Genomic DNA, 53727 nt, shown 5'->3' on the forward strand with positions numbered 1-53727 from the left:
GGGACGACGACGGCCGAGGTGATGGCCGAACTTGCCGCGCTCGAGGATCCGCGCGCACGCGCGGTGAACGAGAAACGCGGTGACGACCACGGGGTGAACCTCGGCAAGCTGCGCGCGCTCGCGAAGCGGCTGAAAACCCAGCAGGAGCTCGCGTTGGAGCTCTGGGCGACCGACGACACCGCGTCGAAACTGCTCGCGCTCCTGATCTGCCGCCCGAAGGCGTTCGAGCGTGACGAGCTGGACCGCATGGTGCGCGAGGCGCGCACCCCGAAGGTGCACGACTGGCTCGTGAACTACGTGGTCAAGAAGAACCCGCACGCCGAAGAGCTGCGCCTGGCCTGGTCCGGGGATCCGGACCCCGTGGTCGCGAGCGCGGGGTGGGCGCTGACCACCGAACGGGTGGCGAAGAAGCCCGAGGGCCTGGACCTCACCCGGCTGCTCGATGTCATCGAGGCGGAGATGAAGACCGCGCCGGATCGGTTGCAGTGGGCGATGAACCATTGCCTGGCGCAGATCGGGATCGACCACGCCGGGCACCGTGCGCGGGCGATCGGCATCGGGGAGCGCCTGGAGGTGCTCAAGGACTACCCGACGCCGCCGAACTGCACGTCGCCGTTCGCGCCCGTCTGGATCACCGAGGTGGTGCGGCGGCGGCACGCGTAGCGTCCGCCTTGATGTCCTCGAACTGGGCACCCATGCGCGCCGCGAGCGCCTGCGCCGCCCGCAACGGCCGGACCATCACCTTGAAGTCGGTGATCTTGCCGTCGGCGTCGAAGGTCAGGAGGTCGCAGCCGTTGATCTCCAGCCCGTCCACCGTGGCCTCGAACTCGTACACGTGGTGCGCGCCGTCGTGGATCTCGCGGACGTAGCGGAAGTCCTCGAACACGCGCAGGACCCCGCGCAGGATCGCCCCGGTGATCGCCTTTCCCTGGTAGGGCTTGAAAGCCACCGGGCTGGTGAAGACCACGTCGTCGGCGAGCATCGCCTCGATCGCGGCGGCGTCCTTCGCTTCGACTGCCTGACGGAACGTGGGCATGAGCGATCTCCTCATAGTCAACTTGTTGAGTAGATGCCGCCGAGCCTAGGTGATCAGCCCGCCCACTGTCCATCAAAGTGACTAATCAACTTTGCGACTAGTCCGGTCGGCGATACCATCGCGCCATGGCGTTGCGGAACGCGATCCTCGCGATGCTCCTGGACGGCGAGTCCTCGGGCTACGACCTGGCGAAGGGCTTCAACGCGTCGGTCGCCAACTTCTGGACCGCGACACCCCAGCAGCTCTACCGGGAGCTGGACAAGATGGAGTCGCAGGGCCTGGTGGCGGCCCGGGTCGTCGAACAGGAGCGGCGGCCGAACAAGCGGCTCTTCTCCTTGACCGACGCCGGCGCGGCCGAACTCGCCGAGTTCACCACGCGGGCACCGAAGCCGACCGCGATCCGCGACGAGCTGCTGGTGCAGATCCAAGCGGTCGAGGCCGGTGACGACGAGCGGATCCGGCGTGCCGTCGCGGACAGGATGGCCGTCGCCGAAACAAAGCTCAAACGCTTCGAACGCCTCCGGGACCGCCTGCTCGGCGAGTCCGCCGAGGCGGAGTTCCTCGCGACCGCGCCGCGGGTCGGCCCGTATCTGACCCTCGCCCGCGGGATCGCGTTCGAACAGGAGAACATCCGTTGGTGCGAACAGGTTCTCGCGGTGCTCGACCGGCGCGAGGCCGCGGGTTTCGGAGGTGAACGGCTTGGCTGAACGGGAGAAGGGCCCGGCGTTTCGTCAGGTGGTGCTGGACTGCGTCGACGTCCGCGCTCTCGCGGAGTTCTACCGGCGGCTGCTGGTGTGGAACTACCGTCCGGGTGACGAACTGCCTCGGTCCGGTGCCGACGACAAGGACTGGCTGGTGCTGCGAAACCCGGACGGCGGGGCGCAACTCGCCTTCCAGCAGGTCGATCGGCTGGAAGAAGCGAGCTGGCCGGACGCCGAGCCGGTTCCCCAGCAACTGCACCTGGACCTGACCGTGGACTCGGTCGAGGAACTCGACGTGCAGCACGCCCGCGTCCTCGAACTCGGCGGGCGGCTCCGGTTGGACCGCAGCGAAGATCCCGAAGAACCCCTGCGCGTCTACGTGGATCCGGCGGGGCATCCGTTCTGCGTCTTCGTCGTCTGAAGGTCTTATCGAGGGTTCGTGGCCAGGCGTGACTCGCGTGATCAGACGGCGAACTCGCGTGCTTGGAGGCGGAACTCACGTGATTGGGCGTGCGGCTTCTGATCACGCGAGATCCGGCTCGTTTGCCTTTATCTCTCTAGGCGCGGCAAAGCAGCGCGTCGGGAGTGCGATTCGAGCCGACGCGGCCGGTGTACGCGACGCCGGCGACGTACTCGCCCGGTGCGCATTGGCCCTTGTAGTGGCCAGACGCGAAGTCGCCGCCGGGGGACCCGGACGGCCGGTTGTCGCCGCGGTCGAACCAGACCGTCCGGCCGGTGCGGCCCAGCGGGGTGGCGGATTTGCCGCACAACAGGGCGGAGAACGCCGCGCCGGTGACGCTGTAGCCGACGGCGGCGTGATCGGGCGGGCATTGCACCTTGGTGTACCCGGACGCCCAGTCGGTGTCCACATGGGTCTCGTCGCGGACCACGGAGTATCCCGACGGAGCGTCGAGCGTGCCGGTGCACAGACCCCGGTTGCCGGTGTGGGCGAGGCCGGTGAGCCGCTGGCCGTCGGGGCAGACACCCTTGCGCGCGCCCGGATTCCAGTCCGACATCGAGCGGACCTTGCGTGAGGCCGGGAAATCGGCGTAGTCGAGGTTGAGCATCGACCAGCGCTCGGCCACCGGGATCTGCCCGGTGCGGGACGGCGAGTTCACCAGCCGTCGCCAAGCCGGGCCGCGCCAGTCCGAGCCGTCGAGTACGTCGACGCGCCGGCCCGCGGTGTCCCAGGAGAGCAACGCCCATCCGTTTCCCCCGCCGCCATCGTGGAAGCCGACCGCGGGCCAGTAAGCGAAATCGGTGTCGTTCTCGGCGAGGTGGCCGACGAAGTTCTCGAACCAGGCCCGGCTCGCCGCGTCGGTGGTGTGGCGGCCTTCGCCGAACTCGCTGATCCAGAGCGGCGCGGTGTAGTGCTTGCCGGTCTCCGCCGAGACGAAGAACGCTTGCCGGTGAAGGACATCGCGGAGTTCCTGCGGTGACAGGTCCCGGTATCGCGGGTCGTGGGTCTCGCCGGTCCCGGTCGCTCCGGAATGGTTAGGACCGGTGTAGCCGTAGAAATGCGCGGCGTAGACCAGTTTCCCGGAGTCCACGAGCGTGTGCGACAGCGTGCGGGCGGGCTCCAGCGTGGGCCTGCCGTGGGGGAGGCCGTCCACCGGCAGGCCGGTCCAGTTGATGCCCTCGACGATCAGCAGCAGGTCCGGATTGGCTTCGGTCTGGATGCGGTCGGCCACCCGCTGGCTCGCGCGCTGCCAGTCGGTGCCGTTGCCCCAGCCCCAATTGGGATCGTCGAAGACGTTGCGGCGCACCTCGTTGTACAGATCGGCGCCGACCACCCGCTTGTTCGCGGCGTAGCGGCGGACCATGAACAGCCAGTCGTCCTGCCATTGCTGCTCGGACTGCGCGGTGTTCCAGCGCTCGTTGCCGTCGAGACCGCAGCACCAGCGCGAGGTCGTCGTGTGGTTGTTGAGGATCACCGCGAACCCGCGAGCGGTCAGCCGTGTGACGACGCGGTCGTAGACCTGCAACGGGGTCAGGCCGCGCAGATCCGGGTTCGCCGGAAGGTCGGGAACCTTTGCGGTGTCGTGGATCATGGCGTTGGAGAAGGGCAGCCGGACACTGTTCAGGCCCAGTTCCGCCAGCCCGGCGACGACGGTGTCGATCGAGACCCGGTCCAGCCCGAGCGGCGTCTGGTAGGCGATCTCACCGGCGTGGTGCGAGTTCGGATCGTTCACGTCGCCCGACCCGTTCCACGTACCGCTCGCGCCGTGCCAGTTGGCGGCCCTCAGCTTGAACCGGTTGCCCGCCGCGTCGACGATGTAGCGGCCGCGAGTGCTGAGCGGTGCGACCCAGCCCGCCGGGGCCGCCTCGGTCCCGGCCGCCGAGAGCGGGGGAGGGACAACCATGACGCCGACGGTCACCAGCACCGCGAGCAGCACACTCTTGATCGTCACACGCCGGAGCTAACCAGTCGCACGGCCGGTTGTATACGGACGATCGGGTTCACTGTTGGTAGCTTCCCGTCATGACCACCGCGTTGATCATCGGTGACCTCCAGCGAGGGATCACGGGCAATTACCCGTTCGCCGAGCAAGTCCTGCCGCCGCTCACGGCCCTGCTGCCCCGCGCCCGCAAGTCCGGTGCGCTCGTCGTGTTCGTGCATTTCGCGCTGCGGGGCAACGGCGCCGACCTGCCGCCGGGGAACGCGTTGTTCAAGACGTTCCACGAGTCCGGGGACACCTTCCACGAAGGCGCGGCCGGAACCGAGATCGATCTGCCGGTCGCCGACGAGGACGTGGTCGTGCTGAAGCGCCGGGCCAGCGCGTTCGCCGGCACGGACCTCGATCTGGTGCTGCGCGCGCAGGGCGTCGACACGGTGGTGATCGCGGGGGTCGCGACCAGTGCGATGGTGGCCGCGACGGCCTATGACGCTGCGGATCGCGGCTATCACGTGACCGTGCTGCGTGACGGCTGCGCCGACGGTGATCCGGAGATCCACGACTTCTTCGTGGACAGGGTCTTTCCGGGCCGGGGGTTCACTGTCGTGTCCTGTGCGGACTGGTCGTGAGTGGCGATTCGAGCGGTTTCGTGTGATCAGACGGACGACACACGTGATCCGACGGACGACACGCGTGTCCAGGCGGACGACGCGGACGCGCGGCTCTGGGCCGATTTACGTGCCGCGGGCTTGATCAGTTCGAACAACGATTAGGGTGGATCGATGGCGTCGGTGAAACAGGTACAGATCACTTTCGATTGCGCGAAACCCGAGCGTGTCGCCCGTTTCTGGTGCGAGGTGCTCGGATATGTCGTGCCGCCGCCACCGGAGGGTTTCGCCTCTTGGGACGACTACACCGGCTCGCTGCCGCCCGAGAAGCAGGACGCGAGTTTCGTGTGCAGTGATCCCACCGGAGTGGGGCCGCGGCTGTACTTCCAGCGCGTGCCCGAGGGAAAGGTCGTCAAGAACCGGGTGCACATCGATGTGCGGGTCGGCACCGGGCTCGTCGGAGAAGAGCGCCTCGCCGCGCTTCAGGCCGAGTGCGACCGGCTGGTCGCGCTCGGCGCGATCCGCGATCAGGTTCTGCTTGCCGACGAGGAAAACGAGTCGTGCATCAATATGCGGGACATCGAGGGCAACGAGTTCTGCCTCGACTGACACTCTTTCGGCTGACCGCCATTAGCAGGATCGATTCGCAACCGATGCACAAATCGTGTATCGTCTTGGATCGCTCACGAAGCGAAAACGACCAGCTGAAAACGTGGGTGACGTGCCGTTTCGTCACCCTGCGGGCCCGGCCACCCTCCCCCTCGAGCCGGGTTCCGTGAGCCCGGCGGCGCCCGGCCGAAGCCGGCCCCCTCCCGGTCGATCCGGGGCGCCGCCGGGTACTCACCCGCGTTCGCGGTCCCGGCAGGTCGTCGTGGAAGACACGCGCGGCGGCCTTGTCGCGGCGCTCGTTTCGAGACGTGGTCTCGTAAGCTGGCCGCGGTGTGCACCCGCGCAAGGGAGGACTACACCTGAATTCGTGAGGTGTTGATGGACGTCGACGAGGTGAGTGCGGGGTCCTGGACCCCGGGCATGGTCGCCGAGGAGCTGGGCATCTCCCCGGTGACGCTCCGGACCTGGGCATCCCGCTACGGCGTCGGCCCCTCGCTGCGGCCCGACGGGCGTCATCGCCGGTACTCCGACGCGGACGTCCGCAAACTCCAGTACATGCGGCGGCTGATCGGTCGCGGGATCCGGCCGCGCGAGGCGGCGGCCGCCGTGTTCTCCGGCATGGCCGACGTGGTTCCCGAAATCCCCCTCGATCAGCGGACCGGTGAACTCGAACGGGCCGCGGAGGAACTCGACCTCCCGGTCATCGGGGCTCTCCTGGACGAAACGCTCGACACCATGGGCGCGGCGAGGACGTGGACCGAGATCCTGCTGCCGATCCTGCGCGACCTCGGCGTCCGCTGGGCCCGGGGCGACGTGTGCTTCGAGGCCGAATGGGCGCTCACCAGCGAAGTTTCGTACGCGCTCCAACGTTATGTCGCCCGGTTCGCCTACACGCCGTCGGACCGGCGCGTCCTCATCGCGTGCTGTCCCGGGGAACGTCACAGCCTGCCGGTCGAAGTCCTGCGCGCGTCGATGGCGGAGGTCGGCATCCCCGCCGTCTACCTCGGGCACATGGTGCCGGCGGAGACCACGGCGGGAATGGTCGCCAAGCTCGAACCGGTGCTGGTCGTGCTGTGGTCGATGTCCCCGACGACCGTCGACAACCTCCTGCGCCAGCGTCTCCAGCGCCGCGGTTTCGACGTCGCCGTCGCGGGGCCGGGCTGGGCGGGGCTCAACGTCAGCGGCGCTCCCTGGGTGAACGACCTGGCCGGGGCGATGGACCTCGCCGCCGAGCGGCTGAAGGCCTGACACCCTAAGGTTGCATCGATAATGAATCGAAATACGCGAGGCGCCGACCCGCTGTGGCTGTTCGGGGATCAGCTGGGACCGCACTTTCACGACACGGCGGGGAACCGGGACCGTGAGGTCCTGCTGATCCGCTCGGCCGCGGCTTTCGCGCGCCGCCCGTTCCACCGGCAGAAGATCCACCTGGTCGAGGCCGGGATCCGGCGGCTCGCCGCGGACCTAGGCGACAGGGCCAGGATCGTCGACGCGCCGACCTACGCGGAGGGGCTGCGCCGATTCGGGCGGCCGGTCGTGGTGCACGAACCCGGCTCGCACGCCGCCGAGGCGCTCGTGCGGCGCCTGCAAGAGCGAAGCCTGGTCACGGAAGTGCTTCCGACGCCCGGATTCGTCCGGTCCAAAGAGGACTTCGCGACCTGGGCGAAAGACCGGCAGCGGTTCGTGATGGAGGACTTCTACCGCGATCAGCGCCGCCGGTTCGGTGTCCTGCTCGAACCGGACGGTGGTCCGGCGGGCGGGAAATGGAACTACGACCACGACAATCGGCGCCCACCCCCCGGCCGCTCGACACTGCCCGTTCCCGCGCCCTGGTTCCCGGCCGAGGACGAGGTGGACGAACAAGTGCGCGCCGACCTCGACAAAGCGGAACGGGACGGCGAGATCCATCCCGTGGGTGTCGATGGTCCACGTCGTTTCGCCGTCAGCCAGGCCGAAGCGGAGGAGGCGCTGGACCGGTTCCTGGACCACCGGCTGGCGACTTTCGGCCCCCATCAGGACGCCATGCTCAGCGCTGACTGGGCGATGTCGCACGCGTTGTTGTCGGTGCCGCTGAACCTCGGCCTGCTCGACCCGCTCGACGTCGTCCGCCGGGCCGAGGAGCGGTATCTGTCCGGCACCGCGCCGCTGGCGAGTGTCGAAGGGTTCGTCCGGCAGATCCTCGGCTGGCGGGAGTGGATCTGGCACCTCTACTGGCAGCTGGGGCCGGACTACCTCAAGCGGAACGAACTCGACGCCCGCCGGAAACTGCCTCGGTGGTGGAAGGAACTCGACGCCGACGCGGTCGAGGCGGCTTGCCTCCGCACCGCGCTCGCCGGGGTGCGGGACCGCGGCTACGCCCACCACATCGAGCGGCTCATGGTGCTGGGCAACCACGCGCTGCAACGCGGTTACGACCCGGCCGAACTCACCGGCTGGTTCGCTACCGCGTTCGTCGACGGATTCCCGTGGGTCATGCCCGCCAACGTCGTCGGGATGAGCCAGTACGCGGACGGGGGAGTCGTCGGCACGAAGCCGTACGCGGCGGGTGGCGCCTATCTCAACCGCATGAGCGATCACTGTGGTGGCTGCACTTACGAGCCGAAGAAACGAGTGGGCGCTGACGCTTGCCCGTTCACCGCGGGTTATTGGGCTTTCCTCGACCGGAACGAAGAGCGCCTGCGGGGCAATCCGCGGATGCGTCAGCCGTTGAACGGTCTGCGCAGGCTGGCAGACCTTCCCGAGGTCGTGGCGCGGGAAAGCGGGCGACAGCGGTTCTGACCGGCGGAACAGGCGTGATCGTCAGGCATCGCGAATGCTGAAGGTCGTGACGCAGAAACTGCCGTCCTCCGTGCGATCCGCGATCACGGTTCCCTTGGCGGCCCGGTTCTCGACGGTTCCGATGACATCGGCCAGAACGAATTTCGACGTCCCGCTGGACCTCGTGATCGCGACGCGGGATCCCAGCGGGAGAAGGGAATCGATCTTGTCGTCCATGAATCGCTTCTGCTCTTCGCAGGCCAACGCGATCGCCCCGGCCTTGTCGTTCCCGGCGATCTTGGTGAGGAAGTCCGCGATCACCTGAACACCCTTCTCCGGCGGCGGAACCGGGCGCCTCGTCACGGTGACCCTCGGCCGCGTCGCCCGGCTGACCGTCGTGCTGGTCGGGCTGTCCTCGCTGCTCGTGGGCGCCGAAGTCGGTGCCGGGCTGGACGACGGGGCGGGCGGCGGGAAGTCGCCGCCTTTGCCGAGCAGGAATCCGGGAGCGGCGAAACCGGTGATGCAGAAGGCGACCAGGACGATCACGGCGATCAAGATCCCGATGGCGATCCCGGGCTTCACGGTCGCCGGCTGTGCCGGAGGGTTCTGCTGCTCTGGGTAGCTCATCGGATTCACCTTCCGTGCGGATCTGAATTGGCGATCCGACGGCGGTCACCCGGCACGGGTTCCGACATTTCGGAGACCTTACGGCTCCCGGGGTTCTGTTTCCTGATGCGGCGAAATGTGCTGGTCGGTGGACTGCGTCAGGAGTTTCGCGAGCCGGGCTTCGACGCGTTCCGCGGCCGGATGCCTGATCTCCCGGTACGTGGCGAGGGCTTCGCGCAGCGCTCCCACCCGGTCGTCGTCATCGGGATAGACTGAGCGGCCGGGATCTCGCGCCGTTGGTCGTCGGTCAGTGGTGCGTCCTCCAGCACCGCCGCGGTCGGGCTGCCACCCGCGTTCCCCCGCAGGCAGGCGCGGACGAGGATCACGGACACGGCGCGACCTTCGCGTAGTCCTCGGGCGAACGGACCTTGTAGTCGAAGACCACTCGGCCGTTCGCGATCTGACTCGGTACGAACTCCGCGGAGTGCGTGTAAGTCTCCTTCTCCCCTTCGAAGGTCACGATGGCCACGAGTTCGTCCTCGGACCCCGGTCGCCGCCACGGCGTGACTTCCTGGCCGCGCGGAGGCACCGTTCCCGCCACGAACCGGCGCTCGCCCGTCGGCTCGGGGAAGTCGACACGCCAGTACCGGGGATCGGCCTCGTCGAGCACGGTGTCGCCGTTGGAGCCGACGACCTCGACGCGGACGATGGCGGGCGTCTCGCAGTACGCGTAGATGATCTCGACAGCGCCGTCGGCGGTCTGCCGGACCGCGATCCGGCCCGGCCCGGAACAGCCGGTGGTCAGCAAGGCCACGGCCGTCAGCGCCGCGCCCAACCCCAGGGAACGTCTCATGCCGCGAACAGTAGGAGTGCCGTCCGCGACCGCGTCCCGGTTCGCCGGATCGTTACCGCCGCTCCCGAAACTGTCGGTGGCCGCTGCCACACTCCCGCCATGACGAACGAGGTGCGGCTCAGGGCCGTCGAGCGGGCCGATCTCGACGTGTTCTTCGAGCAGGAGCAGGACCCGGAGGCCACGAGCCGCGCCGCGTTCCCGGCTCGTGATCGCGAGCGGTTCATGAAGCATTGGGAGACCCGGGTGCTCGGCGATCCGGCGGTGACCGTGCGCACCGTCCTGGTCGGCGGCCGGGTCGCGGGCAACGTCGTGGCGTGGCCACAGGACGGCAGGCAGTGGGTGGGTTATTGGTACGGCAGGGAGTTCTGGGGAGGAGGTGTCGGATCGCGAGGGCTCGGCCTGTTCCTCGACGAGATGCCGGTGCGGCCGGTGTACGCCGATCCGGTGGAGACCAACGTGGGATCGGTCCGGGTACTGGAGAAGTGCGGTTTCCGGCTGCTGCCCGAAAAGGACGGTGATCACGTGCTGCTCGTCCTCGACTAGACAGGCGGCTGCCGTGTCCCGGCCGCGGGCCGCGACCGGGACGACGGGTTCAGCAGGGCCGCAACAGCCAGCAGAGCCGGTAGTTCGCCCGGTAGGTCGTGGACGTGCCCGGCGCGACGATGTTCTGCGTTCGCTCACCGCCGTGCGCCCAATCGGTGAAGGCGTACTTCAGGTTGAGCGGTGGCAGGTTCTGCGGGCTGTCCGCGCTGATCGAGTTGGTGGATCCGGCGATCACCGTCCGGGAGAACGGTGTGCGCTCCTGAGTACCGCCGACGGTGAGCAGCGCCTGGTTCGGGCTGGAGGTGAAGTCCAGCGACACCGTCTTCGGCTGGAGGTCGACGGTCTTGGCGCCGGTGCGGCCGGTCGAGTCGGTCGCCGTGAGGGTCAGTTGCAGATAGGACGGGTACTCGTGGTCCGGTGCGACGAAGGAGCCGGACGCGACACCGGGGAAGTCCTGGACGTTGTGCGTATGGCAGGTGCCGTTGGCCGCGCAGTGCCGGATCGCGAGCCGCCACGACAGCGCCGACGGCGGGAGTTCGCCGTCCTGAGCGTCGACAGCGCGGCCGGAGAACGTCACGGTGTCGCCGACCGACCAGGTCAGTGTTCCGGGCGGGCTGTCGATGACCGGCACCGGATCGAGGCCTTCGGGGTTCCCGACGGTCACCCGCACCGTCGTGGTCCCGCTCGCGCCGTGGGAGTCCGTGACGCGTAACCCGGCGTCGACGGCGGCGGCCGCGGTGTAGGTCCAGGTGGGGCGTGTGGCCGTGGAGTCGTCGTAGTCGCCGTCACCGTCGAGGTCCCAGGCGTGGGACAGGGTGTCCCCGGCGTCCGGATCGGTGGAACCGGTGCCGTCGAACTCGACCGTCAGCGGCGCCGGGCCGCTCGTCGGGTTCGCCGTGGCCACCGCGGTCGGTGGCCGGTTGGTGCCACCCGGATGGCTCACGCGATGAAGTTCGCCGCTGCCCAGTGCGACGTAGAACAGATCGCCGCCAGGGCCGGTGAGGACTTGCACCGGAGTGTTGATGCCGGTCACGAACGGCACCAGACGGCTCGAGCTCGGCAGGTCGTCGACGGTCTGCATGGCCCAGACACATCCCCGGGAGGAGTCCGCGAAGAACAACGCGCCGGAATACTCGCCGGGGTAATTGCTCCCGGACTCGAAGGCGATGCCGCTGATCGAAGAGCCGCCGGTGGGACAAGGGTCGGTCGGGACCACCTTGGCACTGTGGTTGTAGGCGTAGAAGGGCGCCGTCTGACCTCCCGAGGAGTACAGGGACTCGCACAGGCCGAGGTTCGCGCCGTCGTACCCGGCCTGCTTGGGAGCGCCTTCGAAGCAAGGCCAGCCGAAGTTCTCCACTACCGAGTCACCGACGTCGGCGACTCGGTTGATCTCCTCCCAGGTGTCCCAGCCGACGTCTCCCGCCCACAGTTCCCTCGTGCCCGGCCGGAAGCCGAACCGGAACTGGTTCCGTCCGCCGTAGGCGATCACGCGCCGGGCATCGGAGTCGGTGCTGCTCGCGAAGGGGTTGTCGGGGAGGCCTTCGCCGGTGTCGGGATCGAGGCGCAGCAACGCGCCGTTGAGCAGGACCGGCTCCCCGGCGGGCCGTCGCGGTGACTGCGAACGCAGCGCGCCGCCCTCGGCCGTCGGTGGCGTGAGGTTCGTCCCGGCGGGCGAGGGAGGATCGGCGCAGGGGTTCTCGACCTGCCCGTAGTCGGCGAAGTTGAAGCTGGCGCCGTCGCCGCCGCCCGCGTACAGGGCGCCGTCTGGCCCGAAGGCCAGTGCGCCGATCGAGTGGCTGGGGAACTGCTGGCACCAGCCCGTCACCAGCGGCTTCTCGCTCACGGCGGTGCCTTCCTGGCCCATGGTCAGCCGGGAGACGCGACCGGTGACGACACAGCCCTTGGCGGTGGCGCCCGGCGGGGTCGGGCAGGCGTCGCCCCACTGCGGCGGAGTGCCGCCGGGCGGCGCGTCGAGGGTGTAGGAGACGTAGACGTAAGGCCTGGCGGGGAAATCGGGGTCGACGGCCAGCCCGAGCAGGCCGCGGTCCCAGAAGTCCTGAGTCTGCGGGCGCAGGTCGGCGAACACCGTCGCCGTCGGGTCGGCGAGCGAGTCGAAGACCTTGACCACGCCGCTCTTCTCCGCGACGAACACCCGGCCGTCCGGCGCGAAGGCGGTGGCCGTCGGCGAGCTGAGCCCGCCGATCGCCACCGTGTCGGTGAAACCGGCGGGTACCGCGGCTTCGGCGGGTGCGGCGAGCGCGACCGCGAGGGCGCCGACGAGCGGGCCGACCACGCCCATCGACAGCGCACGCCGTGATCTTCGGGGGAACAGGGGACGTCGAGAACTCATCACACGTACTCCTCCTGCGCGGGGACCGGAAAGGAACGCGACCGCTGTCGGGTATGGCGTGATGAGATCGGAAGTTGTTACGGCCGTACGGAAAATGCGCACAATTCGCCAAAAAAGCGCCGAACATCCGCGCTCCGTCCACCCCTGGGGGAAGTCGGAAAAAGAATCACCGCGTGCCCCTTGAACTTTGCCATTCGGATGTCATTTCGGAGACAGATCCGTACATCTGTTCCGAATTCCCTGAATTGAGTACGCTGAACGGCGTACCGGATATGCCTGAGGGGTTCAGGAGGGTGGCATGGATGCGATTTCAGCGGCGGCGATCACGTCGCTCTTGATCAATTATGGGCGGCATTTGGCCGGCGTCGCGAGCGAGGTCGTCGACGAAGGTGTCAGACAAGGACTTCGCGCCCTGTGGGAAAAAGTACGCGACAGGTTTTCGTCCGACCCGCAGGCGTCGGGAGCCCTGGACCGCCTCGCGGAGCAGCCGGGCAATCAGCGGCGGCAGGCCGCCGTCGAAGACCATCTCGACGAAGTCCTGAGTGCCGACGCCGATTTCGCGGCCTCGCTTTCGGAACTGGTCGAGCGGATGAAGGCGACCGGCCGGCACGATATTCAGGTGCGGGACTCGGGAGCGGTGGCCATCGGCGGGAATGTGTCCATCAAAGGAACCCGTCAGGTCGCCGGACGGGACATCACCATCTCCGCTCCCGGGAAATGACATGAAGAAGACGAGCAGAGCCGGGAGTGTCGCGGCCGGACTCCTCCTGGCCGTGGCGCTGACGTCGTGCGGCCGCGAACCGGCCGCCAAGGACCTCGATTCGCCGCAGATCCCGGAAACTTCCACCGGGTACACGTCGATCGCGCCGTCGTCGGAAGAGATCCCGGTGCCCGGCGCGCCGACGTCTGCGGGCCAGGGAAGGCCCGGCGGGACGGTGGTATCGCCGCCGGGCCGGTCATCCCGGCCCGGAACGGGACCTGGAACCGGTCCAGGGCAAGGACAGGGGCCTCCGTCCTCGGCGCCCGGCGGTCCCGGCAACCCGTGCGGGAAGCCACCTGCCGGCACCGCGGCGGACGGGAGAGCCCAGCAGCGGATCGTCTTCACCCCGCCCGGCACCCACCAGTGGCCCGACGTCGACGTGACCTTCCGCGCCTGCGCCACGTCGGGCCTGCCCGTCGGCTTCCAGCTCCAGAACGGCGGCCGCGGCGGAAGCTGCTGGGCAGCCACCCTCACCGGCGCCACCACCCGCGCCCAGTCGGTGCCGTTGACCTGCGAGGTCACCGCCACCCAGGCCGGGAACGCCGCTTTCGCGCCCGCCCAGCCCGTCGTGCTCACCTGGATGGTGAACAAGCTGGCGGTCAAGATCGGCTGGCTGGGGTCGGCGGACACACTCGTCTACACGGCGGGCAAGGTCGTGACGCTCCAGGCGCGAGTGACGGCCATGCACGACATCCCGCCGTTGATGATCTACACGCGGGCGGAGGGGGCCTGTTCGATAGCGGAGGCACCGGACAGAACCGGCGGCACCGGCGGCGCGGCCATCACCTTCGGCGTGCGGGTCGCTCTGCTGGATCCCGGCGCGCAGCCCGGTTCCTGCGACCTCCGGGTGGCCGTGGATTCGAACCACATCGCCATCGGCAGTTACGACACCCGGCACTATGTAGTCCGAAGATGATGTCTTCCGAAGATGAGCCCGGCGCCGACCCGGCCGGAACGCTGTCGGTCGAGAACGCCGGGCCGGTCGTGCAGCACGGCGATCTGGAGCTGAGCGGCGGGCTGGTCGCGGGCCGGGACCTCACCGTCCATGGTCCTGTCAACGTCCTCGCCGACGACGGTGCCCCGTTCGGAGACCACGTCACGCGGCCGGGCCGGGCTTCGGATCTCTGTCCCTATCCCGGTCTGGACGCCTTCGATGAAGGGCTCGCGAGGTATTTCCACGGCAGGGAAAGAGACGTCGACGCCGTGCTCGCGCTGCTTCGCCGGGCGCCGCTGGTGGCCGTGGTCGGCTCGTCCGGCAGCGGCAAGTCGTCGCTCCTGTCGGCCGGAGTGCTTCCCGCGCTGGCGGACGGCGCGGTCGCCGGTTCGGCCGGATGGACCGTGTCGCTCGTCCGCCCCGGCACTCAGCCGGTCGAGCGGCTGTCGGCGGCCTTGGCGAAGCACACCGGCGCCGACGGGCCGACGATCTGGGTGATCGACCAGCTGGAGGAGGTGTTCGATCCGGCGGTGGATCCCGGCGACCGTGCCGCGTTCCTCGCCGCGGTCGCCGGACCGCATCCGTCCGCCGAGACCAAGGTCCTCCTCGCGTTGCGGTCGGACTTCTACCCGCACCTCGACCAAGCACCCGCGCTGGCGGCGGCGGTCTCGAAGGCCCAGCACCGGGTGCTGCCGATGGGGCCGCAGGCCATCCGCGAGGTGATCGAGAAACCGGCGGACCAGGTCGGCCTGCGCGTGGAGCCCGAACTGATCGACCGGATGCTGGCCGACACCAGCGCCGCCGAAAACGCGCTGCCGCTGCTTTCGTACGCGCTGGCGCAAACGTGGCGACGGCGGCGCAACGGCTGGCTGACCCTCGCCGAGTACGCGAAGGCCGGTGCGCTCGACGGCGCGATCGACCACGCCGCCGAACTCGTGTGGGAATCCTTGACCGACCGGCAGCGGGCGACGGCCCGCCGGATGATGCTGCGCCTGTCCCATCTCGGCGAGAACGCCGTCGCGGTGCGTCGCCAGGCCCGGCTCGAGGATCTGGTGACCGACGTCGACGACGAGACCGCCGTGCGCGAGGTCGCCGACCGGCTCGCCGCCGCCCGGATCCTCACGGCCGATCTGGACACCGCGACCGAGGCCCCGATCGTCGACATCACCCACGAGACGGTGCTGCGCGCGTGGAACCGGCTGCGGACCTGGCTGACCGAAGACCGGGAAGCGAAGCGCGCGCAGGACGATCTCAGCAGCGGCGCCGCGGCGTGGAAGCAGCACGGCGCCGACCCGGGTTACCTGCTGCGAGGCGCGCGGCTCACCGCCATCCAGGCCGCGCGCCGGGCCGACAGCCTGACGGTGAACGACGTCGAACTGCGGTTCCTCTCGCTGAGCAGCCGCCTCGAGCATCGGCAACGGTGGCGGTCGCGGCTGCTCGGCCTGCTGGCCGCGGCGCTGGCCGTCGCGGTGGCGATCACGTTCGTCGTCGTGAGCCAGCAACGGCGTATCAGCCGGGAAAAGACCGTCGCGGACGCCGTGTCGCTCGCCGCTCGGTCGCGTTCGGTGAGCGGCCAGGAACGAGACCTCGGCGCGCTGCTGGCCGTCGCGGGAGCGCGGATCGACGACAACGCCGTCACCCGCGCGGCCGTCATGGACGCGGTCTCCGCGCACAGCGGCCCCCTCGCCTACCTTCTCCCGGCCGGACGGCGCGCCACGGCCGTCGCCTCCGGATTCACCCGGGACGGGTCCGCGATCGTCGGCACCATCGACGGCGCGGTCTGCGCCTTGTCCCCGGCGGACGGCCACGAGACCGGTCCGTGCTTCACCGGTCATCACACCAACATCAGCGCGGTCACGACCGACGGCGACCTCGTCGCGGCGGCGGACGCCACCGGTTTGACGACCCTTCACCGGCAAGGGAACGCGGCGCCGGTCCGCGATCCGGTCCGGGCGACGTCCGCCGTGGTCGGCCTCGCCGTCAGCCCGGCGCACGACCAGCTGCTCGCGGCCACCCGGTTCGGCGCGGTCGAACGCTGGCGGTTGGGCGGCGAAGCGGCGCCTTTGCCGCCCCTCGCCCAAAGCGCCGACGTCGTGGCGCTCGCCGTCGCCGACAAGGCCGACCAGGTCGTCGCCCTCACGACGGCGGGGGAGCTCAAACGCTGGCGGCTGACCGACGGGGCCGAACTGCCCGCCCTCGCCGAACCAGGGACCGTGGCGACAGGCACGACGATGCGCTTGGCCGTCGTCGGTGACACCCGCGTGGTGACGGCGGACGAGAACCGGCTCGGCGTCTGGGATCTTCGCGGCGGGCAACCTCCTTTGTGGACGGACGCGCTGGGCGGGACGGCGGTCGTGTCGTCCGGTGACGGCGAAACGGTGTTCGTCGGCTCGGACACCGGCACGATCACCTCGTGGCGGCTCGCCCCCGCGCCGCTGGCCGTCGAACCCACCCGGCCTGGTCTCGTGAAGCCCGTCGTCGCGCTCGGCAGCGGAGGCGACTTCCTGGTGGGAGCGGATCAGGACGGCCGGGTGATCTCGTGGGATCTGAGCGGCAAGCGTTCTCCCGCGGGCACCCCGCTCGCCCAGGCGTCCGGGCCGCTCCAGGCCGTCGCCAGGAATCCGGCCGGAGCCGTCGCTTCGGGAGGTGCGGACGGTGTCGTCCGGGTGACCCGTGACGGATCCACAATGGACACTCATACCTTCGAGGGCTCCGTCGTCGGTCTCGCCTGGCAGCCGACGGGAATGATCGCGGTGGGCACCGACCGTGGAACCCTGTACGAACTCGACCCGGGCACCGGGGCGACCCGGACGGTGTCCGACCGGCCGGGCACCGCGGTCACCTGTCTCGTCGCCGACGGCAGGGGGAACCTGGTCGCCGGCTTCAGCGACGGCCACGTGCTCTTCACCGACCTGCCCGGGGCGGCCTTCACCGCGGCCAAAGGTTCCGTGTCGGCGATCGCCCTGAGCGCGGACGGAAACAGGGTCGCCGTCGCTTCCGGCGACGGGATCTCCGCGCCGCCGCAGATCTCCGTCGCCGGGAAGCGCGAAAGGTTTCGGGACATCCTGACCGTCACCGGGCACGCCCTTCCGGTCACCAGCCTCGCGTTCAGCCCCGACGGGCGAACCCTCGCCAGCGGCAGCGACGACCGGTCCATTCGCCTGTGGGGCTTGGCCGACGGCACGACGAAGAGCACGTTTCAGGGGCACACGGACATGGTCCTGGCGCTGGTCTACTCACCCGACGGCACGACCCTGGCCTCCGGAAGCCAGGACGGAACCCTCCGGCTGTGGGACGTCGCGAGCGGCCTCCAGATCGGGCGTCAGCTGGAGTTCGGCGTCGGCTACGTCTGGTCGCTCGCGCCCTCGCCGGACGGTGCGAATCTCGTCGCGGCGCAGGGTTCGACGGTCGTGGAATGGCCGTTCGGCAAAGGAGCGTGGCTGGACCGCGCCTGCCGGCTGGCAGGGCGTCTCCTGACCGACGACGAGCGGAAGCGATACCTGCCCGACGGGACCTCCCTACGCCCCTGCGCGTGACGCCGACCGGTACGCGGCGATCCTGATCCGCAGGCCGCGCAGGTGGACCAGATCGATGTCGAAGGCGGAGACCGGCCGGTAGCCCGGAGCGGGTTCGGCGGACCGGCAAGGGCCACTGACGAACACGAAATCGTCGTCCGGTTCGTATCTGGGCTCGGCCCAGACACCGGGGTCTCCGGCCCTGCTGCCGGCATGGCGAGTGCGAGCCCGCCAGTAGACGGGAAGCTTCATCGTCTCGCTCAGCGCCCTGTCGAACGCGGCGACATCGGTGGCGGCGATCCCGAGCCCGTGTCCGTTCCACACGCGAGGCGCCCAGTACTCGGCGCCGGCGGCATGGGTGAAACGGGCGGTTTCCTCGGCCGCGGTGATCGTCCAGTCGGCCACGGTGGTGAGTGTCGGCATGAGGAGTCCCGGTGGTCGCGGCCCCCCTCCGGCCCGGCACACGGTAAGGGCTCGACTCCGCACGGTGGTACCACCGGCGGCACACGGATGTTGCGCCGACCGGCCGCCGCGCGCCCGAAGAACCAGGTCCAGGAGCCGGTCGCGGTGGTGGGCCTCAATTCTGTTCATCTTCGGTTCATCCGTGAATCACCGGCTTCGGCGAACTGTGCGAGCCGGTTCCCGCCAGGCGGCGGGTCCGGGCGGGTTCGACGAACCCGGCTTCGCGGTGGACACCTCCGTGCAGCTCTCACGGGTGACAAACCCGCGCTACGGTGAATGATCGACACGACGAGGAGAGCGGATGGAAAACGGCGGAGTCCGGGTCCACGGCGAGTCAGGGCAGCCGGTACTGCTGTTGCCCGGCGGCGCCGAATCCTGTGAAGGCTTCTTTCCGGGCCTGGTCGAAGGTCTCGTCGACGATCCCGGCTGCCGGGTGATCGTGCACGACCGGCCGGGCACCGGCACTTCGACGGACGAGGGCACGCTGGCGGACGCCGCGTCCCGGCTGAGCGCGCTCATCGACAGCCTGGACTGCGGCCCGGTCGTGGTGGTCGGGCAGAGTCTCGGCGGTGCCGTGGCGGTCCTGCTCGCCCGCGATCACCCCGAGCAGGTCGCCGGTCTGGTCCTGCTCGACCCGACACCCATCGACGATCCCCGTACGTGCGCCGGTCTGGAGCGGGCGACGGGTGTGCTCGGCAAGGTGTCGACCGTTCCCGTGCTGCGCCAGGTCTTTCCGCGCGTCGTCCACACCGCCGTCGCTCGGGCCGCGCGACGTCAGGACCTCCGGCCGGATTGCGAGGCGGCGTTCTTGCGGACGGCGGACGCCGACCTCCCGACGCTGGCGCGCGCGGTCCGCGGCATCTCGGCGCTGGCGAAAGACCTGCAGGGCGCCGAGTTGCCCCGGCTGCCCGCTGTGGTGGTGACCGCCGATCGCAAACGGGACTCCGCGATGCGACGCTCCCACGAGCGTTTCGCCGCCGCGTTCGGCGGGCGGGTCGAGTGCTGGCCGGGGGCGACGCACAGCGTGCACCTCGACCATCCCGACGAGACCCTGGCGACGGTGCGTGAAGTGGTCACTCAGGTCGGCCGGGCGGCCTGAGCGTATCGGCTTGCTATGCCGCTCGGAGGCCTTCGAGCTCGTGTCGCGGGAAGGGAGCGCATGTCCGGCATCGTCGCAGGAGGCGAGCTCGTCCCCGTCGTCAGCGCAACTTGTCCACCGACGCGATCTGTTCCCAGTGGGCGCCGAGCGCGTTGAGCAGGGCGGCCGTGTCGACATCGCCTTCACCGCCCAGGAGCGCCTTGTCCAGCCTGCGGGCGCGGCGGTTCACCTGGCTCAGGACCGTTTTGCCCTCGTCGGTGAGGGACAGGAGCTTGCGCCGGGCGTCGTGCGGTGATTCGACGCGCTTGATCAGCCCCCGCCGTTCGAGCCGGCGGCACAGGTCCGCCATCGTCGAGGTGTCGAGCGCGACGGCGCCCGCCAGGGAACTCTGGTCGCTGCCGGGGTAGGCGCGGACCGCGGACAGGACCGCGAACTGCGGACCGGTCAGGACCGGGTCCACATGACGGTTCCACGCGGCGAGGTAGGCCTGGTAGAGCCGCCTGGCCCCGTAGCCGGGGGCCGCCAGCAGATCCGAGGGTGTCGCGGGCGTGACCGCCGCCGTTTCGTCCCTGCGTCGGCCCGTGCGCGCCGGTTCACCCATCGCCTTCTCCCTTGTCGGCTCCACCCGCTGCCCGGGCCCCCGAAGTGATCCTACGTGTCCGGACGGTCGCTCACGGGCAGGCCGCCGACATCCGCCCGCCGCAACCTCTTGCGTATCCGGATAGTACGTGTTCGGATGAAGGTCCCCTCGGGGACGGCGAGAGAGCGGATCCGGGCCCAACTCTTGCGTATCCGGATAGTACGTGCTCGGATTAGTGTGGAGGTGTTCGACGATGGACCAGAACCTGTTCAACGACATCTGCTTGCGCCAGCTGACGTTCTCGGGAGTGCACGAGGGCGAGACCGTGGTGGTGCTGACCCGCGGCGGCGAGCGGGCGGAGTACGCCGACGCCTTCCTGTGGGCCGCCCAGCAGCTGGGCGCTTCGACCTATCACATGCGGTTGCCTTCACCGTCCAGCGCCGCGGGCGCGTGGGCCGTGGGCGACTCGGGGCTCGGGAACATCCCCTTGGCCGTCGAGGCGCTCAAGAGCGTGGACATGGTGGTCGACTGCACGTTCCTGTTGTTCAGCAAGGAACAGTTCGCCATCCAGGACGCGGGCACCCGGATCCTCACCGCCGTCGAGCCGCCCGAGCTGCTGGCCAGGCTGATGCCGACGAAGGAACTGCGCGAGCGGGTGGAGATCGGGGCCGAGCTGCTGGCCAAGGCGGGCACGATGCGGATCACCAGCCCGGCGGGCACCGATGTCACCTATCAGCTCGGCGTGTACCCGACACTGTCCGAGTACGGCTACACCGACACCCCCGGCCGCTGGGATCACTGGCCGGCGGCGTTCGTGTTCACCGGCGGCGCCGACGACGGTGTCGACGGGAAGATCGTGCTTTCGCCCGGAGACGTGTTGCTGCCGTTCAACACTTATGTGCAGACCCCGGTGGAGATCACCATCGAGCAGGGTTTCATCCGCGACATCCGCGGCGGCGCCGAATCGTCCGGATTGGACGCGGATCTGCTGCGCTCCTACATCGAAAGCTTCGAAGACCCCCGCGGTTACGGCATGAGCCACGTGGGCTGGGGGCTCGACGAGCGCGCGCACTGGCACGGCCTGACCCAGTTCCCCGGCGGGATGGGCATGGAACTGAGGAGTTTCTACGGCAACGTGATGTTCTCCATCGGCCCCAACAACGAACTGGGCGGCCCGAACGACACGCCCTGTCACTTCGACATCCCGATGCGCGGAAATTCCCTGTACCTGGACGACGAACTGATCGTCGACAACGGTGAGCTGACCGTGGCCGACATGCGTCCGGCGGCGCGCCGATGAACGACCACCACATCGGGATGATCGTCCCCAGCTCGAATCTCACGATGGAGACCGAGTTGCCGCGGATGCTGCGTGCCAGGGAGGAGGCCGAGCCGGGGGACCGGTTCGTCTTCCACTCCGCGCGGGCCCGGATGCGGCACGTCGAGCCCGAACAGCTGCGGGCGATGAACGCCCAGGCTGGCCGGGCGGCGGCCGAACTCGCCGACGCGCGGCCGGACGTGGTCGCCACCGCGTGCCTGGTCGCGATCATGGCCCAGGGGCCGGGGTATCACTGCACCGCCGAGGACGACATCACCCGTGTGCTGCGCGAGGAGGGCTGCGCGTCGCCGGTCGTGTCCAGCGCCGGTGCGCTGTTGTCCGGTCTCGAAGCGCTGAAAGCCCGCAAGGTCGCGATCATCACGCCGTACCTGAAGCCGCTGACCAAGGCGGTGGCGGACTACATCGAGGACGCGGGGTTCGAGGTCGCCGACGCGATTTCCCTTGAGGTGCCGGACAATCTCGCCGTCGCCCGGCTGGATCCCGCCGGATTGCGAGAGCATCACCGAAAGCTGAATCTGTCCGATGTGGACGTACTGGTGCTTTCCGCGTGTGTCCAGATGCCGTCGCTGTCCGCGATCCAGCCGGTGGAGGACGAGGTCGGGATCCCGGTCCTGTCGGCGGCGACCGCCACGACGTTCCGGATCCTGTCGGAACTCGGCGTCGAGCCGACGGTGCCCGGCGCCGGAAGCCTGCTCAGTGGCGCGAAAGCTTTGACGAAGACGGGAGGCGGGCATGGCCGCGAGTCAGTCGTTTGAGGTCGTTGTCGTCGGTGGCGGGCTCGGTGGGCTCTGCGCGGCGTTGTCGCTGCGGCAGCGGGGCCTGCGCGTCACCGTCGTCGAAGCGGCGCCGGAACTGGGCGAGATCGGCGCGGGGATCCAGACCGCGCCCAACGCCAGCCGGATCCTCATCGGACTCGGCCTGCGCGCCGATCTGGAGCGGGTGCGGACGGAGCCGCAGGACCAGGTCCGCCGCCGCTGGGCGGACGGCGGCATCATCGCCCAGCTGCCGCTGGGCAGGCGGGTGACCGACCAATACGGCGCGCCGTACTGGCACTACCACCGCGCCGACCTGCACCGGGTCCTGCTCGACGCCTGCCTCGACCCGGACGGCGCCGGTCCGGCGGTGCGGGTGGTGACCGGCGCGCGGGTCGTCGAGCTGGACCGGACGGTGCCGGACCGGCCGGCCGTGCTCGCCGCCGACGGGCGCCGGTTCACCGGCGACGTCGTGGTCGGAGCGGACGGCATCCGGTCATCGGTACGCGATCTCGCCGGCTTCGACGACACGCTCGCGTTCTCCGGCGAGATGGCCTACCGGGCGCTGATCTCCGGCGACCTGATCGCCCAGGACCCCGCCACCCGGTTCCTGGCCGACCGCTACCACTCCACGATCTGGTACGGCCCCAACAAACACCTGGTGCACTACATGATCCGCGGCGGGGAGTACCTCAACGTGGTCGCGATCGTGCCGTGCACCGAAGCGGTCGCCAGGGACTGGAGCGGACCCGCCACCGCCGCCGAACTCGCCGCCGAGTACCACGACTGGGACGATCGGGTCCCGGCCATGCTGGCCAAGGCGAAGGACGAGGACGTCTCGGTGTGGGCGATGTACCGTCGGCGCCGTGATCCGGTGTGGGTGGACGGCCGGGTCGCCCTGCTCGGCGACGCGTGCCACGCGATGCTGCCTTACCAGGCGCAAGGCGCGTCCCAGGCGATGGAGGACGCGGCCGTGCTGGCCGAGGAGCTGGGCCGCGTCACGCGCGACGGGATCGACGGAGCCCTGGTGCGTTACGTCGACCGGCGTGCCAAGCACGCGGGCATGGTCCAGGACGCCTCGTTGCAGAACATGGACTTCTACCATCTGCCCGACGGTCCCGAGCAGCGCGAACGGGACGAGAAGCTGCGGCGCTTCGACGGCGAATCCGACGTGTCCTACGACTGGCTGTGGAACGGCAGCCCGCTCACCGACCCCGACACCGAGTCCATCCACTACCAGTTCGCCCGCTGAGGCGCGCTGGTCGGCAAATCGCAACGGAGCGGTTCATGCGTACTGGTGATCAGATCGTCCAGGACCTGCCCTGGCGTTGGAGCGTGCAGGGAAAGATCTTCCTGATCGGCGGGCTGGGCTACATGTTCGACGCCTGGGACGTCGCGTTGAACGGGTTCCTCACCCCGCTGGTCGGGACGGAATTCGGGTTGTCCGCCGGGACCAAGGGACTGGTGGCGACCGCGAACCTGATCGGCATGGCCGTGGGCGCGGTCGTCTGGGGCACGATCGCGGACCGGATCGGCCGGAAGAAGGCGTTCAGCGTCACGCTCCTGCTGTTCGCGTTGTTCTCCGTGCTCGGGGCGCTCGCGCCGAACGTCGAGACCTTCCTGGCACTGCGGTTCCTGGCCGGTATCGGGCTCGGCGGTTGCATCCCGGTCGACTACGCGATCGTCAGCGAGTTCTCCCCGCGCCGCCATCGCGGCCGCGTCCTGTCGGCGATGGACGGCTGGTGGCCCGTCGGGACGACGCTGGCCGCCGTCACCGCGACGCTGCTGCTCCCCGTCCAGGGGAACTGGCGCTGGATGCTGGTGCTGATGATCCTTCCCGCGCTGCTGCTGTTCTGGGTCCGGCGCGGTGTGCCGGAATCACCGCTGTACCTGGTCCGCAAGGGCCGCGAGGCTGAGGCCCGCGCCGTCATCGACGACCTCGTCCGCCGCACCGGGACGGCACCGGAGCCGTATTCGATCCCGCCCGCGGTGGTGGAGGACACCCGCGGCGGCGCGATCGCGGCGGCGTTCGACCAGCTGCGCCGGGTGTGGGCGTACAACCCGAGGATCACGGCGGTCGCGTGGTCGCTGTTCATCAGCGTCATGCTCGTCTACTACGCCGCGCTCAGCTGGATGCCGTCCATCCTGAAGGCGCAGGGGTTGAGCGAGATCGCCGCCTTCGCCTCGACCGCGTTGATGAACGCGCTCGGCATCGTCGGGGTCGCGGTGGCCGTGCTCCTGGTCGACAAGGTCGGCCGCAAGCGGATCATCGCCGTCGCCGGGCCGCTCACCGCGCTGTCGCTGGTCGTGTTCTCGTTGCTCCTGGACTCGCCCGCGGCGGCGGTCGTGGCGATCGGCGCGTTCGGTCTGTTCGCGCTGTGCGTCATCCCGGTGATGTACGCCTACGTCTCCGAGCTCTACCCGACCGAACTCCGCGCCTCGGGCTTCGGCTGGGCGTCGTCGTCGAGCCGGGCGATCACCGGGTTCGCGCCGTTGCTGTTCGGCAGCGTCCTGTGGCCGGTGCTCGGGTTGCCGCTGACCTTCACCGTGCTGGGTGTCCTCGTGGTGGCCGCGGTCGCGTTCATGATGGTGGGCGCGCCGGAGACCCGCGGTCGCGAGCTGGACCGGATCGTCGAGACCCCCGGACCCGTGACCGAGACGCCTTCCGCCACGAGGTCCGCTCTGTGAAGCCCGCCGCCTTCCGCTACCACCGGGCCCACGACGTCACCGACGCCGTCGGTCTGCTCGGCGAGCTCGCCGCCGCGGGCGAGGACCCGAAACTCATCGCCGGCGGCCAGAGCCTGATGCCGATGATGAACTTCCGGCTCGCCCGGCCGACGGCGCTGGTCGATCTGGGCCCGCTGCGCCGCGAACCTGCGCTGAACTCTCTGCGGCACAACGGTTCCAGTCTCACGATCGGCGCGATGGTCACCCATCGGACGGTGGAGACCGCCGAGCTGGGACCGGATTTCTCCGTGCTCTCCCGGGCGATGCGCTGGGTGGGACATCTGCCGATCCGGTCGCGCGGCACGGTGGCGGGCAGCATCGTGCACGGCGACGCGACCGCGGAATGGTGCCTGCTCGCGCTGCTGCTCGACGCGGTGATCGTCGCGGAAGGCCCGGGCGGGCCCCGGGAGATCCCGGCAGAGGAGATGTTCCACGGCTTCTACACCACGGCCGTCGAACCGGACGAGGTCGTGACGGCGGTGACCTTCACCCGGCCGGCGCCGGAGGCCGCGCTGACCGAGTTCGCCCGCCGACACGGCGACTTCGCGATCGTCGACGCCGCTGTCAGCCTCGATCAGCCGACCGGGGGACGGGTCGTACTCGGCGGCGTCGCACCGGCGCCCGTCCGGGTGCCCGAGGCCGAGGCCGTACTCGCCGGGGGCATCCCCGGACCGGAGCTGTTCGCCGAATGCGGGGAGGCCGCGGCGGCGGCCATCGATCCGCCCGACGACGCGGCGGGCAGCGCCGCCTACCGACGGCGGCTGGCGCGAACCCTCGTCACCCAGGCGCTGCACGAGGCCTGGGAGAAAGGAGAAACGCGATGACCGCGCGGTTCGACGGGCGTAACGGGCGCTGGGTCGGGGCGTCGGTGCCCCGGCGCGAAGACCCCCGCTTCCTCACCGGCCGGGGCCGGTTCGTCGACGACATCCAGCTGCCCGGCCTGCTGCACGCGGCGTTCGTCCGCTCGACGGTCGCGCACGGCACGATCACCGGGATCGACCTGTCGGCCACCTTGGCGGTCGAAGGGGTCGTCGCCGCGTACTCGGCGGCGGACCTGGAGCTCGGTGACATCGTCGCGCTGCTCGACCGTCCGCCCGAGGAGTTCTCGCCGACCGCGATGCCGATCCTCGCGCGGGAAAAGGTGCGGTTCACCGGAGAACCGGTCGCGCTGGTCGTCGCACGCGATCCGTACAGCGCCGAGGACGGTGTCGAGGCCGCGGTGGTGGACTACGAGCCGCTCGGGGCGGTCGTCTCGGAGGAGACGGCGTTCGCCGAGGGCGCGCCGCTCGTGCACGAGGAAGCGCCGGGCAACGTGCTGGTCGACGTCTCGATGTTCGACACACCCGGCGTCGGCGCGGCGTTCGAGTCGGCTCGCACCGTGGTCGAGGTGATCACGAAAAGCGGTCGGCAGAACGCGCTCCCGCTGGAAACGCGGGGAGTGGTCGCGTCCTGGGACGACCGCGACGACCAGCTGCTCGTGCAGATGTGCACCCAGGTACCGCATCAGGTGCGCACGGCGATGGCCCGTTCGCTGCGGGTCGCCGAACGCGTCATCCGGGTCACCGTCCCGGACATGGGCGGCGGCTTCGGCCAGAAATGCGTCGTCGGCCGCGAGGAGATCGCGGTCGCGGCGGCGGCCCGGCGGCTGAACCGGCCGGTGAAGTGGATCGAGGACCGCCGTGAGGCGCTCACGGCCGGATTCCTTGCCAGGGAACAGCGTTACCGCACGCGGGCGGCGTTCGACGAGGACGGACGGATCACCGCGCTGGACGTCGACGTCGTCTGCGACATGGGCGCCTACTCCTGCTACCCGTTCACGGCGGGGATCGAGCCGCTGATGGCGTCGGCCGAGATGCCGAGCGTCTACCAGGTGCCCGAGTACCGGGTCCGCGCCCGCGCCATCGCGAGCAACAAAGCACCGACGGCGCCCTATCGCGGGGTCAGCCGTCCCCAGTACGTGATGGCGATCGAACGGGTCATGGAACGCGCCGCCCGGGAACTCGGGCTCGATCCGGTCGAGATCCGGCGGCGCAACGTGATCACCCAGTTCCCGTACACCGGCGTCAACGCCATCACCTACGACCCCGGCACCTACCGCGAATCGCTCGAACTGGCCGAGGCCGCGATCCGCGACGAGGGGTGGTACGAGATCCGGGACCGCGCCGCAGCCGAGGGCAGGAACATCGGCATCGGCTACTGCTGTTTCTCGGAGCGGACAGGATACGGCTCGGGTGCCTTCGTCAAGCGGAAGATGGCCGTGGTCCCCGGATTCGACATCTCCGAGATCCGGATGGACACCACCGGTTCCGTCGTCGTCACCAGCGGCACCATGAACCACGGCCAGTCCCACGAGACGACGCTGGCGCAGATCGTGGCCGACCGGCTGGGGCTGCACCTCGACCAGGTCAAACTCCGCCAGGGCGACACCGAGCGCATCGCCTACGGCTGGGGGACTTTCGCGTCCCGCTCGGTGACGATCGGCGGCTCGGCGGTGGCCCTCGCGGCCGGGAAACTCGGCGAACTGCTGTGCACGATCGCCGCGCACCTGCTCGAAACGAGCCCCGACAACGTCCGCCTCGACGGCGACGGCGGCGTCGTCCAGATCGACGACCCGGAGCGGCGCGCGTCGTTCGAGGAGATCGCCGACGTCGCCTACCTGCGCAGTCACCTGCTGCCCAAGGACGTCGAACCCACGCTGACGGCCACGGCGAGTTTCGACGTGCCCGGCGACGGCACTTTCTCCAACGCGACACACGCCGTGGTCGTCGAAGCCGATCCGGGAACCGGTCAGATCAAGATCCTGCGCTACGCGTGCGTCGAGGACTGCGGGGTCGTGATCCATCCGCAGGTCGTCGACGGACAGTGTCGCGGCGGGATCGCGCAAGGCATCGCCGGGGCGCTGTTCGAGGAAATCACCTACGCGGCCAACGGGGAGCCGTCGGCCGCCAGCTTCATCGACTACCTAGTCCCGACCGCGACCGAGATCCCCGACATCTCCGTCACCCACCTCGAAACGCCTTGCGCGTTCACCGAAAACGGCGCGAAAGGCGCGGGGGAGGGCGGCACCATCGGCGCGCCCGCCGCCGTGCTGAACGCGGTCAACGACGCCCTGCGCCACACGGGTGTCGAACTCGACGCGACACCGGTACATCCGCAGACCGTGCTCGCCGCCCTCGACGCGGTGCGCCACGGGGAAATGAGCATCCCGACATGAGCGACCGGCACCTGATCGTCCTGAACGTCAACGACTCCGAACACGAGGTGCTCGTCGAGCCGCGCAAGACCCTGGTCGACGTCCTGCGCCACGACCTCGGGCTCACCGGCACCCACGTCGGCTGCGAGCACGGGGTGTGCGGCGCCTGCACCGTCCTTGTCGACGGCGAACCGGTGCGGGCGTGCCTGGTGTTCGCCGTCCAGGCGGAGGACGCCGACATCCGCACGGTCGAGTCGTTGAGCCGCGATGGCGAACTTTCCGATCTGCAGCAGGCTTTCAGCGCGCACCACGGGCTTCAGTGCGGATTCTGCACGCCCGGACTCCTGATGCTGGCCGAGGGTTTCCTCGCCCAGCGGCCGGACGCCGGACGCGAAGAGATCCGGGAGGCGGTCTCGGCGAACCTGTGCCGCTGCACCGGTTATCAGACGATCGTGGACGCGGTCGAGGCGACGGCCGTCCGTCGTTGCCACGACCGGGAAAAGGAGGCGACAGCGTGATCCTGGAGAACCAGCTCTCCGTCCCGGCCGATCCCGGCGCGGTCTTCGCGCTGATCAACGACGTCGAGCGGGTGGCGGGCTGCCTGCCCGGGGCGACGCTGGACGGCAAGGAGGACGACGCGTATCTCGGCCGGGTGAAGGTCAAGGTCGGCCCGATCACCGCCGCCTACTCCGGCACCGTGCGGTTCACCGAGGTCACCGAGGACGAGCGTCGACTGCGGTTGCTGGCCAGGGGAGCGGACAGCCACGGCAACGGCGACGCGGAAGCCGAGGTCACGCTCACCGTGCGCGAGGCGCCCGGTGGCGCCACCATCGAGCTCCGCACCGACCTGTCGATCCGCGGCAAGCTCGCCCAGTTCGGCAAGGGCGCGATCGGCGCCGTGTCCACCCGGCTGCTCGACCAGTTCGCCCGCAACCTCGCGGACCAGTTGGCGGCACGGCCCGGCCCCGCTTCCGCGCCTGCGGCGGCTGTCGTTCCCGCTGCCGCTCCGGAGGCCGTCGACGGACTGGCCATGCTGCTTCCCGCGGGCGTCAAGCGCTACGGCGTCATCGCGGCCGCCGCGGCGCTCGGCCTGTTCCAGGGCTGGCTGCTGGGCCGGATCCGGACCCAGGACAAACTGATCAAGGAGTTACAGCGTGCCCGTCGATGAGCAGTCCGACAGCGTCTACGAGCGGGCCGGGTTCGGCGCCGCGGTGCCGCGCGGATCCCGTCCGGCGCTGGTCGTGGTCGACCTGACCCGGGGGTTCACCGAACCGGATTTCCCCACCGGAGCCGACCTCACCGCCGAAGTGACCGCGGCCGCGTCGCTCGTGGCCGAAGCCCGACGACACGGCTTCCCGGTGATCTACACCGCGATCGCCTACACACCCGCCGAGGCGGACGGGGATTCCGTCGCCTGGCTACGAAAAGCACCGGGGATGCGGGCGCTGCGCGAAGGAAGCGACGCCGTCGCCCTCGACCCCCGCCTCGATCGACGGGACGGCGACCACCTCGTCGTGAAGAAGGGCGCGTCGGCGTTCCACGGAACCGCGCTGGCCGCCCTTCTTTCGGGCCTGGACGCGGACACCGTTCTCGTCTGCGGCGCCACGACTTCGGGATGCGTCCGGGCGACCGCCGTCGACGCCGTCCAGTCCGGATTCGACACGCTCGTCGTCCGGGAGGCCTGCGGTGACCGTGCCCAGAGGCCGCACGATGCCGCGTTGTTCGACCTGCAGGCGAAGTACGCCGACGTCGTCGCGTTGGACGACGCGTTGGCGTATCTCGAGGAAACCGCGGATCGCCGCACGCTCACCCAGCCCGCCCTGGCCGACCTCGGTGACGTGCCCGCGACCAGCCGGTGGGTGACGTCGGGTCCGGTCCGGCTGCACGTGCTCGACTACGGGCCCGCCGACGGCGTCCCGGTGCTCGTACTGCCCGGGATCACCAGCCCCGCCGTCACGATGGACTTCGTGGCGCGCGGCCTCACCGATCTCGTGCGCCCGCTCGTTCTCGACGTCCGCGGCCGCGGGCTGTCCGACGACGCGCCGGATCCGTCGCACGGTTACGACCTCGCGAGTTACGCCGCCGACGTCGACGCGGTCGTGGAAGGACTCGGCCTGCGCGATCCGATCCTGCTCGGGCACTCCATGGGCGCGCGGATCGCCGCGCGGGCCGCGGTCACCGGCCGCCTGTCCCTGCGCGGCACGGTGCTGGTCGACCCGCCGCTGAGCGGCCCCGGACGAGGGCCGTATCCGACCACTCTCGACGCTTTCCTCGGGCAGCTCGGCCAAGCCCGCCGGGGGACCGACGCCGACGAGGTGGCCCGCTCGTGGCCGCGATGGCCGCGCCGGGAACAGGAATTGCGCGCTCGCTGGCTGTCTTCGTGCTCCCGCGCCGCGATCACCGCCACCCACGCCGGGTTCGAATCCGAGGACTTCTTCGACGACTGGCCCAAGGTGCCCGCTCCGACGTTCTTCCTGTACGGCGGTGCGAGCCCGGTCGTCACCGCCGCCGGCGCCGCCGAAGCCGCCGAGCGCAACCCGTCGGCCGAATTCGCCGAGGTCCCGGACGCCGGGCACATGGTCTTCTGGGACCGGCCGGACGAAGGCCTGGCGGCACTGCGTGAGGCGTTGGGGAAACTGCTGTCGTGACCGCGGGGTGATGGTTCGACGGTTACCCGGCTCGACGATGAAGGATTTGGGCCGGGTAGGTAAATACGAGTCCGTTAGAACGCGACTTACCACTCACGACCCACACGACAGGGTCGCCGGGTCAGTGGCTCCGCTCGACACCAGGACCTTTGGCGCCGACTGTGTGGATTTTGGTGCGTTAGATGACCAGAAATCCACACACCCCTCACTCTGAGCGACACTTCGCGCCTCGTCGGCCACATCAACCCGTCACCTTGCCTCCCTTCAGCCCGAGGAACAGTGGCGGTGAGTGGCCGGTCGAGCGGGTCGTGAGTGGTAAGTCGCGTTAGGGCGGACCGGTGTTTACCTGCCCGCGTCGGCCACGACCGGTGACAGACGACGTCACGGGGGAAGATTCCGGACGTTCACCGTCCCAAATCCTCCACACGACCGACGGCCACACCAATGGGTAGGTAAATACGAGTCCGCTAGAACACCACTTACCGCTCACGACACCATGACCGCGGGGTGATGCGCCGTCGCCGCGGGCGCACCATCCTGGACGTGGACGACGAGAGTGACCTGAGGAGGCCGATCGTGACGGAACCGTCGACGCGGATGCACGCCTGGCGGGTCGGCCGCCCCGGACCGATGGCTTCACGGCCGCTCGACTGGTCGCGGGTGGTCGTGCCGCGGCCCGGCGACGGGGAGTTGCTGGTCCGGGTGCTGGTCTGCGGGGTGTGTCGCACCGATCTGCACGTCGCCGAGGGAGATCTCCCCGTGCACCGGCCGGGGGTGACGCCGGGACACGAGGTCGTCGGCGAGGTGGTCGCCACAGGCGGTGACGCCGCCGGATTCGCCGTCGGCGACCGTGTCGGGATCGCGTGGCTGCGCGAGACGTGCGGCAGCTGCCGATACTGCTTGCGCGACAGGGAGAATCTCTGCCCGCGCTCGCGCTACACCGGCTGGGACGAGGACGGTGGCTACGCCGAATTCGCCGTCGTCCCGGCGGCCTACGCGCTTCCGCTGCCGACGGGCTACACCGACGACGAACTCGCGCCGCTCCTGTGCGCGGGCCTGATCGGCTACCACGCGCTGGAACGGGCCGCCGTGCCCGAAGGCGGGCGACTGGGCGTCTACGGGTTCGGCGGGAGCGCGCACCTGACCGCCCAGGTGGCGATCGCGCGAGGGGTCACCGTGCACGTGATGACCCGCAGCGCGGAAGCGCGCGAGCTGGCGCTGGGCCTCGGCGCGGCCACCGCGGTGGGAGCCGCGGAGCCGCCGCCGGAGCCGCTGGATTCGGCGATCCTGTTCGCGCCCGTCGGGGAGCTGGTGCCACCCGCGCTCGAAGCGCTGGACCGGGGCGGGACACTGGCGATCGCGGGCATCCACCTGTCGGACGTCCCTCCGCTGAACTATCAGCGGCATCTGTTCCAGGAGCGGCAGATCCGGAGCGTCACGGCGAACACGCGTGCCGAAGCGCGGGAATTCCTGCGCTTCGCCGGAGAACATCACCTTGCGGTGAGCACGCGACCGTATTCGCTCGATCAGGCCGATCGCGCGCTCGCCGACCTGGCCGCGGACCGGGTGAACGGCGCGGCCGTCCTCCGCGTCACCAGTCGGTAGGCACCGCGACCGGACCTTGGAGCGTCAGGAACATCCGCCGCCAGGCGATTTCCTCGAAGGGCACCGCGAGGCGCAGACCGGGAGCGGCGGCCAGCAGCGCGGTGACGCCGGTCCGCAGTTGTAGCCGGGTCAGTGCGGCGCCGAGACAGTGGTGCGGTCCGTGGCCGAAAGTGAGATGTCCTTGCGTGCGAAGGGAATCGGTCCGCGCCGGTTCGGGAAACCGCCGGGGATCGTGGTTGCCCGCGCGCAGGGGAGCGAGGACGAACTCGCCCGCGCGGATCGGTACCCCGCCGATCTCGGCGTCTTCGGTCGCCACCCGCCCCTGGTCGGCGGCCGATCCTTGGTCCTGGCGCAGGAATTCCTCGATCAGCGCGGGCATCGTGGCGGGACCGCGGGGCAGGTCCGGGTCGGCCGCCAGCCGCAGCACGATCTGCGCCAAGGCGTTCGCGGGCGGGACGTATCCGCCCAGAAGGATCGCGAAAGCGAGCTGGGTGACCTCGTCCGGTGTCAGGGCGTCGCCGTCGTCGTCGCGGGCCTGGAGCAGCCCGGTCAGCAGGTCGTCGCCGGGCGCGCGGCTCTTCGCCTCGACCAGTTCCGCGAGGTAGTCACCCAGTTTCCGGGCGGCCTCGGTCATTTCCTCGTAGCTCGGCGCGGTGAACACCGCGAGCATGCCGTCCGCCCAGGTCCGCAGATCGTCACGCGCCGACGGCGGGACGCCGAGGAGTTCGTTCAGCACCGAGAGGGCGAACGGGATCGCGTACCCGTCCAGGACTTCGGCGGGTGGACCCTGCGCGATCAGCTTCGCGGCCAGGTCTTCCGCGAGCGCTTCCACGCGAGGCCGCAGGAACTCCACCCGGCGCGGGGTGAGCGCCTTGCCCGCGATGCGTTTGAGCCGCGCGTGGTCGGGGCCGTTCATGGTGAAGAGCAGATCGCCGCTCCCGCTCGCGGGAACACCGGGAAGCCAGACGCGGAATCGTGGATCGGCCAGCAGTGCGCGGATGTCGTCGTAGCGGGTGACGAGCCAGGCGTCCTCGCCGGTCGCGAGGTGTATGCGGCTGACGGGTTCCTCGGCCTGTCTCCGGACGAGTTCGGGCGGGCAGCGCATCGGTTCGGGCGCCGCGAACGGGTAGTCCATGTTGTTCCTCCCCTTCATTTCTTCGGTTTGCCGGTCGCCTCTTCGGCGAGCGAGTGCAGCGGCATCAGCGCTGAGTCACCGCCCACCTTGAGCGCTCGCGCGGTGAGCAGGCGGTACAGCTCGTCGGCCGCCTGGGTCAGGCGCGCGGCGCGCTCCGGGACCGAATCCGCGTCCGGGTCGAGTTCGGTGAGCGCGGCGGCGAGGACCTGCTCGGCGTCACGTTGCTGGCGTCGCGCGACCGCCTGGATCAGGCCGTCGACCGGGGTGACCAGGGTGCGGCGGCGATCCGCCGGATCCGGCTGCGTGCGCAGGGCGCCTCGCTCACGCAGCCGGGCGACGGCGGCGGAGACATGGCTCTGCGCGAAACCGGTGCGCGCGGTCAGTTCGCTGATCGACAGACCAGGCGCTTCGACGACCACCGAGATCAGCACGAGGTAGATCTCGGGCACCTCGGGATCGGCGTCGTCGCGCATGCCCTGGGACGCGAGTTCCATCAGGTGCTTGCCGAGCAGGTACAGCTCACCGGCCTTCATATCGGAAACGATACATCGAAAACGATGTAACTCGCCAGTTTCGTGACCTGCCGAAGGTGTAGTTCGCGTGATCAGGCGCCGGGCTCGGTGCCGCGCCGGAAGGGTTCGACTCCGACGACGTGCCGGGCGCGGGTCGGCTCGACCAGGATCTTGACCCGCCGCTCTCCCGGGACACGCCATTCGAACCGATCGGTCCCGACGTACTTCTTCGCCAACCGGTCCATGCACAGTTCCGCCTCGTCGCCTTCGACGAACTCGACGACCCGGCCATGGATGACCACCCGGTCGTACGGATTGTCAGTGTCCATACAGGACAGTGAAACGCGAGGATCGTGGCGCAGGTTCTCTTCTTTCACCCGGCCGACGGCGGTGTTGAACACGATGTGATCGCCTTCGACGTCGATCCACATGGGCGACACGTGGGGCGAACCGTCCCGGTTCACCGTGGCCAGATGCCAGAACTTCGCCGCCGCGACCCAAGCGCGGATCTGTTCGTTCAACCCAGCCACAAGAACCTCCGGTGTCGTTTCGATCAAACCCGGCGATAGGCGCGCAGGAACACCTCCACCCCATCGGTGAGGATATCGAGGATCTCCGGTTCGCCCACCGCTCCCGTTTGGTCCTCGTCGGTCACGTCGAGAACCAAACGCATCGTCAAGGCGACGAAATGCTGCATGGCGCGCCGCGGATCGGTCAGCTTGAGCTTGCCGTCCGCCGCGAACTTCGCGAAGCGTTCCTCCATCATCTGCTCAGGTTGGTCGCGTGCCGCTTCCGGTAGCCGTGGTGCCATCGGGGCCTGCGAACTCAGCCGTCTGAACGTCGCGTAGTCCGAAGTGGGGAACATCCCCGTGGTCACCCGTTGGGTGAAGCCGAGCAAGGCGTCGCGAATGTCCCTGTCGTCGATCAATTCCTCGTCGATCGCCTTGCGCACGGTCGCGACCACGGCGTCGTTGGCACGCCCGAGAATGCTGCGGAAGAGGGTCTGCTTGTCGCCGAAGTGGTCGTAGACGGTGCGTTTGGACACCCCGGCCCGCGCCGAGATCGCGTCGACGCTGGTGAGTTCGTAGCCGTCCGACACGAACAACGCCTCGGCCGCGTCAAGGATGGCCGCTCGTTTGGTCTCGGCCTGCAGTCGCCGGCCCGGTGTCCGTGCGGTCGCTCTCGGGGTCGCCATGGTTCTCATCGTATTCTCAGTTCCAGAACACTGCACTGTGTAGTGTAGTTTTTGAGGCGGGCAGGCCGTCTCCCTGAATCCCGCACAAGGAGTCCTTCATGCAGGAGAGCAGGATCGACGCAGGACCGCACACCAGGTGGACCGGGCGGCTCATCGGCCTGGTGGCCGTCCTGGTCCTGGTCAACTTCATGGTCGACACGGCCATCACCGCGCCGCTGCTCGTCCTTCCGGAAATGCTCGACCACTTCGGCACCGACCAGACGGCGTGGATCAACGCCAGCGCGATGCTGGCGGGCGTGATGTGGGCGCCGCTGCTCGGCAAGAGCGCCGACGTCCACGGCAAGCGCAAGGTGCTCGTGCTGACCTTGCTGCTCAGCTGCGCGGGCGCGCTCGTCTGCGCGGTGGCCCCCAGCCTCTGGATTTTCGTGCCAGGGCGCCTGCTGCAAGGCGCGGCCGTCGCCGCCCTGTTCCTGTCCGTCGCTATCGTCCGGGAGGTCTGCGCGCCCCGGATCGCGATGATCGTGGTGGGCATCGTGACCTCCGGATCCGCGGTGCTCAACATCGGTTCCCGTTTCCTCACCGAGAAACTGGCCGCGGAGTTCGGTTTCCGGATCCTGTTCCTCATCTCGGCCGTCGTCGCGATCGCGATGGCGATCTGCGTGCACAACGTCATTCCCGAATCCGCGCTCAAGACACCGGGCCGGATCGACGTCGGCGGCGCCCTGCTGCTCGGCGGCGGTCTGGCCGGAGTGCTCAGCTACGTCAGCCTCGGCTCGGAATTCGGCTGGTTCGCCGTCGGTCCGCTGATTCTTCTCGTCGGCGGCGTCGCGGCTTTCGCCAGGTGGTTCCTGGTTTCGAGCCGGAAGCCGGATTCCCTGATCGACGTCCGGAATCTCGGCGTGCCCTTGGTGCTCACGCTGCTGGTGCTCGTGTTCAGCACCGGTTCGTACCAGAGCATGCTTCAGCTCATCCCGCTCGTCAGCGATGTGCCGGGGGAGCGGGGACTCGGATACGGCCTGGCGGGTCAGGGAACGCTGGCCCTGTTGCTCGCGGCGCCCGGCATCGGCGTCATGATCGGCGGACCGGTCGCCGGGGCGCTCGCCACCCGCGTCGGGCCCGTCGTGACCCTGGCGGGCGGGATCGCGCTCGGAACCGTGGGGACCGTCGGGATGTTCTTCGGCGTCTCCCAGTTCCCCGTCGCGGTCTTTTTCGCTTTCCTGCTGGGTTTCACGGTCGGCGTCCTCGGGACCTCCGGCTTCAACGTGGCGGGCGGCCTGGCCTCCGCGGACCGGCAGGGCATCGTGTCCAGCCTGGTCATGGTCGTCGTCGCGATCGGATCGGTGGTCCTCGACTTCGTGGGCTCGGCGGTGCTCAAGTCGACCACCGTCTCCGTCGGCGGCGAAGCGGTGAACTCGGGCACGGGTGTCTTCACCTACATCACGATCGCCACCGCCGCGTTCGCGATCGCCGCGGTACTCGTCGTCCTTCTGGTGCGAAAGTCGCGCCGTATCCACAAAACGCCGTTGACGGCATCTCATTGAGGGAGAAGGAAATGAACACAGCGAAAGGCACGGTCCTGGTCTCCGGCGCGAGCATCGCCGGCCCCGCCGTCGCGTTCTGGTTGCGGCGGTACGGATTCGCGGTGACCGTGGTGGAGAAGGCGCACGGACCGCGTGGCGGCGGTTATCCCATCGACGTACGTGGCACCGCGCTGGAAGTGGCCCGCCGGATGGGAATCCTGCCGCGGCTGCGGGAAGCGCATATCGAAACGCGTTCGCTGACCTTCGTCGACGCCGAGGGTCACGAGGTGGCGTCGGTGCATCCGCAGGCGGTCGTCGGCGGGGTCGAGGGGAGTGACGTCGAAGTGCGTCGCGGGGATCTGGCGGAAATCCTTTATGGGGCAACGCGCGACGACGTCGAGTACGTGTTCGGCGACTCCATCGAAGCGCTCGCCGAACACGAGGACGGCGTCGATGTCACCTTCCGCGGTGGGACGCGGCGCGGTTTCGATCTGGTGGTGGGGGCCGACGGCCTGCACTCGCGCACCCGCGAGCTGATTTTCGGTTCCGAGCACAAGTTCCACCGCTATCTCGGATATTGCTTCGCCGGATTCACCATGCCCAACGAGTTCGGGCTCTCGCGGGAAGGCGTGCTCTGGAACAAGCCTGGCCGAGGAGCGGCGCTCTACGCCGTCAAGGGAAGCGACAAGGTCCACGGGTTCCTGGTCGCGGCCCGCCCGGAGCCGCCGCGCGAGTTACTCCGTGATCCCGAGGCGCAACGTGACCTCGTCGCCTCGACTTTCGCCGGTGACGGCTGGGAGATCCCGGCCATGATCGCCGCCCTGCGCGAGGCGGACGACCTGTTCTTCGACACCGTCAGCCAGATCCACCTGCCATGCTGGTCTCAGGGCCGGATCGGTTTGGTCGGAGACGCGGCCTACTCGCCGTCGTTCCTGACAGGCCAGGGAACCAGCCTCGCCCTCGTCGGCGCTTACATGCTGGCCAGGTCCCTGGCCGCCCATCGCGACCACGGCGACGCCTTCGTCGCCTACGAAGGCGAAACCCGGCCATTCGTCGAGCTGAATCAAGCGCAGGTCGGCGTGGGCGAGGCGGCGCTCTTCCCGGTCACCGCCAAGGCCCTCGCGCAACGCACCAGGCGGCTTCGCGGCCTGAGTACCTCGGCACCGGACACCGGGCGACCGGCGCACACCGCCCTCACTCTGCCCGAACCTCTCGCCGGGGCGCAGGGCGCCTGACCTCTCCGAAACCCACGTTGACTTTGCTAGCCATTTCAGTCAATACTGAAATGGCTAGCAAGTTCTCGAGGAGGGTTGACGGTGATGGATCAGGCTCCGCGGAAAGTGACGTTCAACAGTCTCGGCACGTCATGTGCCGGTGATCTGTACCTGCCAGAAGTGGATTCCCCGGTGCCCGGCCTGGTGCTGGGACACAGCGGGGTGATGGTCAAGGAGGCACTGGCCGTGTTCGCGGCCTACTTCGTGCGTGCCGGTTTCGCCGTGCTGGCGATCGACTACCGCACTGTCGGTGCCAGCGAGGGAGAGCCGCGAGGTCAGGACCATCCGCTACGGCAGGTGGAGGACTTCCGCAGCGCGATCTCGTACCTGGAGGGCCGGCCGGAGGTGGACGCGGCGCGAATCGGGTTGTGGGGTGTCAGCGTCGGGGGATCGGTCGCGGTGCAGGCCGCGGTGCTCGACAGGCGCGCGAAGTGTGTCGTGGTGCAGAGCCCGAGTGTGTGGAACGGGTGGCGGTATCTGGAGCGCTTGGTCGGGCATGCCGGTGTGCACGCGCTGCGAGACCGGCTGGACGAAGACTGGCAGCGCCGCTACGAGGGCGGTGCCAGTGCTCGGGTCCCGCACCTGAGCCTGGACGGGGAGTCCGTCCGGGACGCGCCGGACGTGGCCGCGAAGATGTTTCCTTCCTATCGCAACGAAAAGACGCTCGATTCCACCGAGCAGCTGCTCACCTTCGCCCCGGAAGATCTCATCCACCGGCTGGCGCCCACTCCGCTGTTGATGATCGCCAATGGTGGCTGGGACCCGTACCACCTGCTCGAGGAGGCGCAGAGCGCGTACGCCAAGGCCGGTGAACCGAAGCGGCTGGAGGTGCTGCCCTACGACGTCCTCGGGCTCTACACCGGTCCGGGTCTCGACGAGGCGATGGCGCTGGCCGTGGACTGGTTCGATCGCCACCTTCGAGTGATCCGCGCCGTCACTCCGACACCCGCCGCCGAGCCGGTCGCCGTCATGACACAGTGACAGCCCCGAGAAGTCGGCAGAGGAGGACGGGCGATGTCCGAACAGGACAAGCAGGACGAGGTGCTGCGGTGGGTCGAGCGGGTGGCCACCTTCTGCGTGGAGGAATGGGCGCTCCCGCCGATCACCGGGCGCATCCTCGGCTTGCTGATGATCTGCGACCCGCCCGAACGCTCCGCGGGCCAGATCGCCGAGACGATCCAGGCCAGTCGCGCCTCGCTGACCTCGAACATGCGCTTCCTCACCACCATCGGCCTCGTTCGCAAGGTCCGAGTGCCCGGTGACCGCACGACGTACTACCGCATCGAGGACGACGCCTGGCACAAGGTGATCCAGCGCAAACTCGACAGCCTCGGCGCCTTCGGTGACATCGCCGACGAAGGGATGAAACTCGTCGGCGGCCGAGGGGCGCACACCGAACGCATCCACGCCGCCCAGGAGGCCTTGACCTGGCTTCGCGACATCGCGGCCCGCAATCCTCCGAAAACTTAGGGACCTCTCGTGCAACGCCTTCGACTCGACCTGGACCCGCTCCGGGAAACGCTCCTGCTCACCCTCCACGCGAGGGCTCTGGACGCCGGACTTCCCAACCCGATTCTCGGCGACGCCCGCTCCATCGACATCGCCGAGCAGATCGACTACGACTTCACCAAGCTCAAACTCAAGCCCAGCCTGATCTGTGGCACCGCCTCGCGTGCCAAGAAACTCGACGAGGCTGTCCGCGCCTTCGTCGCCGACCATCCCGACGCCGTCGTGCTCGATCTCGGCTGCGGACTCGACACCCGTGTGCTCCGGTGTGATCCGCCCGCCGGTGTCGACTGGTACGACGTCGACTTTCCCGACATCGCCGACCTGCGGCAGCGGTTCCTCCCGGATCGATCCCTGCGCATCGGCACCGATCTGACCGAACGGGGCTGGCTCGATCCGTTGCCGCGCGACCGGCCAGCCATGATCGTCGCCGAAGGGCTGCTGCCGTTCCTGCCCGGCGACTCCTTCCAGCGGATGGTCCGGGACCTGACCGCGCATTTCGGCACTGGCGAACTCGCCGTCAACGGTTACACGCGGTTCGCCGCGTGGTCGATGAAGTACCACCCGACGATCAGGACGATCGGGATCACCGCCGCACAGGGCTTCGACGACCCGCGCGACCCCGAGACCTGGGATGCCGGTCTGACCCTGGCCGAGGAGCAACTGCTCGCCCGCGCCCCGGAGGTCGACGATTTCCCTCAGCCGCTGCGTGCGGTGACCCGACTCATGAGCCACAGCGTCGCCCTGTCCCGGCAAGGCACTCGCGTACTCCGCTATCGGTTCGGCTGAGAAGGGCGGGGCTGCCGGTCTTTCAGCCACCGGTCCGCCGTCTGCCAGATGACCTGCGGGTCGACGTCGGTCGCGTGCCAGGTGGTGGCGCGAGTGGTCCCGAGATCGCGGTATTTCCGCATGATCTCGACGTGCGTGGGGAGCCCGACGAAACCGCGCAGGCCGGCGCGGTCACACCAGACCGAGACCGACCCCAGGCGCCGCCGCAGCGGTTCGGCCCACAGCCACACGCCGACCGCGCCGGTGAGCCGCGGCCACTCGCGGCTGAGTGTGTAACCCGCCCGATAGGCGCCGGGCGTTCGCCGGAAGTCGTTCAAGGTCAACTCGGTGACGCTGACCAGTATTTCTCCGGTGAAGTCCGCCGCCGGGCCGATGATCCACTTGCTTCTGAGCACGCGCTCTCCTCGTGTCCATGATGATATGACACCGTAGATGATACGCGTATGCATACTACTTTCGGAGGTGGTTTTCCTTGACATGCATGACAGTATTTTTCCAACCAAACGACTAGTGCGTTGCCGGGATTGTGGTTGTGCAGACGGTGATCCGGGTCGGCGCCTCTGGGGAGAGGAACTGTCCATGCAGCCAGTCCGCCGTATCCCGCTGGTTCTCGCGCTCGGCGCCGCCTTGGGAATCGCTGTCGTGCCACCAGCCCTCGCGGGGCCGGCCTCCGGTGACGACTACTACCAGGACGCGCTGGGCAAGACCGGTGCCGAACTCAAGGCGGCGTTGCACGGGATCATCGGCAACAACACCAAACTGACCTACGAACAGGTGTGGGACGGGATCAGGGCCACCGACGAGGATCCGGCCAACGCGGCGAACGTCGTCCTGCTCTACAGCGGCCGTTCGCAGGCGAAGACGGCCAACGGCGGGGGAGTCGACGACTGGAACCGGGAACACGTCTGGGCCAAGTCGCACGGCGACTTCGGCACGGCCACCGGACCCGGCACCGACTTGCACCACCTCCGGGCCGAGGACGCGTCGGTCAACAGCACCCGCGGGAACAAGGACTTCGACGCCGGCGGGTCCCCGGTCGAGGAAGCGCCCGGGAGCCTGACCGACGACGACTCGTTCGAGCCGCGGGACGCGGTCAAGGGCGACGTGGCCCGCATGATCCTGTACATGGGCGTGCGTTACGACGGCACCGACGGATTCCCCGACCTGGAACCGAACGACGCCGTCGACAACGGCTCGAAGCCCAACATCGGCCGCCTCTCCGTCCTGCTGAAGTGGAACACCCAGGACCCGCCGGACGCCACCGAGCAGCGCCGCAACCAGGTCATCTTCGACAAGTTCCAGCACAACCGGAACCCGTTCATCGACCACCCGGAATGGGCCGCCTCCATCTACGGCTAGCGGGGCGGCGGCAGATCCAGGGCGCGAGCGAGGGCCGTGACGACCGGGACGGCATGGTGAGGCAGGGTTCGGTCGGCCCAATCTGTTGCCAGTAAAAGGAAACCGGCGAGGTCGTCCTCGGCTCCGGCGAGAAGCCGCCGGAGTTCGAGGGCGGGCAGCTCGATCACCGGGCTGTCGGATCGTTCGCAGTCGACGGTCAGCAGGACGGTCTCACCGCGGCGTTCGGCGCCAGGATCGGGATCGTGCCCGAACCCGATCTGCCACTCGCTCTCGAGGACCTGGTGCCACTCGCGCCAGTCTTCGAGACCGTTGCAGCAGCCAGGCAGGAACGTCACGCCCGTGACGCTGTCCGTCACCCTCAACCCGCCGGCCGCGAAGAGCGAGTCGAAGGTGAGCAAGCCGTGCAGGAACGACCCCATCGGGTCGGCGGGCCGGGGTGGGCGGTCGTCCTGCTCGGGGTCGACGTCGTTGCAGCGGGCGATGCGCATCACCGCTGTCCCGACCTCCAACGGCGTGAGTTCGCCGCTGAGCGCCAGATAGCCGAACGAACCGACGTCGGTGACAGGCCAGAGATCGAAGCCGTCAGACACGGAGACCTCCAAGACCGGCTGCATCGTGATCACCTGGGAAGTGTCGCTCAACCCCGCCCGTCCTGTCTGCCGAATTCTGTGGCGGCCCTAATGCGCTTGGTCCGTGGTGATCTTCTTGAAGAAGCACACGCGATCCTGGCCGGGGCCGTCGTAGTCACTGTGGACCGGCAGTCCGTCGACCGTTCGGTCACCGGGTTCGAGCGAGAACTCCATGGCGCGGTGAAAGGCGATGGATCCGGTGTTGCCCGGCGAGGTGATCGCCCGCACTTCGCTGCGGCCCGCCTCGGCGGCCCGCTGGAAGAAAGCCGTGTACAGACGGCGGGCCGTCCCCTGGCCGCGAAGCGCCGGATCCACACCCACGAAATGGATGTACGCCTCCACGTCGTTGCCGGGGGCGTGGAAGCCGACGAGGAAAGCCCTGATCCCGTTTTCGTCCTCCGTCACCAGGCTCGTGCCGGAGAAGAACTGCAAGAAAAGTTTGGGCAGCAGAAGGGAAAGCTCGCGGGCCTGTTCGGGAGTCCGCGAGTCGCCCCACCACTGTCGCACGCGGGTGACGATCGCGCTGTGGTCGGATACGCGGGCTTGGCGCAGGTCGTGCATGTCGTTCCTTTTCGTGACAGGGGAAGAGGTCGTGCCCCGCCGCTGAAGCTCGGCCACCCGCCGACGGTACCCTGCGGCTGCTACACATCGGATCCTGGTACCGGCCACAACGGCGGAAGAGGGTTCTGCTGCCGGAGCAGTTACTACTGAGGATGGACGTCCGGAGAGCCAGGGCTTTGTGGATAGAACGGCTAGCGGCCGTGCAGCAGCACCGGCAGTACACGATGTCCGTTGGAAATGAAGGAATCGAGATGCCGCAGGTCCTCCGGGGAAGTCGCGAGCGTCAGGTCCGGGAACCGCTCGAACAGAGCGGGCAGCGCGATCGCCGCTTCCAGCCGCGCCAGCGGGGCGCCGAGGCAGAAGTGCACGCCGTGGCCGAAAGCGACATGCGCTTTGTCGGCGCGGGTGACGTCGAACGCGTCGGCGTTCTGCCCGTGTAGTGCCGGATCCCGGCCCGCGGCGGCATAACCGGCCAAGATCGCCTCGCCCTTCCGGATGACCACGTCGGCGACATGGATGTCGTCGACGGCGTAACGCAGCGGCAGATGCGCCACCGGTGCCTGCCAGCGCAGCGTCTCCTCGATCGCGTCCTGCCAGGAAACCCGCCCGGCGCGGATTTCGGCGAGTTGCTCCGGATGGGTCAGCAGGGCGGTGATGGCCTGGTCGAGGAGGTTCACGGTGGTTTCGTGCCCGGCCGAGATGAACAGGATCAGGGTGTCGATCAGTTCGATTTCGTCGAGGCGGGCGCCGTCGTCCTGGCTCTGCGCGGCGATGAGTGCCGTGGTGAGGTCTTCGCCGGGGGCCTCGCGCTTCGCGGCGACGAGGTCGGTGAAGATCGAGTGGATGTCCTGGTACGCGGCCAGCATCGCCACCTGGCTCGCCGAGGTCTGGAAGAAGACGTCGACGGATTTGCGCAGCCTGGCGCGGGCCGAGTCCGGAACGCCGAACAGCTGGCAGATCACCTCGATGGGCACCGGGTAGGCGAAACCTTCCCGCAGGTCGACGGGTTCGCCCGCCGGTTTGGCCGCGATCGTCTCCAACAGGTCGGAGACGATCGCGGTGATCCAGGGTTCCAGTGTGGCGATCCGGCGCGCGGTGAACGCCTGCGCCACCAGCGAGCGCAGTCGTCTGTGGTCGGCGCCGTACGCGGTGAACATGTTCCGCACCGAAACCCACACCAGCAACGGCCAGTCCTCGCCGATGTCGGCGAACGCGGGCCAGTGTTGCCGGGCATCCTTCGATACCCGCGGATCGCCGAGCAGACCGCGCAGCAATTCGTAGCTCGTCACCGACCAGGCCACGACACCGCCTGGCAGCTCCACCTGGGTGAGCGGTCCGCGCTCGCGCAGGCGTTCGTTTTCTGCGTGGATGTCGTGGCCGTTCGGGTCCAGCACCAGCGGACGCGTCACCGGGGATCGTCCTTTCTCGGGGGAAAGAAGTGATCCCAGCGTGCCAGCAGTGCCGCTGCCCGGGTACCAGCCAACCGGTGACGCTGCTCCGTTTTGTCAGCGGCGGCCGCTGAGGGTGGTGGATCCGGCGTAGCGGGCTTCGGCGCCGAGCTCCTCTTCGATGCGGATGAGCTGGTTGTACTTGGCAGTGCGGTCGGAGCGCGACAGCGAGCCGGTCTTGATCTGCCCGCAGTTGGTGGCGACAGCGAGGTCGGCGATGGTGGTGTCCTCGGTTTCGCCGGAGCGGTGCGACATCACCACGGAGTAGCCCGCCTTGTGCGCGGTTTCGACCGTGGTGAGGGTTTCGGTGAGCGTCCCGATCTGGTTGACCTTGACCAGGATCGAGTTCCCGATGCCACGTTCGATGCCGTCGTTGAGCAGGTTCACGTTGGTACAGAAGACATCGTCGCCGACGAGCTGGACACGGTCGCCGATGGTGTCGGTGAGCTGCTTCCAGCCGGTGAAATCGTCCTGGGCGACACCGTCCTCAATGGACACGATGGGGTAGCGCGAGGTCAGGTCGGCGAGGTAGGCCACGTGCTCCTCGATGCTGCGCTTGCGCCCCTCACCGGTGTAGTCGTAGACGTCGCCGGTGTAGAACTCGGACGCGGCCGGGTCGAGCAGCAGGGCGATGTCCTCGCCGGGGGTGTACCCGGACTTCTCGATCGCGCGCAGCACGAACTCGAGTGCTTCGTCGGCGGAGCTGAGGTTGGGCGCGAAGCCGCCTTCGTCGCCGACGTTGGTGCCGTGCCCGGCTTCGCGCAGCGACGCGCGCAGGGTGTGGAACACCTCCGAGCCCATCCGGACGGCGTCGGCGAAGGTCTCCGCGCCGAGCGGGCCGATCATGAACTCCTGGAAGTCGATCGGGTTGTCCGCGTGCGCTCCGCCGTTGATGATGTTCATCATCGGCATCGGGAGCAGGTGCGCGAACACGCCGCCGACGTAACGGTACAACGGGAGCTGCTTCGCGGCCGCGGCGGCTTTCGCCACGGCGAGCGAGACGCCGAGGGTGGCGTTGGCGCCGAGCCGCGCCTTGTTCGCGGTGCCGTCCAGCGCGATCAGCGCGCGGTCGACCTCGGCCTGTGCTTCGGCGTCGAGCCCGACGACGGCCTCGGCGATCTCGGTGTTGACGGCGTCGACGGCCTTGCGGACGCCCTTGCCGTGGAAGCGGGTCTTGTCCCCGTCGCGCAGTTCGACGGCTTCCTTGGTGCCGGTGGACGCGCCCGACGGCACGGCGGCCCGTCCGAGCGAGCCGTCCGCGAGTTCGACGTCGACCTCGACGGTCGGGTTGCCCCGGCTGTCGAGGATCTGGCGGCCGTGGACGCGGATGATCGCGGTCATGTGCACTCCTTGCCTGGTCGCGCCGCCCCCAGTGAGCAGCGGGACATCCGTGAGGCTAGCAGAAATCAGCTGAATCGATACCGAGCTCTGACCAGGCATTTCGGTGAGACGAAGGGTTCCGCGCGATGCGGGGAGAGACCAGTGGTCCTGTCGGGTGTCAGGTCCGTGAAGGCCTCCTTGAGGGACCCTGGGTCCCTCAAGGAGGCCTTCACGGACCGGTGCTCGGCGGCGGCGAGCGGGGTGAAGGGGTCTTTCCGCTCATTGCGCGAGCGGAAAGTCCCCTTCGCCCCCGGTCTTGTGGTCTTCGCGGGTGACGGAGGCTCGGAGGGTGTTGCGAAAGCCACTTTCGCAACCTTCAACGTTGCGAAAGTGGCTTTCGCAACACCGAGGTCGGCGTTGCAGGCGAGGCAACTCACCACTGGCTCGGACGGCTCAGTCGCCCGGCCGACCCCGCCGCGGCGCGTAGAGGCGGTGCATGAGCAGTTCGAGCGGGCCGCGGTCGAAGTGGCGGAGCCACACGACGGCGAAGGCGACGTTCACCAGCCCGACGAACCCCCAGAGGCCGACGATCCACCACGGCCGGGCGTCCGCGAACTGTTCGGCGAAGCCGAAGCCCCAGCCGTAGCAGAGGATGCCGGCCAGCAGGTTCTGGAGTACGTAGCAGGAGAGGGCCGTGCGGCCGACCGCGATCAGTCCACTTCGGACGATTCCTGGCCGTTCGCGCATCCGGAGGGAGAGATGGGTGACGAGGGCGAGCAGGCCGAGGGCGACGAGCGGGGGCAGCAGATACCTGTCGACGAGTAGCCAGTCCGGCCCGCTGAAGCCGGTCACCACGTTCAGCGGCAGACCGACGGCGAAGCCGAGTACCAGCAAGCGTTTGCGGAGCCGTCCGCCTTGCGCCGTGTCGTCGAAGACGCCGGCCCTGCGCAGCCGGGAACCGAGCAGGAACAGGACGACGGCGGACGGCACGATCAGGACGGTTTCCGCTCGCATCATCAGGAATTCGTTCAGGCGGAGGGAAACCTGGGCGGGCCAGCTGGCCGTCGCGGCGGGGCTGACCGGGACCGGCTCACCGGAAACGTCCGGTTGGGACACCAGGAACGCGGTCAAGGCGAACAGCAGTGTGGCGTATGCGCCGCCCACCACGACGACGACGGCGCGCACGACCCGATCGCTGCGGCCGACGACATACGCGACGACCAGCGAGGTGAGTCCGTACGCCATGAGCACGTCGCCTTCGAAGACGAGCAGGTAGTGAACGAGGCCTTCGAGGAAGAGGATGCCCGCCCGGAGCGGATACCTGCCAGGCCAGGAGACGCCGCGGCGTCGCGCGGATTGATATTGCAGCTCCAGTCCCACGCCGAACAGGATCGTGAGCAGGGCGAGGAATTTTCCGTTGGACAGCACGCGGAGACCGAGTTCGGCGTGTTCGGCGAAGCCGGTCGCGGACCCGACGAAGTCCTGGAAGAATCCCGTCGGTCCGCCGGGATGCGCGAACAGGAATACGTTCGTGCCGAATGTGCCGAGAATCGCCACCCCTCGTAGCAGGTCCAGAGAAGAGATGCGTCCGCCGCGGGATTGACGCGCGGCGGCGACGGCCGAGGTCTGGTGGATCATGTCTTCGAGCGTGCCAGTGGCCGCATCCGGCCCCATCCGTCGTTGGGATGATCTTGCTCTGGTCACTTCGTAGCATTTCCGGATAGCGTTCGTCCTTCCGAGGAGGAGCAAGGCGATCCGGTAACGAAACGTATTTCCGATCGGGCGAATTACTCTGATCGGATGTCACGCTTTCGTGGTGTCCGGAGTAACGGCGCTCCGACTGTCCATTGTGGAGTGAGCTGTTTCGCTCGTCGTCGGTCTGCTACAGCTTTGCCGTGATCGTCCTCGGTTGCTTCGAAGGTCGGGCGAAGATTCGTTGCCCGTCGAGCGGTGTCCTGCGGAATCCATCGATGTCGTGCTTGCGTTGAGCCCGTCCTCTGGAATTCCTTGACAGCGACTTCGCCATCTCGGTACACAGGCGTTGTCGGTCTTCTCAAAGGGGAGCTGGGGCGAAGCTCATACGTAATCGGTCGTACCAAATCGCGTCTGACAGACGGTGTGGAAACAAATAACGGGAAAGGAGGTGCGCTCATGTATTCGAAGCCGACCTTGCTCAAGCTCGGTTCTTTCGAGCGGCTGACCAAGCACAGCCGTCCGGCCAAAAAGGACAAGGCCGGACGTCGGCGTCCGCGTCACGTCCTGCTCTGATCGGTAGCCGGTAGACGCGTGGTGGCGCGATACCTGGGAAGCGGGATGGTCACGCCACCACGTGTATTTCGGGATTCTTGTCGAACGGGGACGGTCTTGACGACGAACAATCGCGCTCCAGCCGGGGAGTGGGTGATCGCGCTTCCCGATCATCCCGATGCCGCCGCGGTCGTCGCCAAGGCCGGGCCGACGACGCGGCGAGTCGACCATCCTTCGGGCAGGCCTTGGCTGATCGGCCACTGGAATCCGATCGACCTGCGGGTCGGTTCCGCCGGAGCCGCGGCGTCCGTCGCGGTCTTCGGGTTCTGTTCCGCCACGCCGGAGAAACTGTCGGGGATCGCGGCGCGGGCCGGTGACGTGACCGCGCTGGACGATCTCCCGCTGGCCGGGAGCTTCCACCTCCTGGCCACCGTCGACGGCGTCAGCCGGATCCAGGGCAGCCTGTCGGGCCTGCGCCGGGTTTTCCACGCCTCCGTGGGCGGGGTGACCGTGGCGTCGACCCGCGCCGACGTGCTGGCCGCGCTGACCGGAGCCGGGATCGACCGGTCGAGGCTGGTGATGCGGTTCCTGCTGTCGGAGATTCCGCTCCACACCATGAACGCGCCGCTCTGGCAGGGAATACGCGCCGTGGACGAGGACTCCTGCCTGCTCCTCTTCCCCGACGGGCGCTGCCGGATCCGGCGGCGCTGGGAACCACCTGTCGACGACTTGCCGCTGACGGAGGCGGCCGGCGCGCTGCGGGTGGCGCTGGCCGACGCGGTGCAGGCCCGGCTGGACACGGGCCTGACGGTGACCGCGGATCTCTCCGGTGGCCTGGATTCCACCACCCTGTGTTTTCTGGCCTCACGCGGCGGCCGTCCGTTGACCGCCGTCACCCAGCTCGCCATGGACATCGGCGACGACGATCCACTGTGGGCGGATCTGGCCGCCGAGCAGCTGCCGAATCTGCGCCGGATCAAGGTTCCCCGCGGCACGCTGCCCGCCCACTACAGCGATGTGCTCGACCGTTTTCCCCCGGCGGAGGAACCGTTTCCCGGCGTGGAGGACCGCCCGATGTATCGCGCGCTGGCCGCCAAGGCCGCCGCGGCGGGGTCGCAGGTCCACCTGACCGGTGACGGCGGCGACGAGACCCTCATGGGTGGCGCGTCGGGAGTGTTCGAACTGCTGCCCACCCGGCCGTTGACCGCGTTGCGGCGACTGCGCGCGTACCGGGCCTTGGAGCACTGGAGATGGCGCGATATCGCCAAGTACGCCCTGGAACGGCGGGACGACTACCCGGCCTGGCTGGCGAAACGCGCCGAAGGCATCGTCGCTTCGCCACTGGACGACGAAGGCGCGTCCAATCTCGTGCAACTTCCGCCCTGGGCCACGGAGGAGGCGGTCGGCCTCGCCCGGAACCTGCTTCGTGAGGAAGCGGAGAAGACCCGTCAGCACGGGCACAACTGGACGGCTCACCACACCATCTGGGGAATCCGGCTCTGTGCGAGCCTGGTGCGGGCCGCGACGCCGTTGTACGCGATGGCAGGAATCCGGGTCACTTCGCCGTACCTGGACGACGCGGTGATCCAGGCCTGCATGTCCGCCCGCGCCCACGAGCGCCGCACCCCTTGGCGGTACAAACCCCTTCTGGTGGAGGCGATGCGGGGCATCGTTCCCGAACGCTGCCTGGCGCGATCGACGAAAGCGGAGGGCTCCAACGTGGAACACGACGGTCTTCGCGCCAACGCGGACCGGTTGGCGGCGCTGTGCGACGAATCGCGGCTCGGCGCGCTGGGCTTGATCGACCCGGCCCGCTTGCGCGAGATCTGCACCGGCTTCCAGTTCCGGCTTTTCACCCCGTACGCCATTTCCATCACCTTCAGCTGCGAGCGGTGGCTGCGTGATCTGGAACCGGTCACCGCCGACTCGGAAGCGAAGTCAGGAAGTGCCTCATGACCTTGCGCCTGCGCGACGACGTTTCGCTGACCGAGGCCGAAGACGGCGGCGGGGTGCTGCTCAACGAGCGCTCGGGCGAATACTGGCAACTGAATCTCAGCGGCTTCACGACTTTGCGCATGGGACTCGCGGACGCCGACGAGCAGATCATCGCCCACGCCCTGGTTCCCGACGGCGCACCTGCCGGAGTGGAACAGGCGCTGCTCGACATCCGGGAACTCATCGAAGAGCTGGTTTCGGCGGGGTTGGTGACCCGGTCGTGAGCTCTCCGGAGACGTTGTTCGCCGCCGATCGGCCGCCGTTGTCCCTCCGGCTGGCGGCGCGGCTCGCCGTCGCGGTCGCGCTGCCGGTGGCGCATCTCCCGCCCCGTCGGATCCGCCTGTTGCTGTCGATGGTGCGCAGGGGCGCGGCCCCGGCCACCTACCGGCAGGCGCAGGCGGCACGATCGGCCGTCATCACGGTCAGCCTGACCTGTGCGGGCAAAGGCTGTCTGCCTCGTTCGATCGCCACGGCGTTGCTGTGCCGGCTTCATGGCCGGTGGCCGACGTGGCGGACCGGGGTGCGCACCGGACCGTTCGGCGCGCACGCCTGGGTCGAAGCGGAAGGCCGCGCCGTGGACGAAGGAGAACAGGTCCTGGCCTTTCGTCCGTTGATCACGGTCGAACCGCGCCGCCCTTGACGTTCCCGGACGGTGGATACCATCGAACCCGGGAATTCCCACCGATAGCGACAAGGCATCAGGGAGCCTGCATGTTCACCAAGGTCCATTCCGGGCGAACCGATCAGGACGCCGATATGGACGAGGAAGATCAAGAGCCGGAGACCGACGAGAAAGTCCGCGTGAATTGGCGCGAGCTCGTCCGGATCACCCGAGGTCACCGGCTCCCGATCGCCGGGGCGATGGGACTGGCGCTGCTCGGCGGTGTGACCGGTCTGGCGCAACCGTTGCTGGCGACCAAGACCATCGACGCGTTCTCCGGCAGCCGCCCTTACGCGCTCCTGCTGACCTTGCTGGCCGTGGTGTTCCTGGCCGAGGCCGTCATCACCGCGTTCAGCCACTATCTGCTCGAACGCACCGGCGAGAGCATCGTGCTGGGGCTGCGGCTGCGCATCGTCGACAGGCTGCTGCGGTGGCCGATGCGGCGGTACCAGCAGCATCGGCTCGGTGACCTGCTCACCCGCACCACCAGCGACACCACCCTGCTGCGCGATTCACTGGCGTACGACCTGGTCGAGGCGACCGTCGGCGTGTTCATCATCGTCGGCGGCATCGCCATGATGATCTGGCTGGACGCGATGATGTTCCTCATCGTGGCGGTGATCGTCGGCACCATCGGTGGGCTGACCATGTTGCTGCTGGCGGGAATCCGTACCTCGGTGGAAGACGCGCAGGACAGCCTCGGCGGCATGAGCGCCGAACTGGAACGCGCGCTTTCGGCCATCCGGACCGTGCGGGTGATGCGCGCCGAAGGCCGCGAGAAGGACCGAATCGGCCGCCTCGCCCAGGATGCCTACGAGAACAGCTTGCAAGCCGTCAAACGCAACGCCGTGATCAATCCGGCGATGACCCTCGCCGTCCACGGCGCCATGATCACCGTGCTCGTGGTGGGCGGACTGCGGGTGGCGGGCGGCGGGACCTCGCTGGCCGACTTGGTCGGGTTCCTGCTCTACGTCACCTACATCGCCACGCCCATGGCGAACATGTTCGACGTCTTCGCCACGCTGCAACGCGGATTGGCCGCCTTGCAGCGGGTCGACGACGTCACGCGGATTCCCACCGAGGACGAGGAGATCACGCGCCCGGCGACCACCCGGCCCCGCTCCCTCGAGCACTCTCCGGACACCGGCGACGTCCCGGCGATCGAATTCCGCGACGTCGGGTTCTCCTACGAGCCCGATCGTCCGGTGTTGCAGAACGTCTCGTTCAGCGTCGACCGACACAGCCATGTCGCGCTGGTCGGCCCGTCCGGCGCGGGCAAGTCGACGATCTTCGCGCTGATAGCCCGGTTCCACGATCCGCGGACCGGGCACATCCTCCTGGGCGGGCGGGACAGCGCCCACGAGATGTCCGTCGACGAATGCCGCCGGGCGATCAGCCTGGTGGAGCAGAGCGCGCCGGTCATGCACGGCACCTTGCGGGAGAACATCGTCTACGCCAAACCCGGCGCCGACGACGCCGAGATCGCCCGCGCCGTCGAACTGGCCAGCCTGGAAAGCCTCGTCAGCCGCTTGCCACAGGGCCTCGACACCCCGGTGGGGGAGCACGGCAGCGCGCTCTCCGGCGGCGAGCAGCAACGCGTCGCCATCGCCCGTGCCCTGCTGCCGCGTCCACAGTTGCTGCTGCTCGACGAACCGACCTCGCACCTCGACAGCGCGAACGAAGCGGTCCTTGCCCGCACCATCGAGCACATCACCGCCGAATGCACGTTGCTGGTGATCGCGCACCGGCCGTCCACGATCCAGGCGGCCGACAAGACCGTGTTGCTGGATCACGGACGCGTCGAGGCGATCGGGCCTTATCAGGAGGTGACGGGCCCCGGACGCGGCTCGCCGCCTGCCTGAGGATCGGCTGAAGATCCGTGCCGCTTCCTCCCTGGCAGGGAGAATGGGCGCATGGAACCGGACCGGGTGTTACTCGTCGAGGACGCGGAGGCGATCCGCGCCGCGGTCGAATCCGCGCTGACCGGCGCCGGGCACCGGGTGCTCGGCCTGCCGGACGGCGACCGGCTGGAACGGTGCCTCGCCGAGTTCCGGCCCGATCTGGTCGTGCTGGACGTCATGCTGCCCGGGCGCGACGGTTTCGAGCTGCTCAAGGTCGTGCGCCGGTCCACCACGGCCGGTGTGGTGCTGCTGACCGCGCGGGACGCGGTGGACGACCGGCTCCGCGGGTTCGGCGAGGGCGCCGACGACTACGTGACGAAACCGTTCGTGCTGGCCGAACTCGTGGCCAGGGTGGAGGCGGTGCTGCGGCGGCTGGGCCGGACCCGGCCGGTCGTCGAGGTCGGCGACCTGCTGATCGACGTCGAATCCGGGGTGGTGCGCCGGGCGGGGATCCCGGTCGAGCTGACCGCGACCGAGCTGAAACTGCTCACCTTCCTCGCGAACCGCCGGGACCGCGTGGTCGGGAAGGCGCAGCTGCTCACCGGAGTCTGGGGTTACGACGACTACGCGGCGAACCTGGTCGAGGTCCACATCAGCGCCTTGCGCCGCAAACTGGAGACGAACGGACCGCGACTGCTGCACACCGTCCGCGGTCTCGGCTACGTCCTGCGCGACGGGGACGCATGAGCCGCCTCGGCACCGTGTCCCTGCGCCGCCGGGTGACCGTGACCGCGTCCCTGGTACTCGGGGTGGTGCTGGTGGCGCTGGGGTTCACCATCGCCGCCGTGTTCTCCGCGCAGGGCCAGCGGAATCTGAACGCGCTGCTCGCGGGACGGGTCCAGCTGGCTCAGCAACTGGCGAAGGAGAACGTCGCGCCGGCGAACCTGGTGCGCCGGATCGACGCGCGCGGCGTGGTGGTGAGCCTGCGCCTGCCGTCGGGGGACACCATCGGCGCGCCGCCGGAGCGTTCCGGTGACGTGAAACGGGTGACCGCCAAGCTGTCGGGGCCGCCGCGGATCAACGGCGCGGAACTGGTGCTGACCGCCGACACCGCGCTGCTCGACGGCGCCGAGCGCACGTTGGCCCGGGTACTGGTGATCGGCGGGCTGGCCGCGATCGTCGTGACGGCGTTCGCGCTCCTGCTCGGGATGCGGGTCGCCCTCCTGCCGCTGGACCGGATGACCGGACTGGCGCGGTCGATCGCGTCGGGCAGCCGGGGTGGCCGCTTGTCGCCTTCGCGGACGGACACCGAACTGGGCCGCACGGCCGAGGCGTTCGACGAGATGCTGAACTCCCTGGAGGCGTCCGAAGAGCGGATGCGCACCTTCGTCGCGGACGCCGCGCACGAACTGCGCACGCCGATCGCCGGGGTGAACGCGGCCGCCGAGGCGGTGCTGGAACTGGGCCCCGATGCGCGGCCCGAACAGCGTGAACAACTGGAACTGCTGCTGATCCGGGAATCGCGGCGGGCCGGACGGCTGGTCGAGGACCTGCTGGACCTCGCGCGGATCGACGCCGGGGTTCGGCTGGAGACCGAAACGGTGCGCTTGCGGGATCTCGCGCGGAACCAGGCGGATCGGCTGATGCTGCTGGCACCGTCGC

Annotated in this window: 53 protein-coding genes (1 of these 53 running past the window's edge); 36 read left to right on the forward strand and 17 right to left on the reverse strand. The window is 69.0% G+C overall.

Annotation, left to right across the window (positions count from 1 at the left end):
* Window positions 1-663, forward strand: partial view of a DNA alkylation repair protein gene (locus B0293_RS03425; RefSeq protein ID WP_005163834.1) — the 3' portion only. It extends 6 nt beyond the left edge of the window; only the last 663 of its 669 coding nucleotides appear in the window; its start codon lies beyond the left edge, outside the window; the stop codon is at window positions 661-663.
* Here the strand turns inward: B0293_RS03425 and B0293_RS03430 are convergent.
* Window positions 632-1036, reverse strand: coding sequence for a nuclear transport factor 2 family protein (locus B0293_RS03430; protein WP_005163833.1), 405 nt, complete (start codon window positions 1034-1036; stop codon window positions 632-634). The genes B0293_RS03425 and B0293_RS03430 overlap by 32 nt on opposite strands.
* Window positions 1037-1161: 125 nt before the next feature.
* Between B0293_RS03430 and B0293_RS03435 the strand changes: the two genes are divergently transcribed.
* Both B0293_RS03435 and B0293_RS03440 read left to right on the forward strand, forming a co-directional pair.
* Window positions 1162-1743: a PadR family transcriptional regulator gene (locus B0293_RS03435; RefSeq protein WP_005163832.1), complete on the forward strand. Its 582-nt coding sequence runs from the start codon at window positions 1162-1164 to the stop codon at window positions 1741-1743.
* Window positions 1736-2158: a VOC family protein gene (locus B0293_RS03440; protein WP_005163831.1), complete on the forward strand. Its 423-nt coding sequence runs from the start codon at window positions 1736-1738 to the stop codon at window positions 2156-2158. Before B0293_RS03435 ends, B0293_RS03440 begins: the two co-directional genes overlap by 8 nt.
* 136 nt (window positions 2159-2294) lie before the next feature.
* On the opposite strand, the gene B0293_RS03445 is transcribed toward B0293_RS03440, so the two are convergent.
* On the reverse strand, window positions 2295-4100 hold the full coding sequence (locus B0293_RS03445) for a glycoside hydrolase family 5 protein (protein ID WP_407640096.1): 1806 nt from the start codon (window positions 4098-4100) through the stop codon (window positions 2295-2297).
* 119 nt (window positions 4101-4219) lie between these two features.
* On the opposite strand from B0293_RS03445, the gene B0293_RS03450 reads away from it, so the two are divergent.
* The 4 genes from B0293_RS03450 (at window position 4220) to B0293_RS03465 (ending at window position 8128) form a co-directional block, all read left to right on the forward strand.
* Complete coding sequence (locus B0293_RS03450; protein WP_005163827.1) at window positions 4220-4762, forward strand: cysteine hydrolase family protein; 543 nt, start codon at window positions 4220-4222, stop codon at window positions 4760-4762.
* Window positions 4763-4915: 153 nt separating this feature from the next.
* Window positions 4916-5350, forward strand: a complete 435-nt coding sequence (locus B0293_RS03455; protein WP_005163825.1) for a VOC family protein — start codon at window positions 4916-4918, stop codon at window positions 5348-5350.
* A gap of 378 nt (window positions 5351-5728) precedes the next feature.
* Window positions 5729-6598 (forward strand): MerR family transcriptional regulator, encoded by an 870-nt coding sequence (locus B0293_RS03460; protein ID WP_005163824.1) that lies wholly within the window; start codon window positions 5729-5731, stop codon window positions 6596-6598.
* A gap of 21 nt (window positions 6599-6619) precedes the next feature.
* A complete protein-coding gene (locus B0293_RS03465) occupies window positions 6620-8128 on the forward strand; it encodes a cryptochrome/photolyase family protein (protein ID WP_005163823.1) in 1509 nt (502 codons plus the stop codon).
* A 21-nt stretch (window positions 8129-8149) separates the two neighbouring features.
* Here the strand turns inward: B0293_RS03465 and B0293_RS03470 are convergent, their stop codons facing one another.
* Complete coding sequence (locus B0293_RS03470; protein ID WP_039919188.1) at window positions 8150-8734, reverse strand: hypothetical protein; 585 nt, start codon at window positions 8732-8734, stop codon at window positions 8150-8152.
* Between the two features lie 105 nt (window positions 8735-8839).
* Between B0293_RS03470 and B0293_RS43475 the strand changes: the two genes are divergently transcribed.
* Window positions 8840-8989 carry a hypothetical protein gene (locus B0293_RS43475; protein ID WP_157376434.1) on the forward strand — a complete coding sequence of 50 codons (150 nt, stop codon included), beginning with the start codon at window positions 8840-8842 and terminating at the stop codon, window positions 8987-8989.
* A gap of 106 nt (window positions 8990-9095) precedes the next feature.
* Here B0293_RS43475 and B0293_RS03480 read toward each other — a convergent pair whose 3' ends face one another.
* Window positions 9096-9566: a hypothetical protein gene (locus B0293_RS03480; RefSeq protein ID WP_143254468.1), complete on the reverse strand. Its 471-nt coding sequence runs from the start codon at window positions 9564-9566 to the stop codon at window positions 9096-9098.
* A 99-nt stretch (window positions 9567-9665) separates the two neighbouring features.
* Here B0293_RS03480 and B0293_RS03485 point away from each other — a divergent pair, with 99 nt between their 5' ends.
* The gene (locus B0293_RS03485) at window positions 9666-10109 is read left to right on the forward strand and encodes a GNAT family N-acetyltransferase (RefSeq protein ID WP_005163817.1); all 444 of its coding nucleotides are present in this window, start codon (window positions 9666-9668) and stop codon (window positions 10107-10109) included.
* 49 nt (window positions 10110-10158) lie between these two features.
* Here the strand turns inward: B0293_RS03485 and B0293_RS03490 are convergent, their stop codons facing one another.
* On the reverse strand, window positions 10159-12459 hold the full coding sequence (locus tag B0293_RS03490) for a PQQ-dependent sugar dehydrogenase (RefSeq protein ID WP_245192035.1): 2301 nt from the start codon (window positions 12457-12459) through the stop codon (window positions 10159-10161).
* A 298-nt stretch (window positions 12460-12757) separates the two neighbouring features.
* Here B0293_RS03490 and B0293_RS03495 point away from each other — a divergent pair, with 298 nt between their 5' ends.
* Genes B0293_RS03495 through B0293_RS03505 form a run of 3 tightly spaced genes read left to right on the forward strand, consistent with a single transcriptional unit; the run spans window position 12758 to window position 17689 of the window.
* A complete protein-coding gene (locus tag B0293_RS03495; RefSeq protein WP_005163812.1) occupies window positions 12758-13180 on the forward strand; it encodes a hypothetical protein in 423 nt (140 codons plus the stop codon).
* Window position 13181: 1 nt separating this feature from the next.
* Window positions 13182-14135, forward strand: a complete 954-nt coding sequence (locus B0293_RS03500) for a hypothetical protein (RefSeq protein ID WP_005163810.1) — start codon at window positions 13182-13184, stop codon at window positions 14133-14135.
* Window positions 14132-17689, forward strand: a complete 3558-nt coding sequence (locus B0293_RS03505; protein WP_005163808.1) for a WD40 repeat domain-containing protein — start codon at window positions 14132-14134, stop codon at window positions 17687-17689. The genes B0293_RS03500 and B0293_RS03505 overlap by 4 nt, the downstream gene beginning before the upstream one ends.
* Here B0293_RS03505 and B0293_RS03510 read toward each other — a convergent pair.
* Window positions 17672-18091, reverse strand: a complete 420-nt coding sequence (locus tag B0293_RS03510; RefSeq protein ID WP_005163807.1) for a hypothetical protein — start codon at window positions 18089-18091, stop codon at window positions 17672-17674. The two genes, B0293_RS03505 and B0293_RS03510, sit on opposite strands and share 18 nt — an antisense overlap.
* A gap of 340 nt (window positions 18092-18431) precedes the next feature.
* Between B0293_RS03510 and B0293_RS03515 the strand changes: the two genes are divergently transcribed.
* Window positions 18432-19229, forward strand: a complete 798-nt coding sequence (locus tag B0293_RS03515; RefSeq protein ID WP_005163803.1) for an alpha/beta fold hydrolase — start codon at window positions 18432-18434, stop codon at window positions 19227-19229.
* A 100-nt stretch (window positions 19230-19329) separates the two neighbouring features.
* Here the strand turns inward: B0293_RS03515 and B0293_RS03520 are convergent, their stop codons facing one another.
* A complete protein-coding gene (locus B0293_RS03520) occupies window positions 19330-19830 on the reverse strand; it encodes a MarR family winged helix-turn-helix transcriptional regulator (protein WP_005163802.1) in 501 nt (166 codons plus the stop codon).
* A 232-nt stretch (window positions 19831-20062) separates the two neighbouring features.
* Between B0293_RS03520 and B0293_RS03525 the strand changes: the two genes are divergently transcribed.
* The 10 genes from B0293_RS03525 (at window position 20063) to B0293_RS03570 (ending at window position 32073) form a co-directional block, all read left to right on the forward strand.
* Window positions 20063-21109 (forward strand): M29 family metallopeptidase, encoded by a 1047-nt coding sequence (locus tag B0293_RS03525; protein WP_005163798.1) that lies wholly within the window; start codon window positions 20063-20065, stop codon window positions 21107-21109.
* Window positions 21106-21903: a maleate cis-trans isomerase family protein gene (locus B0293_RS03530; protein WP_005163796.1), complete on the forward strand. Its 798-nt coding sequence runs from the start codon at window positions 21106-21108 to the stop codon at window positions 21901-21903. The genes B0293_RS03525 and B0293_RS03530 overlap by 4 nt, the downstream gene beginning before the upstream one ends.
* The gene (locus tag B0293_RS03535; RefSeq protein WP_005163794.1) at window positions 21881-23152 is read left to right on the forward strand and encodes an FAD-dependent monooxygenase; all 1272 of its coding nucleotides are present in this window, start codon (window positions 21881-21883) and stop codon (window positions 23150-23152) included. Before B0293_RS03530 ends, B0293_RS03535 begins: the two co-directional genes overlap by 23 nt.
* A gap of 35 nt (window positions 23153-23187) precedes the next feature.
* Window positions 23188-24588 (forward strand): MFS transporter, encoded by a 1401-nt coding sequence (locus tag B0293_RS03540; RefSeq protein WP_005163792.1) that lies wholly within the window; start codon window positions 23188-23190, stop codon window positions 24586-24588.
* Window positions 24585-25451 carry an FAD binding domain-containing protein gene (locus B0293_RS03545; protein WP_005163791.1) on the forward strand — a complete coding sequence of 289 codons (867 nt, stop codon included), beginning with the start codon at window positions 24585-24587 and terminating at the stop codon, window positions 25449-25451. The genes B0293_RS03540 and B0293_RS03545 overlap by 4 nt, the downstream gene beginning before the upstream one ends.
* Entirely contained in the window at window positions 25448-27841 is a 2394-nt protein-coding gene (locus tag B0293_RS03550) for a xanthine dehydrogenase family protein molybdopterin-binding subunit (protein ID WP_005163790.1), read from the forward strand. Before B0293_RS03545 ends, B0293_RS03550 begins: the two co-directional genes overlap by 4 nt.
* Complete coding sequence (locus tag B0293_RS03555) at window positions 27838-28338, forward strand: (2Fe-2S)-binding protein (RefSeq protein WP_005163789.1); 501 nt, start codon at window positions 27838-27840, stop codon at window positions 28336-28338. Before B0293_RS03550 ends, B0293_RS03555 begins: the two co-directional genes overlap by 4 nt.
* Window positions 28335-28988: an SRPBCC family protein gene (locus B0293_RS03560; protein ID WP_005163788.1), complete on the forward strand. Its 654-nt coding sequence runs from the start codon at window positions 28335-28337 to the stop codon at window positions 28986-28988. Before B0293_RS03555 ends, B0293_RS03560 begins: the two co-directional genes overlap by 4 nt.
* The gene (locus B0293_RS03565; protein WP_005163787.1) at window positions 28975-30468 is read left to right on the forward strand and encodes an isochorismatase family protein; all 1494 of its coding nucleotides are present in this window, start codon (window positions 28975-28977) and stop codon (window positions 30466-30468) included. Before B0293_RS03560 ends, B0293_RS03565 begins: the two co-directional genes overlap by 14 nt.
* Window positions 30469-31065: 597 nt before the next feature.
* Window positions 31066-32073 (forward strand): zinc-binding alcohol dehydrogenase family protein, encoded by a 1008-nt coding sequence (locus B0293_RS03570; RefSeq protein WP_209437334.1) that lies wholly within the window; start codon window positions 31066-31068, stop codon window positions 32071-32073.
* On the opposite strand, the gene B0293_RS03575 is transcribed toward B0293_RS03570, so the two are convergent.
* From B0293_RS03575 to B0293_RS03590, 4 genes are all read right to left on the reverse strand, one after another.
* A complete protein-coding gene (locus tag B0293_RS03575) occupies window positions 32060-33208 on the reverse strand; it encodes a cytochrome P450 (protein WP_005163785.1) in 1149 nt (382 codons plus the stop codon). The two genes, B0293_RS03570 and B0293_RS03575, sit on opposite strands and share 14 nt — an antisense overlap.
* A 14-nt stretch (window positions 33209-33222) precedes the next feature.
* Window positions 33223-33741: a MarR family winged helix-turn-helix transcriptional regulator gene (locus tag B0293_RS03580; RefSeq protein WP_005163779.1), complete on the reverse strand. Its 519-nt coding sequence runs from the start codon at window positions 33739-33741 to the stop codon at window positions 33223-33225.
* 71 nt (window positions 33742-33812) lie between these two features.
* Window positions 33813-34250, reverse strand: a complete 438-nt coding sequence (locus tag B0293_RS03585) for a PPOX class F420-dependent oxidoreductase (protein WP_039919187.1) — start codon at window positions 34248-34250, stop codon at window positions 33813-33815.
* A gap of 23 nt (window positions 34251-34273) precedes the next feature.
* On the reverse strand, window positions 34274-34924 hold the full coding sequence (locus tag B0293_RS03590) for a TetR/AcrR family transcriptional regulator (RefSeq protein ID WP_322789235.1): 651 nt from the start codon (window positions 34922-34924) through the stop codon (window positions 34274-34276).
* Window positions 34925-35013: 89 nt separating this feature from the next.
* On the opposite strand from B0293_RS03590, the gene B0293_RS03595 reads away from it, so the two are divergent.
* The 5 genes from B0293_RS03595 (at window position 35014) to B0293_RS03615 (ending at window position 40004) form a co-directional block, all read left to right on the forward strand.
* Window positions 35014-36456: an MFS transporter gene (locus B0293_RS03595; protein ID WP_005163773.1), complete on the forward strand. Its 1443-nt coding sequence runs from the start codon at window positions 35014-35016 to the stop codon at window positions 36454-36456.
* A gap of 11 nt (window positions 36457-36467) precedes the next feature.
* Entirely contained in the window at window positions 36468-37670 is a 1203-nt protein-coding gene (locus B0293_RS03600) for an FAD-dependent monooxygenase (protein ID WP_039919186.1), read from the forward strand.
* Between the two features lie 84 nt (window positions 37671-37754).
* Window positions 37755-38690 carry an alpha/beta hydrolase gene (locus tag B0293_RS03605; RefSeq protein ID WP_143254469.1) on the forward strand — a complete coding sequence of 312 codons (936 nt, stop codon included), beginning with the start codon at window positions 37755-37757 and terminating at the stop codon, window positions 38688-38690.
* Between the two features lie 33 nt (window positions 38691-38723).
* Entirely contained in the window at window positions 38724-39179 is a 456-nt protein-coding gene (locus B0293_RS03610; protein ID WP_005163770.1) for a GbsR/MarR family transcriptional regulator, read from the forward strand.
* Window positions 39180-39188: 9 nt separating this feature from the next.
* Complete coding sequence (locus tag B0293_RS03615; RefSeq protein ID WP_005163769.1) at window positions 39189-40004, forward strand: class I SAM-dependent methyltransferase; 816 nt, start codon at window positions 39189-39191, stop codon at window positions 40002-40004.
* Here B0293_RS03615 and B0293_RS03620 read toward each other — a convergent pair.
* Complete coding sequence (locus tag B0293_RS03620) at window positions 39989-40399, reverse strand: hypothetical protein (protein ID WP_005163767.1); 411 nt, start codon at window positions 40397-40399, stop codon at window positions 39989-39991. The genes B0293_RS03615 and B0293_RS03620 overlap by 16 nt on opposite strands.
* A gap of 184 nt (window positions 40400-40583) precedes the next feature.
* On the opposite strand from B0293_RS03620, the gene B0293_RS03625 reads away from it, so the two are divergent.
* Entirely contained in the window at window positions 40584-41363 is a 780-nt protein-coding gene (locus tag B0293_RS03625; RefSeq protein ID WP_005163759.1) for an endonuclease I family protein, read from the forward strand.
* Here the strand turns inward: B0293_RS03625 and B0293_RS03630 are convergent.
* The 5 genes from B0293_RS03630 to B0293_RS03650 all read right to left on the reverse strand — a co-directional run bounded on the left by B0293_RS03630 (window position 41360) and on the right by B0293_RS03650 (window position 46959).
* Complete coding sequence (locus B0293_RS03630; protein WP_209437333.1) at window positions 41360-41953, reverse strand: hypothetical protein; 594 nt, start codon at window positions 41951-41953, stop codon at window positions 41360-41362. The two genes, B0293_RS03625 and B0293_RS03630, sit on opposite strands and share 4 nt — an antisense overlap.
* An 87-nt stretch (window positions 41954-42040) precedes the next feature.
* Window positions 42041-42553: a GNAT family N-acetyltransferase gene (locus B0293_RS03635; protein WP_005163745.1), complete on the reverse strand. Its 513-nt coding sequence runs from the start codon at window positions 42551-42553 to the stop codon at window positions 42041-42043.
* Window positions 42554-42744: 191 nt separating this feature from the next.
* A complete protein-coding gene (locus tag B0293_RS03640; RefSeq protein ID WP_005163744.1) occupies window positions 42745-43962 on the reverse strand; it encodes a cytochrome P450 family protein in 1218 nt (405 codons plus the stop codon).
* A 96-nt stretch (window positions 43963-44058) separates the two neighbouring features.
* On the reverse strand, window positions 44059-45342 hold the full coding sequence (gene eno / locus B0293_RS03645; protein WP_005163742.1) for a phosphopyruvate hydratase: 1284 nt from the start codon (window positions 45340-45342) through the stop codon (window positions 44059-44061).
* 432 nt (window positions 45343-45774) lie between these two features.
* Window positions 45775-46959 (reverse strand): DUF418 domain-containing protein, encoded by a 1185-nt coding sequence (locus B0293_RS03650; RefSeq protein WP_039919210.1) that lies wholly within the window; start codon window positions 46957-46959, stop codon window positions 45775-45777.
* A 513-nt stretch (window positions 46960-47472) separates the two neighbouring features.
* On the opposite strand from B0293_RS03650, the gene B0293_RS42895 reads away from it, so the two are divergent.
* From B0293_RS42895 to B0293_RS03680, 7 genes are all read left to right on the forward strand, one after another.
* Entirely contained in the window at window positions 47473-47589 is a 117-nt protein-coding gene (locus tag B0293_RS42895; RefSeq protein WP_005163738.1) for a lasso RiPP family leader peptide-containing protein, read from the forward strand.
* 96 nt (window positions 47590-47685) lie between these two features.
* Window positions 47686-49524, forward strand: a complete 1839-nt coding sequence (locus B0293_RS03655; protein ID WP_209437332.1) for an asparagine synthase-related protein — start codon at window positions 47686-47688, stop codon at window positions 49522-49524.
* On the forward strand, window positions 49521-49787 hold the full coding sequence (locus B0293_RS03660) for a PqqD family peptide modification chaperone (RefSeq protein ID WP_005163727.1): 267 nt from the start codon (window positions 49521-49523) through the stop codon (window positions 49785-49787). The genes B0293_RS03655 and B0293_RS03660 overlap by 4 nt, the downstream gene beginning before the upstream one ends.
* The gene (locus B0293_RS03665; protein ID WP_005163726.1) at window positions 49784-50203 is read left to right on the forward strand and encodes a lasso peptide biosynthesis B2 protein; all 420 of its coding nucleotides are present in this window, start codon (window positions 49784-49786) and stop codon (window positions 50201-50203) included. The genes B0293_RS03660 and B0293_RS03665 overlap by 4 nt, the downstream gene beginning before the upstream one ends.
* A 71-nt stretch (window positions 50204-50274) precedes the next feature.
* Complete coding sequence (locus B0293_RS03670) at window positions 50275-52086, forward strand: ABC transporter ATP-binding protein (RefSeq protein WP_005163723.1); 1812 nt, start codon at window positions 50275-50277, stop codon at window positions 52084-52086.
* Window positions 52087-52137: 51 nt separating this feature from the next.
* Window positions 52138-52812: a response regulator transcription factor gene (locus B0293_RS03675; protein WP_005163722.1), complete on the forward strand. Its 675-nt coding sequence runs from the start codon at window positions 52138-52140 to the stop codon at window positions 52810-52812.
* Window positions 52809-53727, forward strand: a 919-nt coding sequence (locus B0293_RS03680; protein WP_245820046.1) for a histidine kinase dimerization/phospho-acceptor domain-containing protein, incomplete at its 3' end; no start/stop codon positions are given. The genes B0293_RS03675 and B0293_RS03680, both read left to right, overlap by 4 nt.

Origin of the sequence: Amycolatopsis azurea DSM 43854 (assembly GCF_001995215.1) — a bacterium.
In the GTDB taxonomy this organism is placed as follows: Bacteria; Actinomycetota; Actinomycetes; order Mycobacteriales; family Pseudonocardiaceae; genus Amycolatopsis; species Amycolatopsis azurea.

Excerpts from the sequence above, each read along its gene's own strand:
- B0293_RS03430 (WP_005163833.1), bottom strand. The coding sequence starts at position 1,036 with ATGCCCACGTTCCGTCAGGCAGTCGAAGCGAAGGACGCCGCCGCGATC.
- B0293_RS03435 (WP_005163832.1), top strand. The coding sequence starts at position 1,162 with ATGGCGTTGCGGAACGCGATCCTCGCGATGCTCCTGGACGGCGAGTCC.
- B0293_RS03445 (WP_407640096.1), bottom strand. The coding sequence starts at position 4,100 with ATGGTTGTCCCTCCCCCGCTCTCGGCGGCCGGGACCGAGGCGGCCCCG.
- B0293_RS03450 (WP_005163827.1), top strand. The coding sequence starts at position 4,220 with ATGACCACCGCGTTGATCATCGGTGACCTCCAGCGAGGGATCACGGGC.
- B0293_RS03455 (WP_005163825.1), top strand. The coding sequence starts at position 4,916 with ATGGCGTCGGTGAAACAGGTACAGATCACTTTCGATTGCGCGAAACCC.
- B0293_RS03460 (WP_005163824.1), top strand. The coding sequence starts at position 5,729 with ATGGACGTCGACGAGGTGAGTGCGGGGTCCTGGACCCCGGGCATGGTC.
- B0293_RS03465 (WP_005163823.1), top strand. The coding sequence starts at position 6,620 with ATGAATCGAAATACGCGAGGCGCCGACCCGCTGTGGCTGTTCGGGGAT.
- B0293_RS03470 (WP_039919188.1), bottom strand. The coding sequence starts at position 8,734 with ATGAGCTACCCAGAGCAGCAGAACCCTCCGGCACAGCCGGCGACCGTG.
- B0293_RS43475 (WP_157376434.1), top strand. The coding sequence starts at position 8,840 with ATGCGGCGAAATGTGCTGGTCGGTGGACTGCGTCAGGAGTTTCGCGAG.
- B0293_RS03480 (WP_143254468.1), bottom strand. The coding sequence starts at position 9,566 with ATGAGACGTTCCCTGGGGTTGGGCGCGGCGCTGACGGCCGTGGCCTTG.
- B0293_RS03485 (WP_005163817.1), top strand. The coding sequence starts at position 9,666 with ATGACGAACGAGGTGCGGCTCAGGGCCGTCGAGCGGGCCGATCTCGAC.
- B0293_RS03490 (WP_245192035.1), bottom strand. The coding sequence starts at position 12,459 with ATGAGTTCTCGACGTCCCCTGTTCCCCCGAAGATCACGGCGTGCGCTG.
- B0293_RS03495 (WP_005163812.1), top strand. The coding sequence starts at position 12,758 with ATGGATGCGATTTCAGCGGCGGCGATCACGTCGCTCTTGATCAATTAT.
- B0293_RS03500 (WP_005163810.1), top strand. The coding sequence starts at position 13,182 with ATGAAGAAGACGAGCAGAGCCGGGAGTGTCGCGGCCGGACTCCTCCTG.
- B0293_RS03505 (WP_005163808.1), top strand. The coding sequence starts at position 14,132 with ATGATGTCTTCCGAAGATGAGCCCGGCGCCGACCCGGCCGGAACGCTG.
- B0293_RS03510 (WP_005163807.1), bottom strand. The coding sequence starts at position 18,091 with ATGCCGACACTCACCACCGTGGCCGACTGGACGATCACCGCGGCCGAG.
- B0293_RS03515 (WP_005163803.1), top strand. The coding sequence starts at position 18,432 with ATGGAAAACGGCGGAGTCCGGGTCCACGGCGAGTCAGGGCAGCCGGTA.
- B0293_RS03520 (WP_005163802.1), bottom strand. The coding sequence starts at position 19,830 with ATGGGTGAACCGGCGCGCACGGGCCGACGCAGGGACGAAACGGCGGCG.
- B0293_RS03525 (WP_005163798.1), top strand. The coding sequence starts at position 20,063 with ATGGACCAGAACCTGTTCAACGACATCTGCTTGCGCCAGCTGACGTTC.
- B0293_RS03530 (WP_005163796.1), top strand. The coding sequence starts at position 21,106 with ATGAACGACCACCACATCGGGATGATCGTCCCCAGCTCGAATCTCACG.
- B0293_RS03535 (WP_005163794.1), top strand. The coding sequence starts at position 21,881 with ATGGCCGCGAGTCAGTCGTTTGAGGTCGTTGTCGTCGGTGGCGGGCTC.
- B0293_RS03540 (WP_005163792.1), top strand. The coding sequence starts at position 23,188 with ATGCGTACTGGTGATCAGATCGTCCAGGACCTGCCCTGGCGTTGGAGC.
- B0293_RS03550 (WP_005163790.1), top strand. The coding sequence starts at position 25,448 with ATGACCGCGCGGTTCGACGGGCGTAACGGGCGCTGGGTCGGGGCGTCG.
- B0293_RS03555 (WP_005163789.1), top strand. The coding sequence starts at position 27,838 with ATGAGCGACCGGCACCTGATCGTCCTGAACGTCAACGACTCCGAACAC.
- B0293_RS03570 (WP_209437334.1), top strand. The coding sequence starts at position 31,066 with ATGCACGCCTGGCGGGTCGGCCGCCCCGGACCGATGGCTTCACGGCCG.
- B0293_RS03575 (WP_005163785.1), bottom strand. The coding sequence starts at position 33,208 with ATGGACTACCCGTTCGCGGCGCCCGAACCGATGCGCTGCCCGCCCGAA.
- B0293_RS03580 (WP_005163779.1), bottom strand. The coding sequence starts at position 33,741 with ATGAAGGCCGGTGAGCTGTACCTGCTCGGCAAGCACCTGATGGAACTC.
- B0293_RS03590 (WP_322789235.1), bottom strand. The coding sequence starts at position 34,924 with ATGAGAACCATGGCGACCCCGAGAGCGACCGCACGGACACCGGGCCGG.
- B0293_RS03595 (WP_005163773.1), top strand. The coding sequence starts at position 35,014 with ATGCAGGAGAGCAGGATCGACGCAGGACCGCACACCAGGTGGACCGGG.
- B0293_RS03600 (WP_039919186.1), top strand. The coding sequence starts at position 36,468 with ATGAACACAGCGAAAGGCACGGTCCTGGTCTCCGGCGCGAGCATCGCC.
- B0293_RS03605 (WP_143254469.1), top strand. The coding sequence starts at position 37,755 with ATGGATCAGGCTCCGCGGAAAGTGACGTTCAACAGTCTCGGCACGTCA.
- B0293_RS03610 (WP_005163770.1), top strand. The coding sequence starts at position 38,724 with ATGTCCGAACAGGACAAGCAGGACGAGGTGCTGCGGTGGGTCGAGCGG.
- B0293_RS03625 (WP_005163759.1), top strand. The coding sequence starts at position 40,584 with ATGCAGCCAGTCCGCCGTATCCCGCTGGTTCTCGCGCTCGGCGCCGCC.
- B0293_RS03635 (WP_005163745.1), bottom strand. The coding sequence starts at position 42,553 with ATGCACGACCTGCGCCAAGCCCGCGTATCCGACCACAGCGCGATCGTC.
- eno (WP_005163742.1), bottom strand. The coding sequence starts at position 45,342 with ATGACCGCGATCATCCGCGTCCACGGCCGCCAGATCCTCGACAGCCGG.
- B0293_RS03650 (WP_039919210.1), bottom strand. The coding sequence starts at position 46,959 with ATGATCCACCAGACCTCGGCCGTCGCCGCCGCGCGTCAATCCCGCGGC.
- B0293_RS42895 (WP_005163738.1), top strand. The coding sequence starts at position 47,473 with ATGTATTCGAAGCCGACCTTGCTCAAGCTCGGTTCTTTCGAGCGGCTG.
- B0293_RS03660 (WP_005163727.1), top strand. The coding sequence starts at position 49,521 with ATGACCTTGCGCCTGCGCGACGACGTTTCGCTGACCGAGGCCGAAGAC.
- B0293_RS03670 (WP_005163723.1), top strand. The coding sequence starts at position 50,275 with ATGTTCACCAAGGTCCATTCCGGGCGAACCGATCAGGACGCCGATATG.
- B0293_RS03675 (WP_005163722.1), top strand. The coding sequence starts at position 52,138 with ATGGAACCGGACCGGGTGTTACTCGTCGAGGACGCGGAGGCGATCCGC.